We start from the raw sequence: 57,671 nt of genomic DNA, 5'->3' as shown, positions 1-57,671 counted from the left end.
GGACCAATCATCATTCAATAGTTAATTATAAGGATCAATGGTACCTGTTCTATCACGATAATGATCTTTCGCCAGATTTTGACAAGAACAGGTCCATTCGGGCTGATATCTTATTCTTTGAAGAGAATGGAGATATTAGAAAAGTTATTCCAACCAAACGAGGGATTGGAACTACTTCGGCCACTGCCAAAATTCAGATCGACCGCTATAGCTCCAAAAGCAACTATGGAGCTGCTTCAGTTTTTTTAGACAGACTTGATCCATTTAAGGGATGGAAGGTGGTTTTAAATAAACCCAATGCCTGGGTAAGATATAACCAGGTTGATCTGGGTATAGAAGGTCCTGGAAAAGTTAAAATAAGAGCGAGATCTCTGTCTGGAGGTGCTGTAGCTTTAAAACTGGCAGGACAGGATGATCGGGGATTTTCCGAAGTCACCATTCAAAAAGGCGGAGAATGGGATGTTTTCACGGCTCCGGTTAAAAATGGAGCAACAGCTGTTCAGGATCTTATAGTGCAACTAATAAGTGGTGACGGAGTTGAGGTGGATTGGGTTCAATTTGAAAAATAAATAGAAGTGCTGAAATTCACGTTAAAGGGAAAAATTTGTTCGGATTCAGGTCATGTCTGCCAATGTTTAGAATCCTCTTTGAGACGCAATCGGAGAAAACAAGGAGCAATTGAGCGAGCCTGACATGAAACGCTGTATGAGTAATGAATTTAAAGGATTATAAACAACAAATTATACAACGATGGATCTAAAAATTAAAATGCTGGCGTTGGTAGGAATTGGGTTAGCGCTTGCCCCCCAGCAGTCGGAAGCTCAAAATCCCATTATTAATGAGGTTTTTACTGCAGATCCTGCACCGCTTGTACATGATGATACCTTATACCTGTACACGAGTCACGATACAGCATCGGTTGCGTCAAACAATTACGAAATGAAAGACTGGTTGGTTTTTTCTACTATAGACATGAAAAACTGGATTAATCACGGTTCCAAACTGTCGCCTAAGGATTTTTCCTGGGCTATCGGTGATGCCTATGCCGCCGAGGTTGAAGAAAGGGATGGGAAATTCTATTTTTATGTCTCGACCTTTCATAAAGACGACGACAGGAGTGATGGTGGTGCAGCAATAGGGGTAGCAGTAGCTGACAGTCCTTTAGGACCGTTTAAGGATGCAAGGGGAGAGGCCTTAATTTATAATGAGATGACCACAGATAATCCCCACGGGTGGGATGATATAGATCCTTCAGTGTTTGTAGATGATGATGGACAGGCATATATGTATTGGGGCAATGGAAGTCTTAAAATGGTCAAATTAAAAGATAATATGGTCGAGTTAGATGGTCCTATTCGGTATTTCAATCCAAAGAACTTTATTGAGGGACCATGGGTATACAAAAGGAATGACCTGTATTATTTAATATATGCCAGCCAGGGAGAAGAGCGTGAAAGAATAGAATATGCGACCTCAAACAGTCCCGAAGGCCCCTGGGAGTATCAGGGAATACTCGCAGACAGCGCTCCTAACAGTTTTACAATACATCCAGGGATTATTGAATATAAAGGAAAGGATTATTTCTTTTACCATAATGGAGTTTTACCTACCGGAGGCAGCTATCGTCGTTCTATTGCTGTAGATTATATGCATTACAATGAAGATGGTACTATTCAAAAGGTAGAGCTAACGGAAGAAGGGGTGGAAGCTGTGGAATAGATCTCATTAATTGGAAAGAAATCGGAACGGAATTAAAAAGAGAAATCTTTTGTGAGTCCTGCCGAGACAACTCATGGTTCCTGGTGGCGGCACAACCTTAATTTCTTTGCACCGCTGCTGTTCAGGTAAGGGTCATCAATTGAAATTCTTTGCCTGACCTTTAATTGCAGAGAGTTTTCAATTCTTATCAATTAGTTATGTGCAAATCCCAGTGGTTATTCAGGTTATTCGGAAAATATTGCACTTTCAGCAGCAGATCAAATTCAGCAGAATAATAACTGTGGAAAGTTCCATTTTCAGCGTGCAATCGATTGACTAGATGCAGTTTTTTTCTTAAAAGAATTTTAAACCTTTACATATTAACCGCCGGCGCGCTATAAAATAGATAGTGAGCTTTTAATTCAACTATTGAGAGGCTACAGAAGAGTGGCTAACCATTTCATTGCTTCTAATTTTCTCATTTGAAAGGCTGAAAAAAAACTTAATTCAGATTATGGTCTTCTACACTGAGGTCTTTTCTTCCCTTGAGTCAATTCCAACCATTCTTCAATAACTCTTATTTATCTTTTAGAGGGACTATGCTGTTAATCAACATCTGAAATCAATGAAGCTTAAGTAAAATAAGTGGAGATGGATCTTAATGAACAGGCTTTTTCTCCTGATTTGTGTTAAAAAGAGATAGCACTTTAAAGACATACTCAGACAACATCTTTTTATGGACCACAATAGCGGTATTTAGTAGGAAATGCTTCAAAATTTATAGAAAGTTGCAACAAAAATGTTAGTCATTTTCTTGATCTAAAAATATATTTGTTTAGACTTTTTAACTTACCTTTAGGAAATCAATCGATTTCGTAAAATCAGTAAAAAGGATTGCAATTTTTCCAAATTACCAACTAACTTTTTTTTACAATTTATTATTAAATAAAACTTGACAATGACAAATCTTTTAATCAGCGAATTACGCTCTAAGATTCGAAGTGTTTCCATCTTTCTTCTTTTGAGCCTAATTAGTTTTACTGCCTTCGCGCAGACCACAACAGTTACAGGAACCGTCACTGATGAAAGTGGTCCGTTACCAGGAGTGACTGTACTATTAAAGGGAACTACTAATGGAGTGATTACAGATTTTGACGGTAATTACATTATAACCGACGTTCCAGCAAATGGGGTACTGGTTTATAGTTACGTTGGTTTTGTTACAGAAGAAATTCCTGTTAATAATCAGTCGGAAATCAATGTTACCTTAATACCAGACGTTTCAACCTTAGATGAAGTTGTGGTAGTTGGGTATGGTACAATGAAACGAAGTGATGTCACGGGTGCAATGGTCTCCGTTTCCAGCGAGGCTCTGGAGGAGTCAATTCCCACAACGGTCGATCAAGTTCTGCAGGGACGTGCTGCAGGGGTGCAAATACAGCAAAACAGTGGAGCTCCCGGAGGAAGTTCTTCTATTCGTATACGAGGGATAAGCTCCATCACCGGATCTAACGAACCAATTTTTGTTATAGATGGAGTTATAGTGGATAGTAATACAGGGCAAGGTGGTCAAAATGCCTTTGCCTCTATTAACCCATCTGATATTGCTTCAATTGATATCTTAAAAGATGCTTCTGCCACGGCTATTTATGGTTCTAGAGCGGCAAACGGGGTTATTCTTATTACCACCAAAAGAGGACAGGCTGGAGAGATGAGAGTTAACTTTGACAGCTATACCGGATTTCAGGAATTGCCTAATAAACTGGATATGCTAAATCTTCAGGAGTATGCTATACACAAAAATACAAGAGCAGATCTGGGTATTGTTCAGCAGGATCCATTCTTTATACGCCCCGACCTACTGGGAGATGGGACCGATTGGCAGGAGGAAATGTTTGACAGAGCCATGATGCAAAGCTATAACCTTTCAGTTTCGGGAGGAAATGAGAGAAACAGCTATTCCATGAGTGTTGGTTATTTAGACCAGGAAGGGATCGCGTTGGGGTCCTCTTTTGATCGATTGAACCTAAGAGGTTTGTTTGATACGCAGGTTAAAGAATACCTCAAAACAGGAATTAACTTTGCTTTCAGTAACATAAATCAGAACACAACATTCTCTGATCAGGCCCTGATCCTCACCGCCTTAAAGCAGACGCCTAATGTCGCCGTACGAAATGCTGAAGGTTCTTTTGATGGTCCTATCACAGATGAATTTGTACAAAACAATCCGGTAGGTTTAGCTAGTATCAGGGAGAATCGCAACGAAAACGCAAATATCAGAGCGAATACTTACGCGGAACTGGAAATCATTAAAGGTCTTAAATTAAGATCTGAGTATTCCATTGATTATGGAATGTCAAATGGTTACACTTTTAATCCTTCCTATACATTCGGAGCAATTGTAAATGATGTCAGGGAAGGTAGCAGGTCCAAAAACTTCAGTAAGTACTATAACTTTCGTAATGTTCTTACCTATGATCGCACTTTTGGAATTCACAGTGTAAATGCCATTTTTGGACAGGAATATCAGGAGTCTTTCTGGGAAAGTCTGTATGGTTACCGCACAGGTTACCTAACAAATGGTGCAACAGATTTAAATGCGGGTGATGCTACTACTGCGAGGAATTCTAACGCCAGCTTTAAAAGTTCGCTTAATTCCTATTTTACAAGAGCTTTTTACTCATTTGATGACAGATATTTACTAACTGCCACTTTGAGATACGATGGCTCTTCGAAATTTGCGGAAGAAAACAGATGGGGATGGTTTCCCTCTGCAGCGCTAGCCTGGAGAATTTCGAATGAAGAATTCCTCGCCGATAACAATACTATCAATAATTTGAAATTGCGCCTAGGATATGGTGCTGTTGGAAACCAGAGTGTTCCTAACTATGCATTTACCTCCATTTATGCTGCATATCCCACTCCCTTTGGAGCAGGGCTGTTGGCCGCTAATACTGCGAACCCGGATCTACAGTGGGAGACTACCTACTCAAGTAACCTTGGTTTAGACCTTAACATGTTTAATAATCGTTTAGAATTTATTGCAGATGTTTATTATAAGAAGACAGAAGATCTGTTACTCCTTGCACCATATCCCGATTATTCAGGAACATCTGGTGTAGGTGCAACCTCTGCTCCTTATGTGAATATTGGTTCTCTCGAAAACAAAGGAGTTGAATTTACACTAAACACCGTTAACGTGGATTCAGATGATTTCGCCTGGAGATCAAATCTTGTTTTTACACTAAACAGGAATGAAGTTCTGGCTTTAGCAACCGAAACAGGAATTTTGAACCGGACCCTTCAAGAGGGATCGGACATAACCATTGTTACCAGAACGGCAGTAGGTAAACCCATTGGTCAGTTTTATGGGTACAAGGTTATTGGCCGGTTTGAAGAAGCTACAGATTTCTACTATAGGAATGAGGCAGGTGAAATAGTGCCCACGGCTCTGCCGGAAGGAATGGAAATCGGAGAGAACGGTGTTTGGATTGGAGATTACAGGTTCAAGGATATGAACAACGATGGTGTAATCAATGAACAAGATCGTGATTACATAGGCAACCCTCATCCGGATTTTACTTTTGGAATTGGAAATTCTTTTAGATACAAAGGTTTTGATCTCAATGTTCAATTGTCTGGTGTTTACGGAAATGAAGTGGTAAACTATCAAAGGAGGTTCTTAGAAAATCCGAGGGAAAATACTAACTTACTAAGATCTGCTTTAGGATATGCCGAGTTAGCGTTAATTGATCCCAATGGACCGAATGACTATCGCAATGTGGAAATTATAGGTGGAGATCCTCGTATGCCGAGAATTGCTGCTTCTTCGGCGGCCTCCACTTCTAATTTCAGGTTTAGTGATAGATTTTTAGAAGATGGTTCTTATCTGCGAATTCAGAATATCTCCTTTGGATACAGATTCCCGACAGATTGGGTGGAGAGAATTGGTCTTGATAATTTTAAGATCTATACTAATTTACAGAATGTCCACACCTTTACGAACTACTCCGGTTTTGATCCTGAAATAGGAGCCATAAATCAGGATGCACTTCTTACAGGAATTGATAATGGGCGATATCCTTCGCCACGAATTTATACCGTTGGCTTAAACTTGAATTTTTAAAAAAATACTGTGATGAATATGAAAAAAATATTTCAAACACTTTTTGTAGGAAGCTTCTTCATTGGCTCTTACAGTTGTAGCCTGGATGTAGAACCAAACGATCAAATAGCGAAAGAAAATTTCTTCACCTCTGAACAAGATTTCCGGGCGGCTACAGCTCCGTTATATAATAGAGTTTGGCATTCCTTTAATGACAAGTTTTATTTTGGATTAGGAGATGGACGGTCGTATAATCTGTTTGCTCCTTATTCAGATTACATCTATCCTTTTAGCGACCTTACCGAAACCGGGTTAACAGGTCCTCTGGTGGAAGCCTGGAGATCCTTCTACGTGGTCATTCAGCAGTCAAATAATACTATTTCTGCCATTCAGGGAAGTAGCGTTGATGAAGAGATAAAGAACCGCTATATGGCAGAAGCACGCTTTATGAGAGGTGTTGCTTACTGGTACATAGCTTCTTTATGGGGTGATGCTATTATAACTACCAGTCAGGCGGAAATAATCAGTAATCCACTTGTGCCAAAAAGGCCAAGAAATGATGTCTTTGAATTTGCTCTAAGAGATCTCGAATATGCAGCAAAATATCTTCCCGAGCAGGCAGGGCAGGCCGGCCGTTTAACGAGGTATGCCGCCTATGGAATGTTGTCACGTGTGTACCTTTCATATTCCGGTCTCCATGATGGTCCCAACAGTGGTTCAAGAAATCAGGAACTTCTTGACCTGGCGAAAATGGCAGCGGCAAAAGCTATAAATGAAGGCCCTTATGCACTTATGAACAATTATGCTGACCTGTTTAAAATAGAGAATAATAACAATCAGGAATCAATGTTTGCACTTCAATGGGTGCCAAATGCAGAGTGGGGTGCTAATAATACCCATCAGGCATATTTTGCTTTGGGATCGGAAATTACCGGGGATGATGCCGCCTGGGGAGCCTGGACACGTGCTACTTATGATGTCCTGTTGGAATATGAAAGAAATGACAAGCGTCGCAAAGCTACATGGATGGCAGATGGAGATTTTTATCCGGAAATAAATAAAGCCAATGGTGGTTACCTTGTGGAACATGAAAACACCTATGTAAACGTGAAAAAAGGTGTTGTAGGTTCCAATAAAGACAATCCGGCTATTTCCAGGATGAATTCAGGGTTGAATACTTATATGTTAAGATTGGGAGAAGTTTACCTCAATTATGCTGAAGCAGTACTCGGCAATAATTCCTCAACAAGTGATGCTACAGCTTTGATGTACGTCAATGAACTTCGTGAAAGAGCAGGCCTGGAACCTAAATCCAGTCTTAACTTTGAAGATATTTTACACGAGAGGAGAGTTGAGTTGGCTTTAGAAGGGCAATTTTGGTATGACCTGGTAAGATGGTCGTATTATGAGCAACAGGAAGTGATTAACTACATAGATAACCAGGAAAGAGCTGTAATAATTCCCTTTACTTATAACGCTGCAACAAATACAGTAACTATAGATGAAACTGTTGACGCGGGTACACGAGCTGTTGCAGATCCAGATCCAAGTATTTTCTTCTTACCATATCCAGAATCTGAGGTAGTACAAAATCCTTTACTTCGAGAAGCTCCTGTACCCTATGAATTCACTGAAGAGAGAATAACTGATGAACTGTTCTAATGTAAATCTGATATCAAAAATTAAATCAATTATAAGATGAAGGATAATATTTTAAAAAAAACATACTGGAGCCGGATCTCTGTAATGGGAATCTTCCTTTTCGGATTGTTCTTTACAGCCTGTTCCAGTGACGATGAGGTTGACGGAAGTGATATAACTGTTAATGCGGTATATCTTCAGGATGTCGATTCAAGCGTGCCAGACAGAGAAGTGGACTTTGCCCGCCTGGGTCAACTGTTGCGTCTTGAAGGTTCCGGATTTACAGGGGTTAAAAGGGTTTATATCAATGGCTATCCCACACATTTTAATCCGGTATATGTTTCCGACAACTCCATGCTCATACGTGTTTCCCAGGATACTCCTGTTTCCGAGGCTGAGGAAGACGTACGTAATACTATTCGTCTGGTAAAAGATAATACTGAAACAACAATTAACTTCGAGATACGATCTTCGGCACCTACTATTAGCAGCGTTTCGCACACTTTGCCTAAGGCGGGAGAAGAAATTACCGTGTATGGAACAGGATTGGTGGAGGTTAGCAGAGTAGTATTTCCGGGAGATATTGAGGTAATTCAGGGAATCTCCTACGACGAGGAAGATGGTGAATTCTTTACAGTAACTGTTCCCGAAGGAATATCTGAAGCCGGTGGATCAATATATGTTGAAACTGCAAACGGAGTAGCTTATTCTCCTGCTTTCTTTAACGTCGAACAAGGCGTTATTTTAAACTTTGATGGAAAAGGAACTATGGGAGAATGGGGAACTAATATTACCAGTGAGGATCTTAAATCTGAGTCGCTTGGTGAAGGGCATGTTTCCCAAGGGAACTATGTGCCTCATGGTCCTGCCGATGGTGCAACATTTGCTGGCGGGAAAAATCGTTTGTCTGAAGTCTGGACATCAGGTGAGGAAAACTGGCGTTCACAGCTTACTCCTATGATTCCGGCAGATACTCCTTTGGATGAGGTGGCTTTTCAATTCGACGTTTTTGTTCCTGAAGCTTGGGCCGGTTCGGGATTTCTGAAAATTATGTTGATAAACAATTTTAACGGTGGCGAATGGAGCGGAGGAGTGTATAATTATGTGCCATGGATTGTTGATGGCGAGGTGGTACCCTTTGAAACCCAAGAATGGACTACGGTCACCATTCCTCTTACAGATTTCTACATGTTCAATGATGGAGGCGATTATACTTTTGGAGATGTTTTACAGTATCGGGAATCTGCTACTTACAAAAACTTTGGGATCTTCTTTGAGAACTCTGATTTTAATCTAAATCAGCTTCCGGAATATGGCACTGATGTGGAATTCCCTTCTTCAGAAACTTCTGTTCAGGTCTATACAGATAACTGGAGAATTGTTTCTCTGGCAACTCCAACAGTTACAGATTTTCCTGAATAACCTAAAAAATTAGAAAGATGAAACAAATAAAAGCAATATCAGTTTTCCTTCTTTGCTCTCTACTTTTTCCGTCTTGTGAACGGGAGATCATGGAATGGGAAGAAAGACCTGAAGAACAGAAAGTGACAACGGCAGAGCTTCCTTTGGAGCTTGCTGAAAAGATCGAAAGGTATGAACCATTAAAAACTTATGCAGATTACGTTCTGGGCGCTGGCATAGGAATGGACCTTTACATGAATGACGAGGTTTACAGAAATATTGTAAACGAAAACTTTGATGAAGTTACTGTAGGTTACGCCATGAAGCACGGAGCCATGGTAAACTCTCAGGGAGAGATCAATTTTGCCCCTGTTGACGCTTTTATCGCGATGACAAATGAAGCCGGTATTGATGTTTATGGACACACACTTGTATGGCATGCTAATCAAAATGCAAGCTATTTAAACAGTCTTATAGCTCCCACAGTAATTCCGGGATCGAGTGGTTCAAATGCATTGGACATAACGGGATTGCAGGATGGTAGCTTTACCGGCTGGGCAAGAAACAATCCGGGTGATGGTATAACAGTGGTGGACGGTGAAGGTCTGGGAGATAACGCAAAAGCCATTCAGCTGGTGGCAGGTTCAGGTGCTGCAAATGCCTGGGATCTACAATTGGCAAGTCCGCAGGTTCCTGTTGTGTCAGGTAATGATTATGAAGTATCATTTTATATAAGATCAGATCAGCCTGGAAAGGGGCGTGTATCCTTTAGCGGACTAGCCAACAATTATCCATGGCAGGACTGGTACGCTACCGGTGGTGAGTACACTGAAGCTTTTGAGACTACTTCCCAGTGGCAGGAGGTAAAGTTCACTGTTAGTGACTTTACCGGAACAAGCTTTGGGATGTCATTAGATCTAGGGTATTTGCCGGGTGTAACTTATTATATTGATGTAGATAGCTTTAGCGTAGTGGACCTTGATGCTGAAGCCGAAGTAGTTAATCTTATAGCTAACGGTGATTTTGAAAATGGTACTCTGGATGGCTGGGGCGGCTGGGGAAATGAATCCACACGATCTGTTTCTGCGGCAGGAGAAGGTTATAACAGTACTTATGCAATGGTTCTAACAAACCCTACTGAAGCCCAGTTATGGGAGGCGCAACAGGTTTATACTTTAAACGAGCCACTGGAGCAGGGAAGCGAATATACTGTTTCTTTTTACGTCAAAGCAGATGTACCCGCTACTATTCAATTTCAGTTACAAAATCCCGATTATGCAGCCGATTATTCCGGCGGTATTGAAGTTGGAACCAACTGGCAACAGGTAGTAAGAACCGTTACCGCAACTACGGCAGATCGTAATAAATTTGTCTTCGATTTTGGACAGACAGCAGCGACGATCCACATTGATGATGTAGTATTGACTTCTGGTGAAGTAGCCGCAGGATCTCCCCCGGTTATAGTTGAGATGTCCGATCAAGAGAAAGCCGAAGTTATTGGTGCTGCCATGGAAGATTGGATCACGAAGATGGTTACCCGTTATACATCTGAAGTAACTGCTTGGGATGTGGTGAACGAACCGATGAGAGAGGGTGGTTCGCTTCGTGATGGAAATGTAACAGATCCTGCGAGTGACGACTTCTACTGGGTTAAATATCTGGGTAAGGATTATGCTGTAACGGCCTTTAAACTGGCTCGGGAAAACGCAGAGCCATCAGATGTTCTTTTCATCAATGACTACAATCTTGAGGCCAGTATGGCAAAATTAGATGGATTGATCGAGTATGTGAACTACATAGAAAGTCAGGGAGCAACTGTAGATGGAATAGGAACCCAAATGCACGTTTCCTTGAACACAAGTAGAGAAAACATTGTTGAAATGTTCCAGAAACTGGCAGCCACCGGTAAGATCATTAAAGTTTCTGAGTTGGATGTGAGGCTGGGAACGGCTTCTCCAACGGCTGCGCAGTTAGCCGATCAGGCAGCTATGTACCAGTTTATCTTTGATTCTTATAGAGAATACATCCCAGCTGCTCAGCGATATGGGATCACAATATGGGGTGTTTCAGACCACGAAAAGGAACATGAATTCTGGTTACCGAATGAATCCCCTAACTTATGGGATGCAAATTACCAAAGAAAGCACGCTTATAAAGGAGTGGCCGACGGTTTGGCCGGTCGTGATGTAAGTGAAGATTTCACAGGAGATCTGGACTATTAGATTTTGAATTAGCCATAATAAAAAAATAAAAAACCGGGTTTCCAGCCCGGTTTTTTATTTTCTAATGTTACAACACGGTTGTCATTTTTAGCCCATATAAAAATTAAAAATCTTACCTGCTTGGATTTTTCAAAGTTACTCGTCCTTAATTTCTGTGGGAAGGACCCCAAAATGAGTTTTAAAGCATTTTGAGAAATAAGAAGGTGAAGAAAAACCAACGTGGTAACTTATTTCACTTACAGAAGGAGCACTGGGCTCTTCCAGGAGTTCTTTAGCTCGTTCGAGCCGTATTTTACGTATTAGCTCATTTGCAGTAAGTCCCGTTAAGGTCTTTATTTTCCTGTAAAGCTGACTCCTGCTAAGATTGAACTCATCAGCAAGTTTTTCTACATTTAAATTTGTTTCCTTAATGTTTTCCTTGGTATACCTAATAATTTCCAGGATAAATTGTTGATCCAGGGAAGTGGCGTGGGAATCAACTTCAGTTTTGTTGAAGTCTCCCATGTATTTGGAATATAAAAGCGATCTGTTGGCAACTAGTTGTCTCAATTGAGATCGCATGACTTTCATTTCGAATGGTTTGTTTAGATAGACATCTGCTCCCGCTTCCAATCCTTCTACCCAGTCATCGGTTTGGGCCTTTGCGGTTAACATAAGTACAGGAATATGACTGGTTTTCAAGTCTTTCTTTAAGGAGGAGCAAAAATCATATCCATGCATTACAGGCATTATTACGTCGGTAATAATAACATCTGGTAAATATTTTTTTGCTTTTTCCATCCCTTCCTGCCCATTTTCGGCTACAACAACTTTATAATCAGAACTCAATTCTTGTTTAATATATGATCTAAGCTCTGTGTTATCTTCTACAATTAGTAATGTCTTTTTGTCCTGTTTTTTTGTACTCAATTCAATAGAGTTGCTCTTCTGTAACTCTGTTTCAGGCTGCACCATTATGATTTCGGGATCTTTTATTTCAGCAGGATCATAAAAATCCTTGTCCATAGGAAGTAAGATCCTGAATTTAGTTCCCACACCCAATTCACTTTCTACCTCAATATCTCCCCGGTGTAACTCGATAAAACTCCTTACAACCTCAAGACCTATTCCTGTTCCGCTGTAATATTGGTCATTGCGGTCTTTTATTTGATAAAAACGATCAAATATTTTATGCAGCTCATCAGCTTGTATTCCCTTTCCTGTATCTTCAATGCTAATTTCAAAGGCTTTTAATGGGCTTTGGCTTTCTATAAGTTTAAAAATATGCATTTCCCTTTTCGTGGTCACTGTGATAATCCCGTTGTTTGGTGTGCTCTTGAATGCATTTGAAAGTATATTGAAAAGGATCTTTTCAAGTTTATCTCTATCGGCCCAAGCAATTATAATATCTCGATCTGTATCTATTGATACTGCGATATTGCGTTGCTGTGCCTCTTCTACAAAGTATCCGGTTATTTCATAAAGCAGCTCATTAATATCAAAAGGAGAGATCTTTAGCGGAATTTTTTCAAACTGAAGTTTTCTGAAATCCATCAACTCATCAATCAGCCTTTTAAGTCGTATGGTATTTTTGTTGATAATTTTGACCTTTCCCTTTAATTTTTCCGGAAGGCTCTTGTTTTCCAGAATATCCTGTAGCGGGCTAAGAATTAGTGTAAGCGGTGTTCTGAATTCATGGGATATATTCGTGAAGAACTGAATTTTTTTATCATTAAGAGCCTCCTCCTGAAGGTGTCGTGTCCTCTCCTGTTCAATAGCACGTTTGCTATTAAGACGTGAATTGAAAAAGCGGAGTATGACATAACATATCAGAAGAAACACTAAGACATAAGATAGAAGTGCAACATTTGTAAACCACCAGGGTTTTTGTATAATAATATTTAGTATTGTAGGTTCAGCTTCCCATAAACCATCACTATTGGTTGCTTTTACCTTAAAGGTGTAACTTCCTGGAGGAAGGTTTGTGTAAGTAGCACTTCGGCTGCTTTGTACATAATTCCAGTTATCTTCAAAACCTTCAAGATAATATGCAAACTGAATTTTTTCTGGTCTTGTGAAGTCTATTGAGGCAAAATCAATGGTAAACACAGACTGTGAATGATCAAGGGAGATTTCGTCTGTTTGGGATATAACCTTTTCCAGAGGAGAGTTTTTCTGGTTTGGATTAATTGACTTGTTAAATACTTTGAAGTCGGTTAAATAAACATGCGAGGGATTCTTATTGAACGTAAGGTTCTCGGGATTAAAATAATTGACCCCTTCGTAAGAGCCAAAGTAGATTGTTCCACTCTGATCTTTATAGACACTACTATTATTAAAGTCATCACTTAGAAGCCCGTCACTGATGGAGAAATTTTTAAGTGTGTTCATCTCCCTGTCCAATTTTGAGATGCCATTATTGCCGGCTACCCAAATCGCACCACTATCATCCTGAATGATAGAAGATACCGTCACTTTATTAAAACCAGTTTCTGGTTCTATCCAGGAAAAGGAGTCTTTCTTCATATCATACTTACAAAGCCCCAGACCATCTGTTCCTATCCATATGTTTTGAGAAGAATCTTCGTAAATATCCAGAATCTGACTTCTATAGGATTGCTCACCGGCATCTTTGTAAAATCTTTGAGAAAGAACTTCGAGATCAACTTTCCCATTTACCATTTTTATTTTGAAAAGTCCGGCACTTCCACCTATCCATATATTATCCCGACTATCCACATAGACCCGCCTTACATCACTAAAATTGATTCTTTCCTGAATGAAAGGTTCCTCGTCGTAGATAGTAAATTTTTCTTTCCGGGGATGAAAAGAATGAATACCCCTGGAAAAAGTTCCGATCCATATAGTACCACTGGAATCTTCAGAAAAGCTGAGAATGCGATTGGAATCTATTTCACCACCGGTGTTTTGAACAGAAAAATTTCTGAAGGACTTAGATCCTTTCTCCAGGAAATAAATTCCATAGTCCCAGGTTCCAACCCATATATTTCCCTTGCTGTCCATAAAAAGCGTTTGAACATCTGGAGAATCCAATCCATTTGCAATTTCATTCTCATTGTTCAATAAATGTGTAAACTTACCTGAAACAGGATTATATATATCAATACCACCACCATCCATACCAATCCATAATCTCCCTTTCTCATCCTTGATGATACCCGTAACAGAACTGGATTCCAGGGAATTAGGATTGTTCGATTTACTCTCTATGTCGGCAAATTTGTCGTATAGCTCGTCGTAGACACCTACACCATTATTGTAGTAACCAATCCATATACGTTCCTGATCATCTAAAAACAACGACCATATTGAATTTGATTTTATTCCGTTGTCGTCATTTTTATTGTTGAGATAGTGGTTTAGAATATTTCCTTTCCTGTCTATTTCGAACATTCCATCGTTTTCGGTACCACATAAGATCGTCTTTCTAGGGGTAGAGAGCAGTGACAGTATCCTTTTGGAGGTGATAGGAAGATGTTCTATGGCATAGCGCCCATTTTCGTTACCATCGATTTTATACAAGCCGTTTGTTGTGGTGCCTAACCAAATTGAACCTCTGCCGTCTACTTCTGTGGTTTGAATATGGGCACTGATCTGTTGCTTCCCATTAGCTGTCATAAAGTCGAGGGGAGCAACTATTTTACTATCCTCGGAATATTCATATAAACCTCTGTTGGTCCCCAGAAGGATTCTATTGTCAAAATGGGCAATATCGTTTATTAAGAAGTTCCTTATTTCGTCGGCAGCTTCTATTCTGATACTTGAAGTTTCACGGCTTGAAGAATCAATTCTATATAATCCGTGTTGATGGGTGCCCACCAGAATGTCCCCATTTTTCATTTCCAGGATCGCATGTACTGCCTTGCCTGCATTTTCTGCTTCCCCCAACAGGTTGATATGGATAAAATTATTCTGGTCTCTATTGTAAAGCTCCAGTCCCCTTTCTGTACCTACCCATAACCGGTTTTGTGTATCTACAAAGGTGACGTGGATAAGAGAATTGTTTAAACTTGTACTGTCATTCTCGATAAATTGATAAGAGGTGTAATCCAGACCGTTGTACCTGTTAAGTCCGAGGCCATTGGTGCCCATCCAGATAAATCCCTGTTGGTCTTGAGAAATACTGGCCACAGCTCTTTGTGTAGGTATTTTTTTTAGTTCCTTGAACTGATATTTTTGAAACTGTTTGTTCTGGGCCGAGGTCGGAGAATGGCTTAGGGACAGAATAATGAAAAGAAGAAAAGGGAACACTTGCTGAAAATCAGAAAGAATAGAACTGCCAACGCGTGCAGCCAATTGCCTGCAGTCATCGAAAAAAGAACTTCTGAAATATACTTGCCAGGTCATAAGCAAAGAGATTACAAATTTATCAGCTTGTGGAGGACAGGGAAATCTTGTCAGCGTATTTTTTTAAGCTTTAAAAATAGAACTTTAGAGATAGCTTTGAGTTCGGTGGATCCTTTTAATTCACTATCGTGAGACTCTCCTTCAATATATCCTATTCTTCTAAGCAAATGAAAACTTATAGATTATTTTCCAGTATAAATACAATGAAAATTCTCTCAAAGTTTTTATCCTTACTCCCAATCGTCTGTCCTGAAAGGAGAGGCAGGAAATCCATTCTTATTGAATAGATTGGCCCCTTCGGGATTATCTGCCCAGGCGTAGCGTACGGCAACAGGATTTTTCACCTTAGGACTATACACTATTACTTTGTCACCCCTTATTTCGGCATTGGCCCAGTAGAATTTTCCATCTTCTCCTGCTATACTGAATTGCCGAAGTTTGTCACCGTCCTTCGTCACCAAACCTCTTCCGACCTCCCTGAAATTTATTACTATAGTATCCTTTTTCCGGGTAAAGGATTCGTAGAGAGGTCCGCCGCTAACGATTTTTTCATCATAGGCAACTTTTCGTGCTGCCTGTGCAAGGCGATGTCCAACCGCTTTTTTATTTAAGGGATGAATATCGTTCCATTCGCCCACATCTATAGTAACTGCCATTCCGGTTTTGGGCAGGGACAAAGTTTTTAACTGCGAATCACGGAGTCTTGCCCAGTTGCTGTCTCCCGGTTCATCCCGGCTTTCCATAAAGTTTGCCAGTTGTACAAACAGGAAAGGAAGTTTTGGTTGCTCCCATTGGTCCCGCCAGTCTGTAATAAGAGCAGGGAAAAGGGTCTCATATTCAACGGGAGAGTCTGCATTAGATTCCCCCTGATACCAGATAACACCTTTCAAAGTACATTCTGTAAGAGGATTAATCATTGCATTGTATAGGCCCAAAGGTTTCCATCTTATAAATGTTTGTCCCCTTAAAGAAGGCATTTCTACTCCCAACTTGTATTTCCATTCTCCTGTCAGGTCAATTTCTGAGTCGTCAAAAATGAGCTTATAAGGCTTGTCTGTAACAAAACCTCCTCTTCCGCTTTCGTTGGTGATCCTTATGCTGATGGTATTTTTTCCCGGCTTCAGGACATCTGCAGGTACAGAATATCTCCGCGGAGGGTACTGGTAGGTTGTATTTCCTACAAAGCTGCCGTTGATAAAAACTGAATCGGCATCGACAATCCTTCCCATTAACAACTTTGGGGTTTGCTTCGCCAGTTCTTGCGGAATTTCAATTGTTTTTCTGAACCAGACGACTCCATTTTTAGGCCCCAATTCATTATCGACCCAATAGCCCGGAATTTCCATAGTATTCCAGTCGGCAGTATTGACATTTGTCTCTTTCCACTTGTTTGGTATTCCAATGTCTTCCTGGACAGCCTTCTGGTGCCAGTTTCCTATTCTTTGAGTATCATTCTTCTGAATGCTATCTCTGTATTCAGGATTTTTGTACTGCATTGCCTCAGCATAATGTGCAGGAAAATCTTTTAAGGCTTCTTCGCTCATCCAGGCTTCTGCAGGCGAACCTCCGAGACTGGAATTGATAATTCCAATGGGAACCTGGTATTGATCATAAAGATCTTTGGCAAAGAAATAAGCAACAGCCGAAAATTGTCTGATATTTTCAGGAGTTACAGCTTCCCATTTTCCAGCCTCCAGTTCCTGCCTGGCTTCTTCAAAATGGTAAGTCTTGGGCACTTCAAAAAATCGCAGTTTGGGATTGGAAGCATTGGCTATCTCATCGGCATATAAAGGTTCCACTCTTCCCATGGACAATTCCATGTTCGATTGTCCCGAAGCCAGCCACACATCTCCAATATAAACATCCTTAAGCTGAATTTTGTTGCTGCCTGTGATGTCCATAGTGTATGGCCCACCTGCCTTTAGTCCTTTAAGAGAAACAGACCATTCACCACTACTATTCGCCGTGGTGTTGTACTCCTGGTTTAGAAAAGAAATGGAAACAGGCTCCTTGGCAGAAGCCCATCCCCATAGTTTAACTTCTGCTTCCCGCTGCAGTACCATTCCATCATTAATAAGCTTCGGTAATTTTACCTGCCCGGAAACAGATAAGGAATAACTGCAGAAAATTACTGCGGTAAGAAAGAGTCTGAATTTTGACATTTTAGAGAGGTCTAATTAGCAACCACGTCAGGATTTTCATCTTTAAAAGAACTAATAGTCTTTATAGTACCGTCTTCGTTGTACTCAAGTTTAGCCACTTTCATACTTCTAAGATAGGTTTTACCTCCAGAGAGAGAACTGTCGTGGTAAAACAGGTACCACTCCCCGTTATGTTCTACTATTGAATGGTGATTGGTCCATCCCAGAACCGGCTCCAAAATAACCCCCTGATAAGTGAAGGGACCGTATGGACTATCACCGGTGGCATATGCTATATTATGAGTGTCACCGGTAGAGTAGGAGAAGTAATAGGTGTCATTGTACTTATGTACCCACGCGGCTTCAAAAAATCTTCTTTCATTGTCTCCGGTAGTAATAGGATTCCCTTCCTGATCCAGGATTTGAACATCACGTAACTCTTCAGCAAATCCTAACATGTCATCACTCATTCGCGCAATTTTCGGCATGAGAGCAGGTTCATCATCTGCAGGGTATACGTCTTCCTCACCTCGATATTCATTATCGCGATAACGCTGAAGCTGGCCTCCCCAGATTCCTCCCACGTACATGTAATATTTACCGTCTGTATCCTTATAAACCGCCGGATCTATACTATAGCTTTTAGCAATAGGTTCAGGTTGAGGAGTGAAGGGACCTGCAGGGGAGTCGCCAACGGCCACCCCAATTCTGAAAATGTCGTTTTCGTCCTTTGCAGGAAAATACAGGTAGTATTTTCCATCTTTTTCCGCAGCATCTGGAGCCCACATTTGTCTGCTGGCCCAGGGCACGTCCTTAACATCCAGCACAACACCGTGATCTGTCACCGGACCTCCTACACTGTCCATAGAATAAACATGATAGTCTTTCATGTTGAAATGTGCGCCTGTATCATCTTCGGGAATTCCGGAATCCCAGTCATGTGAGGGATATACATAAATCTTCCCTTCAAAAACATGAGCAGAAGGATCTGCTGTGTAATTATCTGTGACAAGAGGTTCAGATGCAAACTCAGGCAAAGTATCGTTTGCCGCGGCAGTATCTTCCTGGACTTCTTCCCTGTTGTTTTCGTTTTTGCATGCTGAAACTACAAGAATGGACAGCATCAGAACTGCAGTTTTTGGAAATCTTAAATGTTTAAATTCCATTAGAAAAAATTGTTTAAAAGTGAATATAAAACCTTGCCCTCATGGCTAAGGTTTTAGGAAAGCCGGAGTTGAGACTCCGGCTTTTTAAATTTATTATCGGGAATGCTCTAGTACGAATTGGCTACAATTTGTTCCAGTAATTCCTGTTTTCCGCTTATTTGCTTTGGTTCTCCGTTTTCACGTGCAATCTTGCTCAGATCTTCAAGAGTCAGCTCTCCGTTTTCAAATTTTGCTCCATTACCTGAATCAAAGGAAGCATAACGATCTTTACGGATCTTGTTATACTTAGTGTTTTCAAGAATGTTATTGGCACAAATAAGTCCTCTTGCAAAAACATCCATTCCTGCAATGTGTGCAATGAATTTGTCTTCAAGATCGGTAGAGTTACGACGGACTTTAGCATCGAAATTAATACCTCCACCCTGGATTCCGCCTCCTTCGAGGATGATCAACATGGCCTGGGTAATTTCAAAAAGGTCAATAGGGAATTGATCTGTATCCCATCCGTTTTGATAATCTCCTCTGTTCGCATCTATGCTGCCCAGCATTCCGGCATCAACAGCTACCTGAAGCTCATGTTCAAAAGTATGACCCGCAAGGGTTCCGTGGTTTACCTCAAGGTTCAGTTTGAAGTCTTTTTCTAGTCCGTATTGTTGGATGAAACGCAGAGAAGTGGCTGCATCGTAGTCATACTGATGCTTTGTTGGTTCCATAGGCTTTGGTTCGATAAAGAAGTTGCCTTTAAAGCCTTGCTTTCTTGCATAATCTTTACAGGTGTTCAAAAATCTTCCAAGGTGATCCAATTCCCTTTTCATGTCTGTATTCAAAAGACTCATGTAACCTTCACGGCCACCCCAGAACACATAATTTTCTCCACCCAGTGCTATAGTTGCATCCAGGGCGATCTTTGCCTGTGCGCCTGCATATGCCAAAACATCGAAGTTCGGATTGGTGGCAGCACCATTCATGTAACGGGGATTACTGAAAAGATTGGATGTTCCCCAAAGAAGTTTTATTCCGCTTTCTTTTTGCTTCTCTTTGGCGTAGTCCACCATTGTGTGGATCCTTTTCTCAAATTCGGCCAAAGTTGGAGCTTCATCCACTACATCCACATCATGGAAGCAGTAGAATGGCGTACCCAGCTTTGTCATGAATTCAAATGCAGCGTCCATCTTATCTTTTGCACGAGTAATAGGATCGTTGCTCTTATCCCATGCAAAGGTTTCGGTACCGGGACCAAAAGGATCTGCTCCGGTGTTGTTGAACGTGTGCCAGTAGGCAGTTGCGAACCTCAAATGTTCTTTCAGGGTTTTACCTGCAACCACCTTATTTTCGTCATACCATTTAAAGGCTAAAGGATTGTCACTCTCCCGTCCTTCAAATTTTATTTGGTCAATGCCTTTAAAGAATTTACTTGTACTCATAATTAATCTTTATCTATTTTAATGTTCATTTTCCATTGTTCATATATGTCCTGATATCTCGCGGACAATTCTTTTTTTGGTTCTAAAGTTTCTATGCACTCCAGTTCGCCCAACGCATCTTTTAAACTGTCGTAATAGCCAAACCCATAGGCGGCGCCCCTGGCTGCCCCTTCAGCTCCGGAAGTGTTATAAAGCTCCAGCTTTGCCTGGGTAGTGTTGCAGAAAATTTCCCTGAAGACCGGACTTAGAAAAAGATTTCCTTTCCCGGCGCGTACTACTTCTCCAGATGTACCCAATGATTTTATGACATCAAAGCCATAGTTCATCGCAAAGACAATTCCTTCACAGGCTGAACGGATCAAATGCGGGGGTTGATGAATATTGAAGTTTAGATTTTCAATGCCCGAATTTGCCTGTTTATTATTAAAAATCCTTTCCACACCGTTACCGAAAGGGTAAAACCTTAGGTTTTCACTGCCGGGTTCCACTTTTGCAGCTTCGCGGTTAAGAACATCATAAGAAAGTAGCTCCTGGTTGCCAACTGAAACTACCTTTCGTAACCATTGGTAAAGTATTCCGGAACCGTTAATTATGCCCAGTAAACCGTTGCGCTTTTCTTCGGGGGTATTACTTACGTGCAGAAATGTGTTTATTCTGCTGTTCTTGTCGTAGAGATCTTTATCGGTTACTGCGTAGATCACTGCCGAAGTGCCCGCGGTTGTAGCAATTTCTCCCGGATTAAGCACGTTTAATGATAAAGCATTATTTGGCTGGTCTCCTGCACGATAGGTTATTTCCACATCACTGTTTAGCCCTAACTCATTCGCGACATCAGGGAGAACTTTTGCCTGGTGTCCAAAAGTCGGGACTATCTCGGGTACAACCTCCTGTGGAAGCCCCATCTTTTCAAGTATTCCGGTAGCCAGTTTTCCTTCTGAAAAGTTCCACAATGCAGCTTCAGAAAGCCCGGATGTAGTAGTTTGAGGTACTCCAGACAATTTTGCAGCTATGTAATCTCCCGGCAACATCATGTATTTCGCTTTAGCGAATACTTGCGGCTCATTTTCTTTTACCCACTTTAGCTTGGATGCAGTAAAATTTCCGGGGCTGCCCAGGATCTGCTTTTGGCAGTTCTCCAGCCCTATTTCTTCGCAGGCTGCATTTCCTATTTCTGCTGCCCGGCTATCACACCAGATGATCGAAGGCCTTACCGGCTCCAGGTTTTCATCTGTCAGGACCAACCCGTGCATCTGGTAAGCAATACCGATCCCCTTGATCTTTTTTATATCCAGACCTTTTTTTCTTAACTCGCCAATTCCCTGGCGCACATATTCCCACCACTTATCGGGATGCTGTTCAGCCCATCCGAACTTCGGCGCGATCATCTCCATTTCAAAATCTGGAGCGGTTACAGAACCAATGATTTTTCCTTTTTCGGCATCCAACAGGGATAGCTTTATCGAGGAGCTTCCCAAGTCAATTCCTAAAAAATACATATTAATCTTGTTTTTTGCGAATCCATATGTTTTCCATGTCTTCGAGTGTTCTTCCTTTAGTTTCAGGTACATATTTCCAGATGAACAAGCCCGAAAGGATTGCCATTACACCGTAGATCCAGTAGGAGAACCCATGATTGAAACTTTCTACAAGAGCTTCGTTGTTGTTCATCATTGGGAAGGTCCAGGAAACGATGAGGTTTGCCAGCCATTGTACAGCAACGGCTACAGCCATCACACCCCGTATTTTGTTGGGGAAAATTTCGGAAAGCAGTACCCACACAACAGGTCCCCATGACATTGCAAAAGCAGCGATGTACAGCAGCATAAGTAGTAGGGCAGGTAAACCTTCCACTTCCCAATAAAGGGTAAATCCAAGGCCAATCATGCTTATCGCCATAACAGCACTTCCTATCATCATTAATTTTTTTCGACCGAACTTGTCCACCGTCATGATAGCGAGCACAGTAAAGAGCATATTAATGGCTCCAACGATTATAGTTTGGAGCATGGAAGCGTCTGTCTCCATTCCCATTCCCCGGAAGATCTCAGGGGCGTAATAAAGCACTACATTAATTCCCACGAACTGCTGAAATATAGATAAAAGGATACCGATAACGACTACAGTCCAGCCAAAGGAGAGCCAGTGGGACCTGGTGCGGCTAAATGAGGCTTTAATTTCCTGTAAGATCTGAGCTGCCCTTTCCGGTCCGTTCAGTTTCGTAAGCACCTTCATAGCATTTTCCTCTTTTCCTTTCATTGTTTGGAATCTTGGAGTTTTTGGTACCATAAGGAGGAAAATGAAGAAAAGGACTGCAGGAATTGCCTCAGAAAGGAACATGAGACGCCATCCTTCTGTATTGATCCAGTCCTCAGTCTGTCCCCTTACAATAAAATAATTCACAAAATAAACCACAAGCATACCCGTAACAATCGCGAACTGGTTAAAGGAAACCAGCTTTCCGCGAATGTCTGCAGGAGCCATTTCGGCAATGTACATAGGTGCAAGCATACTGGCGAGACCAACCCCAATTCCTCCTATTATCCTGTAAATAATAAAGGCAGAAAGATTATTTCCGGGGAAGATATCCATTACTTCAGGATAAGCGGAACCAACTGCGGAAACCAGGAAAAGAAAAGCGGCTATAATAAGTCCGTTTCGGCGGCCAATAGAATTAGCAATGTTGTCTCCAAAAGAAGCTCCAATTATACAACCAACCAGGGCACTACTAATCATGAAACCGAGAATAGAATTCCGAAGGTTTTCTGTAAGGACATCGGGTAATGCAAGAAACTGGAAATAATATAGAGCTCCTCCTAAGAGGAAAAATAGAGCAATAATTATATACGCTTTACTTCTTTTAAAAAACTTGAGGATGAAAGAGCTGAATAGCAGGACAATGGCCAGGACACAAATACTCAGGATCACCTTGAATTGAAAAATACTTTTTGCTGCAAAAACCGAATCGTTTTCGAGCGTAAAAATGAAATAATTCTCAAGGGCTCCAACGGCGCCTGAAATTACTGCAGTGTCATATCCAAAGAGCAAGCCGCCTAAGCTCGCTACTACTGTTATGAGATAAACGCTCTTTTTACTTGTTGTTACTGTCGCCATCTATTGAAGTGTTAAAAATATCTTATAGTTTTTATGACTACAAGTTTAAATATTAATTTTTACTTTAGCAATTTATATGGGAATATATTCTTGAGTATTTATGAACTTTTCACTATGCTGATCCCTTTTATTTTAGCAACAAAATAATTTTTCCTCTAATGGATAAGGAAATCATAAAAAATAGGGCTGAAACTTTTGAGGCCGACGCTATGGAGTCAATAACCATTGACTGTGTAATCTTTGGATTTCAGGAAGGAAGCCTTGAGGTTCTGTTGGTGAAACATGCAGAGGGGATAAGCAAAGGAAAATGGGGTCTGCCTGGAGGGTGGATTAAAAAAAAGGAAGGCATTGACGCGGCGGCCTATCGTTTACTCCGTGAGTTAACGGGACTCGACGAAATATTTCTGGAGCAGCTCAAAGCCTTTGGTGATCCAGATCGCTTTCCTTTGTACAGAGTTATAACAATAGGATATTATGCATTGGTGAAGCGGGAGAATTATCGAATCAAGGCAGGTTTTACAGCTTCGGAAGTTGGGTGGTTTAAAATGAAGGATATTCCGAAACTTATATATGATCACAACGAGATCCTCAATTACAGTTTGGGACATTTACGCAACCGCATTCGCCAGGCACCCATAGGCTTCAATCTTTTACCTGAAAAATTTACGCTGCTGGAATTGATGCATCTGTATGAAGAAATTTTGGGAGTGGAAATGGACAAACCAAATTTCCGAAGAAAGATCCTGAAGATGAAGCTTCTCCGCGACCTGAATGAAAAGCAGGTAGGAGTTTCCCATAGGGCCGCTAAACTTTACAGCTTTGATGAAGAAATTTACAACAGGTTAACAAAAAGAGGGTTCAATTTCGAATTTTAGGCAGGTAAGGAATTATTTTTTCTGTTCATAATTTCTATAAAGCAATCGATTGTTTGAATGGTTTGAGGATTTAATCCGGCAGTTTTGTACATTAGTTAGTCGGGATGGTTTATACCTCCATTGTCTCCTCAACAGTTAATAATGAAAAGAAAAAAGGAAGTTACCATTTATGATTTAGCCAAAGAGTTAAATTATTCTCCTTCAACGATTTCCAGAGCCCTCAACAACCACAAGAGTATCGGCAAAAAAACAATCAAGGAAATTCAGAAGGTAGCGAATGAACTGGGCTATCGTCCCAATTCAGTAGCTGCGAGTCTCCGTAGTAATAAAAGCAAGACAATCGGCATAATGGTGGCCAGGATCAATAGCCCTTTCATGTCAACTTTGATCAGTGGTGTTGAAGATGCAGCCAAAAAAGCTGGTTACAATGTGATTATAAGCCAGTCCAATGAGCTCTATGATAATGAAGTGACAAATGCCAAGGCTCTTTATGATAGTAGAATTGGTGGGTTAATTGTTTCTCTTGCTATGGAAACAACTAGTACAGATCATTTTCGGCAATTTCAGGAAAAAGATATTCCTATTGTGTTTGTTGATCGGGTTCCAAAGGATTTTAATTCATACAGGGTAATCATTGACAATTACGCAGCCGGCTTTCGGGCGACGAAACATCTCATAGATCAGGGTTGTACAAAAATTGCTCATTTCGCAGGTTCTCAGCATGTTAATGTCTACAATATGAGAAAAAAAGGATATTTGGATGCCCTGGAGGAGAGCAACATAAAAATTGATCCAGAGTTAGTCATAAATCTCCCAACGATGAGTTTGGAGGAGGGAACAGAGGCTATGAGAAAGCTGCTTAAAATAGATAATTCGCCAGATGGATTATTTTCTGCCAATGATGCGGCTGCAGTTGGAGCTATTTTAGTCGCTAAGGAAGAAGGGGTGAAAATACCTGAAGAACTTGCAGTAATAGGTTTTAATGATGATCCCGTGGCATCTATTGTGGAGCCATCCCTATCGACGGTTTCCCACCCCGCCCGTAAAATGGGCGAGCTGTCAATTCAAAGAATTTTAGATCACTCAAAAACCAGTCTTGGTTCAAGTGTTTCTGAAATAACTATGTTGGACACGGAGGTTATAATCAGAAATTCCAGCCTAAAAAAGACCAACGAAAGCATACCTGTCAAAAAGGCGATTGTTTAGATCTATTTTCCCGGCCAACAGCTTTGAAATTTCGGGCACTTTAGCATTGCCGCTAGAGAATGTCGGTGGCTTGTCTTTTAATTAAATATTACAGCCGAGGGTAGAATTTTGTTGTCTGATGAAAAAAGAAGGAACCTCTTAAAAAGCCCGCTAATGCTGATTATAGATCTTATCTATCAGTTTGAGGGGGTGGTTTTTAGTTCTTTAAATTTCAAGTATTCTACCAATGAAAATATAATTTCACAACATTGAATTTCAGTATCTTATTCAAAAGTCTTGGTTTAGATCCCAGAAGCGGAGCGCTCTAGATTCTTTTTCCGCACAACAATGGTTAGAATTTTCAAATCAGCACACCCTCAAATCATTTATCTCAAAGTAAAGATAGCTTCTTTTAACTCTTGCACGCCTAATTCGGTACTTCTTTTACCCGGACTTGAACCTCCCACATAAACTTTGAAATCACCTGATTCTAAAATTTTTTCGCCTTCATTGTTCACCAGTTCCATCATTTCTGGAGTGATCTCAAATATGACCTCTTCGGAAGCACCGGGTGCCAGTTCTATTCTTTTAATCCCGTAAAGCTGATATTTAGGAGCTCTTACAGAAGTCTTTAAATCTGAAACATACAACTGCACTACCTCTCCGGCTTTGGTTTTGCCCGTATTAGTAACCGTAATTGCTGCCTTCAGAGAATTTTCTTTCCTGATTCGTTTATCAGAAAGACTGATGTCTGAATATTCAAAATCGGTATAGCTCAAACCATATCCAAAAGGATACATTGGTTCGGCATTCATGTATTTATAGGTTCTTCCCTGCATGTTGTAATCCTCATACGGCGGAAGGTCATCTAGTGATCTTGGAAAGGTGATTGGCAGTCTTCCGGAAGGGGATATTTTTCCAAAAATGACATCTGCAACTGCATTTCCTCCTTCTTCACCGGGATACCATACCAGTAAAACAGCATCTGCAATTTCATGTACTTCCTGTAAATTCATGGGACTTCCTCCGGTGATTACTGCAACTACCGGTTTTTCTTCTGCAGCTTCTTTCAATTTTCTAAGATAGTCGATCTGGTTTTGAGGAAGGTTGTAGTCAAGCCTGTCTCCAAAAGTCTCAGAGGCAATAGATTCTCCTTCTTCCCCTTCAAGTACGCCCGAGATTCCCAGCACAGCTATTGTAGCATCAGAATTTCCGGCATTTGGAGAAGCCCAGTCCTGCGGATTTGCATTTGGCCTGTTCAGCAAAGTTCCCTGCCGGTACTGTAACTGACTTTGTGGTTCAATAGCAGCTGCAACCCCTTCCAGGATGGTTACCAGGTTAGGATTGACTCCGTGATAATTTCCCAGGAGCACTTCAATGCTGGTGGCATTGGGTCCTGTAATAAAGTATTTTGACAGATCATTGCGAAGAGGTAGTACATTGTCATTCTTTAGCAACACCAGTGATTTCTGCGCAACTTCCCTGGCCAGCTGCCTGTGCTCTTCGGTGTTGATATTCTCTGCCGAAAGATGAGCATAAGGATTGTTCTCTTCGGGGTCTAAAAGGCCTAATTTGAATTTGGTTTTTAAGAGGACGGACAATTGTTTATCAATTTCTTCCTCTGTGACCAATCCCTGGTTCACTGCCTCTACTAAAGAAGGATAAACACTGCCGCAATTTAAGTTTACTCCGCTTTTAATTCCCAGGGCCGCAGCTTCTTCAGGTGTTTCCACCACCTTGTGTCCTTCGTAAAAATCAACAAGAGCCCAGCAATCACTTACAATATGCCCCTTAAAATTCCATTTGTCCCTAAGAACATCCTGTAAAAGATATTTGTTGGCGCAACAAGGTTCACCGTTTGTGGCATTGTAGGCGCACATAATAGTTTCCACATCGGCATCAACCAAAGCCTGGAAGGCGGGAAGATAGGTTTCCCACATGTCTTTCAGAGAAGCCTCGGCATTAAATTCATGTCTCAATTTTTCGGGACCGCTATGCACTGCATAGTGTTTCGCAGCCGCGGCTGTTTTTAAATACTTTGGATCATCACCCTGTAGCCCTTTGACAAAGGCCGTTCCCAATCGTGCCGTTAAATAAGGGTCTTCCCCGTAGGTTTCCTGGCCGCGGCCCCATCTGGGATCTCTGAAAATATTGATATTCGGCGTCCAGAAGGTAAGTCCGCTGTATTGTCTTCTGTACCCATTTTTCACAGCAGTGTTATGGTTTCCTCTGGCTTCATCTGAGATTGCTGTAGCAACCCGCAGGATCAATTCTTCATCAAAAGTAGCTCCCATGCCTATAGCTTGGGGGAAAACAGTTGCGACACCAGATCTGCCAACCCCGTGTAAAGCTTCATTCCACCAGTTGTACTCGGGAATGTCTAAGCGTTCTATTGCCGGACTGTTATGCATCATTTGCCAGGCCTTTTCCTCTAAGGTCAATCGATTGATTAAATCCTGGATTCTTTCTTCCATACTTAAGCTGGAATTCCGGAAAGGGTAGTTTTCTGATCCGGAGGTGACTTGGGCTGTGAGGGTGGGGGTAGTTCCCAGAAAAAATAATATAAGAACCGTCTGAAATAAAGAGATTTTCATGTGATGAGGTGTTTTTTGTTGCCTGCCCAGGCATTCTTTAAAATATGGTCTAATCAAAGAAAGAACAAAATAAAATTAAACGCAACCGATTGCGTAAAATATTTTGATGGCAGGGCTTTTTTTTCTAATTTTCGCATTCCAATGATACTACTTCTATCCACCTAATTCCTCCAATATGGTTTACAAAAAATCAGTCCTATATCTTTCTCTTTTCTTTCTCCCATTTTTTCTTTCCGCTCAAAAAGGTTATGATCTTTGGCTTCAATATGATGCTATTGAAAAAGAAGATATAAGGAGTCAATATCTGCGGCAGATCAATAATATTGTTCCGTTTGGTTCCGGGGAAACTGTTAAGGTGGCTGTATCAGAACTGCAAATGGCTTTTGAAGGTTTTTTCCAGGAGGCTATTCGGGAATCAGTTGCCATTGGAGAGCATGATATTGTGCTGGGGACAAAAGAAAATCTTCCGCCGTATGTACTTCCTTCGTTAGAACTGGAACTTTCGAAGATCAATTCCGAAGGCTATATTATCAAGAGGATCCGGATTGGGAACACTCCGGTAACGGTAATAACCTCTCAGTCTGATGCCGGATTGTTGTATGGAGTTTTCAGGTTTATCAGGGAAATTCAGCTACATAATAATATAAGTGATCTCCATATTGTAGATTCTCCAAGGATCCAAAAACGGGTTTTAAATCACTGGGATAATCTTGATCGTACCGTAGAACGCGGTTATGCCGGTTTTTCCATTTGGGACTGGCATCACCTTCCGGACCTTATAAAGCCGCAGTATACCGACTACGCACGCGCAAATGCGTCCATAGGAATAAACGGTACAGTGTTGACCAATGTGAATGCAAATTCCCTGGTGTTTTCTCCACATTATATTGAAAAAGTTAAAGCTTTAGCCGAAGTTTTTCGCCCCTATGGGATTCAGGTCTATTTAACAGCGCGTTTTTCGGCACCTGTGGAAATGGGAGATCTTCAAACTGCAGATCCATTAGATCCCGAAGTAAGGCAATGGTGGAAGAATAAAGCCGATGAAATATATGCTGAAATTCCGGACTTCGGCGGATTTCTGGTTAAAGCTAATTCTGAAGGTCAGCCGGGGCCCAATAACTACGGAAGATCCCACGTCGATGGAGCAAATATGATGGCCGAAGCTTTGGCGCCGCACAATGGGATTGTCATGTGGCGTGCCTTTGTCTATTCAGAACATGATCCCGAGGATCGGGCGAAACAGGCGTATACCGAATTTGTGCCTTTTGATGGCCAGTTTCATGATAATGTGCTGGTTCAGGTGAAGAACGGACCTATAGATTTTCAGCCACGGGAACCTTTCCATCCTATGTTCGGTGCTATGCCAAACACTCCGTTGATGATGGAATTCCAAATCACACAGGAATATCTGGGATTTAGTTCGCACCTGGTGTACCTGCCCACAATGTTTGAAGAGATACTTGATGAAGATACTTATGTGAAGGGAGAAGGATCAACAGTTGCAAAAGTCATTGACGGTACTTTATCCAATAAAAAATTAACCGGAATTGCCGGAGTTGCCAATATAGGAACAGAAAAAAACTGGACAGGACATCCTTTTGGACAGGCTAACTGGTATGGCTTTGGGAGATTGGCCTGGGATCCCTATTTGGATTCCGAAGAAATTGCAGAGGAATGGTTACAGATGACCTTTAGCAATGAAGAAGAATTTGTAGAGGAGGTGAGTGATATGATGATAAAATCCCGGGAAGCGGTGGTGAATTATATGACTCCGCTGGGACTGCATCACATCATGGATACCGGCCATCACTATGGCCCGGGACCCTGGGTTAGTGATTTGGACCGGCCGGAATGGAATCCCGTTTATTACCATAAGGCAGACTCTGTAGGGGTTGGATTTGATCGAACTCAAACTGGTAGCCATGCACTTGCTCAATATGCCGAACCCCTCAGGGAAAAGTACAATTCCATAGAAACCACTCCGGAGAAATACCTGCTTTGGTTTCACCACGTGCCCTGGGATTACGAGATGGAAAATGGAGAGACTTTATGGTACAACCTCGCTTTAAAATATCAGGAAGGTGTTGAGGATGTGGAAGAGATGGTGGAGACCTGGAACAGAATGGAGAAATATGTTGACAGGCAAAAATTTGAAAAAACTAAAATGCTGCTGCAAATTCAGCTGAAGGAAGCCAAATGGTGGCGGGACGCGGTTCTGTTGTATTTTCAGCAGTTCTCTAAAATGGAATTGCCAGATTTTATTCCTAAGCCCGAACATGATCTGGAATATTACCAGTCCCTCAAATTTCCCTATGCTCCCGGCATAAGTCCTGCCTGGCATTAAAAAAGACGATATACGTACCCCCAATTAATTATGGAAAATAAATTGACAGCTATTGTTACCGGTGCCAACGCCGGATTAGGATTTGCAACTGCAAAGAAATTCTGCGACAACGGAATTAAGACTTATGTAAACGGACGAAATGAGGAGAAAACATTGAAAGCCTGCGAAGAACTAGGGCCAAATGCCATACCTTTCATTCTCGATCTTAATAATCTGGACGAAATACCTGCAGCGATTGAGAAACTCGCTCAGGAAGCAGGAAGAATTGATATCTTGGTAAACAATGCCGGGATCAACATGAAAAAAGAATTCTTCGAAGTTACCAATGAAGAATTCCAGAACATTTTACACACAAATGTGCTGGCTCTTTTTGCCATGAGCAGGGAGGTAGTAAAGGTGATGAAGGAAAATGGTTCAGGGAGTATCATTAATATCAGTTCTATGGCTGCTCAATATGGAATCCCGAAGGTGATCGCCTATTCGGCCAGTAAAACTGCTATAGATGGAATGACACGTGCGATGGCTGTAGATTTGGCGCAGTTTGGGATCAGGGTGAATGCGGTAGCCCCGGGATTCATTAAAACCAATATGTCCAGCAAGGCTTTTAACGATGATCCCGAGAGAAAAAACAGGGTGCTCTCAAGAACTCCTTTGGGTAGATTGGGAGAACCTTCAGATGTTGCAGATGCAATTTATTATTTTGCAACTTCAGAATCAAAATTTACTACCGGAACTGTATTGCCGGTAGATGGTGGAAACTCAATAGGCTTTTAAGATGTATAAAATGACTCAAACAATGCGCTGGTACGGCCCTAACGATGTACTCTCGCTGAAAGAACTAAAACAAGCCGGCATTACCGGGATTGTTACTGCACTGCACGAAATACCCGTCGGAGAAATCTGGACCGAAAATGCCATTTTAGAGAGGAAAGCAGAAATTGAAGACCACGGGCTCGAATGGAGCGTGATAGAAAGCCTTCCGGTACACGAGGATATAAAAAAGAGATCCGGAAATTATGAGCAGTATATAGAAAACTACAAGATCAGCCTGCGAAATATCGGAAAATGCGGAATTGAAGTAGTTGCCTACAACTTTATGCCCATCCTGGATTGGGTCCGCACAGATCATTATTTCGAAAATAAGGAAGGTGCGACGGTATTGAGATATGACCCGGTAACCTTTGCTTTTTTCGATCTTTTCCTGCTAAAAAGGAAGAATGTAGAAAAAGATTATTCCGATGCGGCTATTGCTGAAGCAAAGGAGCTTGGGGAAAAGCTTTCCTCAGGAGAAAAAGAGCAACTTTTCAAAAGCATCCTGCTTGGTCTCCCGGGAAGTAAGGAAAATTTTACTCCTGAGATCATTAAAGACCTGCTGGATAGCTATCAACATATCAATGATGAAAATCTAAGGGAAAATCTTGTTTCTTTCCTCTCGGAAGTGGCGCCTGTGGCAGAAGAAAGCGGCGTGAAACTGGCTATTCATCCCGATGATCCTCCGTTTTCTGTTTTAGGCCTCCCAAGAGTAGTGAGCAAACAAGAGGATCTCGAGTATATTTTCAGTAAAGTTGCAACTAACGCCAACGGACTATGCTATTGTACCGGTTCACTGGGTGCGAATCCAAATAATGATGTGCTGGAGATCTTTGATAAATTCAGTGACAGGATTCACTTTTTGCACCTGCGGAATGTAAGAAAAGAAGCTTCAGGGGTGTTTATGGAATCTGATCATTTAGATGGTGATGTCCCCATGACAGAGGTGATGAAGAGAATCCTGAAGCTGCAGCAATCTGCACAAAAATCCCTTCCCATGCGACCAGATCATGGCTATTTGCATTCCATGGAAAAAGATAAAAATTATTATGTCGGCTACTCATTTATTGGTCGCCTAAAAGGTCTTGCCGAGTTGCGCGGACTCGAACTCGGAATACTGGAAACCCTCAAATAAACAACAAATGATCCATTCAAGAATCCTTAAAAAATCAGCTTTTTTGCTGCTTTCAATTTCTCTCCTTACCGGTTGTAAAAATCAGACAGGGAATGAAGAACAGGCAGCTTTAACTACAGAAGAACAACAACAGGAAAAAGGTCTTAAAGATTATTATTCAGATTATTTTCCAATAGGAGTTGCAGTAGGACCGGGTACTATAAAAGGGGAATCTGCGGAACTTCTTAAAAAAGAATTCAACAGCATAACTCCCGAAAATGTAATGAAGATGGGACCTATTCACCCCGAGAAAGATCGCTTCAACTGGGAATATGCAGATGCTATGGCGGAATTTGCACGTGAAAATGATCTCAAAATGAGAGGACATGCCCTGGTATGGCATCAGCAAACCGGCGGCTGGATCTTTGAAACTGAAGATGGAGGCAAAGTTACAAAAGAGGAATTGCTGAGCAGGATGAAAACCCATATAGATTCTGTAGTTACCCGCTATAAAGGAACGATCTATTCCTGGGATGTGGTCAACGAAGCCATAGCTGATAATCCTGATGAGTTATTGAGAAATTCTGAGTGGTATGAAATAGCAGGGGAAGATTTCCTAATTAAAGCTTTTGAGTATGCCCGTGCAGCTGATCCCGATGCAAAACTATATTATAATGACTATAATGCCATTATTCCGGAAAAACGAGATCGCATCTATAAGCTTCTCAAGATGCTTGTTGACCGGGATGTGCCGATTGACGGTGTAGGGATACAGGGACACTGGTCGATTTATGGTCCTTCAGAAGAGGAGTTGAGGAAAGCGCTCGACATGTATTCCTCTTTAGGTCTTGACGTTCAGATCACCGAGCTGGATGTTTCTCTCTATCCGTGGGAAAAAGAACAGCGCGAGCGAAGACCGGAGGATGTGGATGAATTCACACCCGAGCTGGAACAACGGCAAATAGAAGCTTATGAAATGTTCTTCAGGGTTTTTAGAGACTACAAAGATGTTTTAACGGGAGTGACTTTCTGGAATCTTTCAGACCAGTATACCTGGCTGGACCACTATCCGGTGGAAGGCAGGAAGAATTATCCGCTTTTATTTGATGAGGAGATGCAGCGAAAAAAGGCCTATTACAAAGTTGTAGAATTTGCGGGTGAGAATGAAGTAGAATAGTTAAAATAAAAAGGATGATTCCCCCAAACAATACTTCAGGTAAAATTATATTTTTTCTACTTATACTGGGAATAGGTCCGTCGCTTTTTGCACAGGAATCGTATATCTATACCTCTCAAAAAGGGGATTATTTCCCATTGGTTTCCCCGGACAAATCTGCTGCAATTTATATCGACCAGGGTGATTTTAAAGGCGTTCATCGCGCAGCCGAAGATCTTCAAAAGGATATAGAGCGGGTTACAGGAAAGTTTCCGGAACTGTACCGCACTGCTGAAGTTTCTACGGGTACACCTGTCATCATTGGAACTTTGGGTAAAAGCAGCCTTATTGACCAACTGGTTCAGAATAATAAGATCAAAGTTTCTGAAATAGAAGGAAAGTGGGAAACATTTGCTATCCAGGTGGTGCAAGATCCGCTTCCCGGGGTGGAACAGGCACTGGTGATCGTGGGAAGTGACAAACGCGGAACTATTTTCGGCGTGTATGATGTTTCCAAAGAAATCGGGGTTTCTCCCTGGTATTATTGGGCCGATGTTCCTGCAAAAAAATCGGATGTTCTTTATGTACAGCCGGGGACACATACAAAGGGCACTCCAAAAGTGAAATATCGCGGTATATTCATTAACGATGAAGCCCCGGCTCTTGCAGGCTGGGCAACAGAGAATTTCGGCGGATTTACCAGCGGATTCTATGAGCATGTATTCGAACTCATTCTTCGTATGCAGGGCAACTACCTGTGGCCGGCGATGTGGGGAAGAGCTTTTTACGATGATGATCCTCAGAACCCGGTTCTGGCAGATGAATACGGCATGGTGATTGGAACTTCCCACCATGAACCTCTAATGCGGGCGCACGACGAATGGAGGCGCTTTGGGGAAGGGGAGTGGAATTATAATACGAATCCGGAGAAGCTTCAGCAGTTCTGGAGAGGGGGAATAGCACGAATGGGGGATTATGAGAGTGTGGTCACAGTTGGAATGCGTGGTGACGGCGATGAACCAATGACCGAAGGTACGGCGATTGAGCTCCTGGAACGTATCGTAGCAGACCAGCGGGAAATCATTTCAGAAGTGACCGGAAAACCGGCAGCAGAAACTCCGCAGGTTTGGGCACTATATAAAGAGGTTCAGGATTATTACGATCAGGGAATGAGAGTTCCCGATGATGTGACACTGTTATTAGCAGATGATAACTGGGGGAATATTCGCAAGTTGCCAAATCCTGAAGATAAGCCACGGGAAGGAGGCTACGGAATCTATTATCATTACGATTACGTGGGAGGTCCAAGAAATTACAAATGGATCAATACCAACCAGATCTCCCGGGTTTGGGAACAAATGAACCTGGCATACGAATTCGGGGCAGACGAGCTGTGGATCGTAAATGTGGGAGATATAAAACCCATGGAATATCCCACCAGCTTCTTTCTGGACTATGCCTGGGATCCTACAAAGATTGGAGCGAGGGATTTGAGGGGATACACTGAAGATTGGGCTGCGAGACAGCTGCCGGAAGAATATTCCGAAGAAATTGCAGATATTCTTCTTACTTATTCAAAGTACAATAGTCGTAGAAAACCGGAATTACTAAGTCCGGAGACTTACAGCCTTACCCATTTTAATGAAGCTGAGAGGGTTGTCAAAGAATACCGGGATCTTGAAAACCGGGCTGAAGCGATATACAAAAAGATACCTGAAGAATATAAAGATGCCTATTTCCAGATTGTCTTGTTTCCTGTCAAAGCATCGGCAAACCTCAATGAGTTGTATGTTTCGGCTGCAAAGAACAATCTGTATGCAGAGCAGGGCAGGGCAGTGGCTAATAAATATGCTGTCAAAACAAAGGAGCTTTTCGATAAAGATGCTGAGCTCACAGATCAATATCACACAGAATTGGCCGATGGCAAATGGAATCACATGATGTCCCAAACCCACATTGGTTATACCTACTGGCAACAGCCCGATCAAAATAACATGCCCGAAGTTCACAGGATAGATATTCCTGAAAAGGCCCAAATGGGAGTAGTGGCACAGGGTTCCAAAAATGTGAAAATTGATGATGCTTCCGTAACCAGCTTACCTGTTTTTGATCCCTTTAATGATCAGGAGTATTACGTGGAGATATTTAATAAAGGTCAAAAGCCTTTTCAGTACAAGATTCAGAAGAAATCGTCCTGGATAGAGGTTTCCGAAGAAAAAGGTATTGTTGAAGATCAAAAGAGACTTTTGGTAAGTGTAAATTGGGAGAAGGCTCCAAAAGGGCAAAGTCAAGGCTCCTTCAGGATTAAAGGAACGGGCGCTGGCATAACAGTAGAGGTGCCAATCAATAATCCTGTAAAGGAAGATATTAAGGGTTTTGTAGAAAGCAACGGCTATATTTCTATAGAGGCCGCTAACTTTACAAAAAACTATCAGAAAAATGGTAGTGGCTGGCAGCTGGTTCCCAATCTTGGAAGAACAGGATCTGCAATGACTTCTTTTCCGGATGAGCCTGTTCAACAGGAAATCTCCAAAGAAAGCCCTCATCTTTCCTATAAATTTCATAACTTAAGTAGAGGCGAGGCTGAGGTAGTTTTTTATTTGTCACCGACTCTGGATTTCAGAAATCAGGGAGGTCTTAAATTTGCTTTCTCCATAGATGATAGGGAGCCTCAGGTGATCAACATGCACGAGCAAACCAAAGACAACTGGAATACTTCTGTAGCGAATAATGTTACCAAAGTAAAGACCAAAATAAATCTTGAGCCGGGCAATCATACTTTAAAGGTGTGGGCAATGGAATCTGGGATTGTACTACAGAAGATCCTTATAAAAACCGGTGAAGAAAAAGAGACATATTTAGGACCACCTGAGAGTGCGAAGGTGGAATAGAATAAAATAAGATTGTAATGAAATATAGAATTTTAGGAAAAACCGGATTTGAGATTTCTGAAATTTCCCTGGGAACCTGGCAGGTTGGGGGAAAATGGGGATCGGGCTTTGACAATAAAAAAGCGGAAGAGATCTTAAACACTGCTATTGATAATGGGATAAACTTTATTGATACTGCAGATGTTTATGAGGACGGGCTCAGTGAGGCTGCAGTTGGAAGAGTAGTCAGATCCAGGTCCGAAAAAGTTTATGTGGCTACCAAATGCGGCCGTAAAATTTCTCCTCATACAAATGAGGGTTATACTCCTGAAATTCTCACCAAATTCGTTGAAGACAGTTTGAAAAATTCCGGTTTGGAAAGGCTTGATCTTATTCAGTTGCACTGTCCGCCAACCGATGTTTACTACAGGCCCGAGATCTTCGAAACCTTTGACAGGCTCCAACAGCAGGGTAAAATAGATAAACTGGGAGTGAGTGTTGAGAAAGTGGAGGAGGGGATCAAAGCCATTGAATATGACAATGTTTCTACGGTACAGATCATATACAATCTTTTTCGCCAGCGGCCCCAGGAGAACTTTTTTACACTCGCACGGCAGAAGAATGTTGGGATCATTGTGAGAGTTCCTTTAGCAAGCGGACTTTTGACCGGGAAATTTAGTAAAGACTCCCATTTTTCTCCCGAAGATCACAGAAATTTTAACCGTAATGGGGAAGCATTTGACAAGGGGGAAACATTTGCCGGGGTTAATTTCAATCGGGGAGTAGAGGCAGCTAATGCACTCAGGTCCATTTTTCCTGACAAAGAAAATCTTGCACCTATGGCTTTAAAATGGATCCTGAGAAGAAAAGAGGTGAGTACCGTAATTCCCGGAGCTTCAAAAGTAGAACATTTAATTTCCAATCTCTCGGTAGAGGAAACGCCCGAACTCACTGAAGAGCAGATCCTGAAGATGAACAAGATCTATGATGATTATGTGAAGGAGGAAGTTCATCAACGCTGGTAGATGATTGCAAAAAATGGCCGGGTAATTTTTCCCGGCCATTTTTACTCCATAATTATTTAAATATCCTATTTCTCATAAATACCATCATACAATTTTTGGTATAACTTAATGATATTCCGGCGTTTAAGTTTCATTGTAGGAGTAAGGTGTTCTCCTTCAATGCTCCATACATCGGGAGTGAGTTCGAATTTTTTGATCTTTTCCCAGCTTCCGAATTTTTGGTTGTAGAAATCTACTTCTTCCTGGATACGGGCTTTTACCTGTTCATTATTGATCAGGTCAGCATTACTTGGACCAACTTCTACGTGTTTTCTTTTTGCCCATTCCCGAACAAAATCAAAGTCTGGCTGAATTAGAGCTGCAGGCATTTTTTCCCCTTCTCCAATAACCATAAGTTCGGCAATAAAACGGGATTGCTTCAGTTGGTTTTCAATCACCTGAGGTGCAACATACTTTCCGCCGGAAGTTTTGAACATCTCCTTCTTCCTGTCGGTGATCTTCAAAAATCCATCGGCATCTAATTCTCCAATGTCTCCGGTGTGGAAAAATCCATCTCCGTTAATGACCTCCTTAGTTTTTTCGGGTTCTTTATAATAACCTTGCATCACGTTGGGTCCTTTACAAAGTATTTCGCCGTCTTCAGCAATCTTTACCTCTACATTTTTAAGCACCCTTCCTACGGTTCCAATTTTAAATCCGCCGTTTCGCTGATCATTTACTGAGATTACCGGAGAAGTTTCAGTAAGTCCGTAGCCTTCCATCACAGGAATTCCCGCTGCAGCGAAAACTCTCGCCAGCCTTGGTTGCAGAGCTGCACTTCCTGAAACAATAAGTTCTATTCGTCCCCCCAATCCTTCTTTCCATTTAGAAAAGACCAGTTTACGGGCCAGACTTAACTGAGTTTCATACCACCAGCCATTTGCACCATAGGGCTCATATTTAAGACCGAGTTCCACAGACCAGAAGAATAATTTCTGTTTTATTCCGCCAACTGTTGAACCTTTTGCAATGATCTTATCATAAACTTTTTCAAGCAGTCGCGGTACAGCCGAAATTACATGCGGTTTTACCTCCTTGAGGTTGTCACTTATCATATCTATTGACTCCGCAAAATGAATGGACACACTGTAATACTGGTAGAGGTACAGGATCATACGCTCAAAAATGTGACAGACCGGAAGAAAACTCAGGGCCACATAACTTCCGAAGTCAAATGGTACACGTTCAGAACTTAGCAGTACATCACTTACAATGTTCTTATGGCTAAGCATCACTCCTTTAGGTCTTCCTGTTGTTCCCGAAGTATATATAAGGGTGGCAAGATCATCTTCTTTTACTGCGTTTTTCCGCGCTTCAACTTCCTCCTGATTGGAAGTGTCTTCACCCAATTTCAGGATTTCGCTCCAATTATCTGCACCGGCGATTTCATCGAAAGTATAAACCCCCTTTAGCTGAGTATTTCCACGGATGGTATTTAGCTTGTCGAGTATTTCTTTATCTGAGACAAAACAATAAATAGATTCACTGTGATTGATCACGTACTCATAATCTTCTTCAGAAACCGTGGGGTAAATAGGTACGTTCTGCGCGCCCACCTGAAGGATACCAATATCAACAACATTCCATTCTGTGCGGTTATTCGTAGAAATAACTGCGATCTTGTCATTCGGTTGAATCCCGAGACGAAGCAAGCCGCGGCTCACCGCATTGGCTTTGTCAATGTATTCTTGTGTAGTGAGAGCCTCCCAGGTGCCGTTACGTTTGGTAACCAATGATTTTTCCAGTGGTGCATTTTCCAGCTGAAAATAGGGGAAATCGAATAATCTTTTTATTTCAATCATTTATTGATTTGTTAGAATAGCTCATGCAAAATAGCAAAAGAAGCATCTATTTCAAATTTTTTTTAATAATAGTCATTTTAAATGATCTTCTTTAATAAATTAATCCCTTCGTGCACAATTTCCCGGGTCATTTGAAAATTTGGAAGGAAGAGGAGAGAAGAACCTTCGGTATTCATTAACAACCCCTCCTTTAAAGCTTTCTCTTTCACATTTGAAGCATATTCTTCATCCTGAAGGTCAATACCAATCGCTGCTCCTTTAATTCTTATTTCAGGATCTTTAGGAAAATTGATTTCGGAAATCTCTTCCTGAAAACTCTTGCTTATTTGCTCAATATTTCTGAAAAGCCTTTCTCTGTTCGACTTCAGGTATTTAAGTGCCGCCAGGGAGGCGTCAACGGCTAAGGGATGCCAGCCATAGGAAGAATATAAGCCTATCTCTCCGCCCACTTTTTTATCTATTTCGGGGGTAGTGATGACTGCGCCCATAGGAGCATGACCTGCCGTGATAGCTTTGGCCATACATAAAATGTCAGGTTCAATATCAAAATGCTCTGTTGCAAACATTTTCCCGGTGCGACCAAATCCTGTAATGGCTTCATCCATGATGAGCAGTGTACCGGTTTCTTTACAGATGCGATTTAAACCCGACATAAATTCATCTTCCGGAATTACCACTCCCATATTGATAATGATTGGCTCCATGATCACCGCTGCCACCTCTTTTCCCGATAGAAGGGATTCTACTTCTTTCAGTTTTTCTTTGTTTAGTGGCGGCTGAATCTTTTCGCAACCGCTGAGAAGATTTGGGAACTTCTCCTGCTTTTTTGTTGCGCCAACACTTAATGCAGCAATCGTATTACCGTGATAACTTCCTTCTACGGAAAGAATTTTTTTCCTGCCGGTATACATGGTAGCCATTTGCAGGGCTGCCTCCACAGCTTCAGAGCCGCCGGTCATTCTGTAGCTCTTCTGAAGTTTTCCTGGAGTGAGTTCGGCCAGGAGTTCCGCAAGTTCTGTCCAGGGCTTATAATAGAAATTGGGGTAAATATAAGATGGTCTGTCGCCGTTCTTTATGGCATCTTCAATCTCCTTTATTCCCCAGCCGAGATTGCCGACTCCGGCACCGCCCAGGAAATCCACATATTTTTTCCCATCTGCACCAAAAACATAACTGCCTTCAGCTTTTACTACTTCCAGATCCATCGGCGGATTCCCGCGTCCAAAGAATTTTTCGTCTTTTTCTTTAATTGTCATAATTCAGCTTTTCTTTTTAAGGTAAGAAATATCAGGATACACAGGTGTTATGAAAAGGTGAAAGCCTTTTTTTAAGTGGTCAGTGGTCAGTGGTCGGTGATCAGTGGTCAGAAAAATTATTGTGACCCATTTGTAGACACAGGTTTCAACCCGGGGTAGAATCAAGAAAAAAGGCATCCGGACATATTTTATCCGGCGATTACTGCGTAAACCGAAGACAGCCCTTTAGGGGCGACACATTTATAGCCCCGGGTTTTAACCCGGGGAGAGTGGAAAAAACAAATGAATAGAGCCCTGTAGGGGCGAAACATTTTCACCCCGGATTTTGTCCGGAATTTGTTGGGAAAATAAAAAGCTCCTGCTGTAAGACAGGAGCTTCAAAAATGTCATTTTTAAGAGGTAATTATTTCTGTTTCTCCAACCATACCCTTGCATTGACAAAGGCCTGGATCCACGGAGTGATCTTGTCATTCCTGTCTTTGGGATAATGTGCCCAGTTCCAGGGGAAGGTTGATCTTTCCAGGTGGGGCATCATCGCCAGGTGACGGCCATTGTCGCTTACGATCATGGCAGTGTTGTAATGAGAACCATTCGGGTTGGAAGGATAGGTTTCATAACCATAAGTCCCAATGATCTTGTAACGATCCAGTTCGTATGGGAAACTGAATTTCCCTTCCCCATGTGCTGCCCAAATCCCAAGCCTGGTGCCTGAAAGTGAATGCATCATCACAGAGTCATTTTCTGCGATCTCCATGGAAGTGAAATTACATTCGAATTTATGGGATTCATTGTGCAGCATTTTTGGCTTCTGCTCATGGTCGGGATGTAAAAGACCTAGCTCCATGAATAGCTGACAACCATTACAAACTCCAAGAGATAATGTATCCTCTCTTGCGAAGAAGTTATCTAATGCAGCTTTCGCTTTCTCATTGTAAAGAAAGGCACCGGCCCATCCTTTGGCGCTTCCCAAAACATCAGAATTTGAGAATCCGCCCACGGCCGCAATGAATTTAATGTCCTCAAGGGTTTCTCTTCCGGAAATAAGGTCGGTCATATGCACGTCCTTCACATCAAATCCCGCAAGGTCCATGGCATAGGCCATTTCTCTTTCTGAATTCGATCCTTTTTCTCTGATGATTGCCGCTTTAATCCTGGGCTTGTCACCTCGAGCGGAGTCGAGAGGTAGCTTTCCTGCAAAACCTTCAGGAAACCTGAAGTGCAGTGGTTGTTTGGCGTAGTTCTTATAACGTTCGGCCGCATTATCTCTTCCGCTTTGCTTTTGATCGAGCAGGAAGGAAGTTTTGGACCAGGTATCTCGAAGCGCCGGAATGTCAAACTTCAGCGTTTGATCTCCGTTCTTAATTTTTAAAGTTTTGCCTTCAGTCGCTTTTCCGATCCTAAAGAACTCGATTCCTTTTTCCTTTAAAATGCTTTCTACGGAAGCATCTTTTGCCTGAAAAACGATTCCGGCGTTTTCTGCAAAAAGCACTTTCACGCTGTCTTTTTCTCCCAACTTTATAAGATTCAATTCGGCTGCAAGGTCCACATCTGCGAAACACATTTCCAGAAGGGTAGTGATCAATCCGCCGGAGGACACATCGTGGCCGGCAAGGATCAGATCTTTTCTGATCAATTCCTGTACTGCATTAAAAGCAGCGGCGAATTTCTTATTGTCTTTAATAGTTGGAGTCGCAGATCCAACTTTGTTTAGAATTTGTCCGAAAGAAGAACCTCCGAGTTTAAAGCTGTCCTGCGAAAAATTGATGTAATAAATAGCGCCTCCGTCTTTTTGAAGTACGGGTTCGACTACTTTTTTAATGTCGTCACAATGTCCGGCTGCCGAAATGATCACCGTTCCCGGAGCCAAAACGTTTCCGTCTTCATAACGCTGTTTCATTGAAAGAGAATCTTTCCCGGTAGGCACATTGATTCCGAGGGAGATCGCAAAATCTGAAACTCCCTGCACGGCCTCATAAAGTCTTGCGTCTTCCCCTTCATTGTTACAAGGCCACATCCAGTTAGCTGAAAGCGAAACCGATTTTAAGCCTTTTTCAAGGGGTGCCCAAACAATATTTGTAAGTGCTTCGGCAATGGAATTTCTTGACCCCGCAACAGGATCGATCAAGGCGGAAACAGGGGAGTGGCCAATCGAGGTAGCAACCCCTTCCTTTCCTTTGTAATCCAGAGCCATCACTCCGCAGTTGTTAAGTGGCAACTGAAGCGGACCTGCAGTTTGCTGTTTTGCCACCCTTCCGGTAACACATCTATCGACTTTATTGGTCAACCAGTCTTTGGAACCTACTGCCTCAAGTTGCAGCACCTGTTCCAGGTATTTATGCAAATTCCCCTGAGCATATTCCACCTCTGCGTAAGTATGCTCAACGGTTTTGTCTTTCATTATTGTCTTCGGAGAACTTCCAAACATGTCTCCCAAGGCGAGATCCATAGGTTTCGCACCCGATTTTTCACTTTGGAAAGTGAAGTTTCGATCTTCGGTCACATGGCCCACAGCGTAGAGCGGAGTCCTTTCCCGGTCGGCGATCTTTTTCATTTGCCGAAGATCTGTTTCAGAAATGATGAGCCCCATCCTTTCCTGGGATTCATTCCCGATGATCTCTTTAGCCGAAAGTGTTGGATCTCCCACCGGAAGCTTGTCCAGGTCGATCTTTCCGCCGGTGTCTTCCACAAGTTCGCTAAGGCAGTTCAAATGTCCGCCCGCACCATGGTCGTGGATAGAAACTATAGGGTTTTGATCTGCTTCCACCATTGCACGAATGGTATTGGCAGCACGTTTTTGCATTTCGGGATTGGATCTTTGGACGGCATTGAGCTCAATTCCGCTGCTGAATTCCCCGGTGTCTGCCGAAGAAACAGCTGCTCCTCCCATTCCAATCCGGTAGTTTTCTCCTCCCAAAACAACGATCTGATCTCCCTTTTTCGGCGCTCCCTTGATAGCCTGATCAGCTTTTGCGTAGCCAATTCCGCCGGCCAGCATGATCACCTTGTCATAGCCTAAAGCTCGTCTGTTTTCAGAATGCTCAAATGTAAGAACAGAACCTGCAATAAGTGGCTGCCCGAATTTATTTCCGAAATCTGAAGCTCCGTTGGAAGCTTTGATCAGGATGTCCATTGGAGTTTGATACAGCCACGGCCTGGCTGGAAAAGCGTCTTCCCATGGCCGGTTTTCTTCAAGCCTGGAATAAGAAGTCATATATACAGCAGTTCCCGCCAATGGCAATGAACCTTTCCCGCCGGCAAGCCTGTCGCGGATCTCCCCACCGCTTCCGGTGGCAGCTCCGTTGAAAGGTTCGACAGTAGTAGGGAAATTATGGGTTTCTGCTTTTAAGGAGATAACCGATTCAAAATCTTTCTTGTAGTAGAAATCAGGTTTATCGGCCGATTTCGGTGCAAATTGCTCCACAACCGGACCTTTAATAAAAGCCACATTATCTTTATACGCGGAAACAATTTCATTCGGGTTTTCTTCCGAAGTTTTTCTTATCAGCTTAAAAAGAGAGACAGGCTTCTGCTTTCCGTCGATCTCGAATATCCCGTTAAAGATCTTGTGACGACAATGTTCTGAGTTTACCTGGGAGAATCCGAAAACCTCAGAATCTGTGAGCTTACGGCCGATCCTTTTTGAAAGATCTTCGAGATATTCCACCTCTTCGTCGTTAAGCGCCAAACCTTCCTGGTTGTTGTAAGCAGCGATATTCTCTACTTCCTTTATAGGTTCCGGTTCGATATCTATAGTGAAAATGTCCTGATCCAGCCCGTTGTATTTTTGGGAGATCATAGGGTCATAGCCGGTGTAGTGATCATCGACTTCAATGAATTCCTCAATACGGCTGATGCCTTCAATTCCCATATTTTGGGTGATCTCCACGGCATTTGTACTCCAGGGGGTGATCATGGCGGCACGGGGACCAACAAAAAAATCTGCCAGGGCAGATTTATCTAAATGTTGTGCGTTTCCGAAGAGCCAGTTTAATTTGACGATGTTTTCAGCCGAAAGTGCCTTGTGGGTTTGAACCGCATACACCTTGTTTGGCTTGTTTCCGAAGAACAGGATCATTCTCTGTGTTTTAGTGTGTTGTTGTAAGGAGACAAATTTACATTTTTTGAAGGAACTCCTTCCGACGTAAAAAACAAAAAAGCAAAAAAATAACAGGTCTCAAAAATGTCATTTTTGAGACCTGTTATCTGAGGAGTGTTTTTCTTATTTTTTTTCCAGCAAGGCCATGTAGAAGCCGTCGAAGCCGGTTTCGCTGGAGAGGATCTTCTGTTCTTTTGCAAGGCTGAAATCCTTTCCTTCTTCGGAAGCAAGGAATTTCTTCACTTGCCCTTCATTCTCTGAAGGTAAAACAGAACAGGTTGCATAGACCAGCTTTCCGCCGTCTTTCACCATTTTTGAGTACTGCTTCAAAATTTCTTCCTGCGTTTGTTTTAAAGTTTCAATAAACTCCGGCTGCAGTTTCCATTTAGCATCAGGGTTGCGACTTAGAACTCCGAGGCCGCTACATGGTGCATCGATCAATACACGATCTGCACTGCCGTAGAGTTTCTTGACTACTTTTGTGGAGTCAATTACCCGCGGCTCAATATTGTGAGCTCCGGCGCGACGGGCGCGGCGTTTAAGCTCCTTAAGTTTATTCTCGTAAATATCTGTAGCGATCAATTGACCTTTATTACCCATCAAAGCAGCCAGGTGCAGGGATTTTCCTCCTGCCCCGGCACAGGTGTCAACCACCCGCATTCCCGGTTCCACTTCAAGGAATTCTGAAACTAATTGGGAGGATGCATCCTGCACTTCAAAAAAGCCATTCTTAAAGGCTTCTGTTTTGAAAACATTCGCTCTTTCTTTAAGCTGAAGCGCATCGGGATAACCTTTTAAAAATTCAGTTTCAATTTCTTCTTTTTGAAGCTCTTGCTGTAACTTTTCTTTTGTGGTTTTAAGAGTGTTTGTTCGAAGTACGACCGGCGCCTGCTGGTTGAGCGCATGGATCTCTTTTTCCCAGGTCTCTTCGCCCAGTTCCTTTACTCCCAGTTCATCCATCCAGTCTGGCACAGATTCCCGGAACTTCCTGATCTTGCTCAATTCATCAAATTTTCCTTTGATGCGACGGGTAGGTACGGGTTCCATCTGTTTCCAGTCAGACGGTATTTCGATACCTCTCAAGGTCGCCCATACAGCAAATAATCTGAAAAGATTTTCCCTGGAATAGGGCGCTTTTACTTCGGCAATTTCAGAGTAGAGGCGTTTCCAGCGTACAATATCGTAAGTTGTTTCGGCAATAAAACTCCGGTCACGGGAGCCCCAGCGTTTATCGCGTTTTAAGGTTTTTGCAATCACCTTATCGGCGTATTCTCCTTCATTGAAAATTTCTCCCAGGGCATCGACGGTTGCAAAGACAAGGTTTCTGTATAAGCGCATAAAAATTATTTAAAGCTGCAAAGGTAAGGTTTTTAAACTACGGAAAATCTATCTTTGGAGGCAAAACAACTTAGATGAAGCGACTGATTTTAGGGCTTTTTATAGCCATTACCGGATGTAATTCTGAACCGAGATTTTCCCAAGTCCAAATTGATATGCTTCTGGAAGATTCTATAAGCATCCGCGCCATAGAGGTGATGGGGGAGGACGTTGTTTTTGGAGGCTCTAACGGAGCTTACGGGATCTATAATTCGGCTCCCGGACAGATGCGGGTTCAAAGGCAGCAGTATGACTCCATTTATCCCGAATTCAGGGCGGTAGCAGGTACTTCCGAAGATATTTTTCTACTGAGTGTGGGGAATCCGGCGCTGCTATTTAAAACCGGAGGCAGCGGACTGGAACTGGTCTATAAGGAAGAGCACGAGAAGGTGTTTTATGACTCCATGACCTTTTGGAATGATAAGGAAGGAATTGCCATGGGTGATCCTGTGGAAGATTGTCTGTCGATAATAATTACCCGCGACGGCGGCCAAACCTGGAACAAACTTTCCTGTAATAATTTACCTAAAGCTGCCGGGGGAGAAGCCGCTTTTGCAGCCAGCAACTCCAACATTGCAGTAGAGGGGGATAAGGCCTGGATATTGTCGGGAGGGGCGAAATCAAGGATATTTTTTACTCCGGACAAAGGGAAGAGCTGGGAAGTTTTTGACACTCCGCTTGTTCAGGGAGAGAGTACCCAGGGAGGATACTCTTTGGATTTTTATGATGAGCAAAATGGTGTCATCATAGGCGGGGATTATACAGCACCCGCGGAAAACCGTTCTAATAAGGCTATTACCAAAGACGGAGGAAGAACATGGGAATTGATTGCCGAAGGTGAGGATCCGGGGTACATGAGTAGCATTCGCTATGTCCCCGGTGGCGAAGGAAAAGAAATAATCGCAATAGGATTTCAGGGGATTTATTACTCTGCCGATATGGGAAAAACCTGGAACAAACTTTCAGATGAAGGTTTTTACACCATCCGGTTTGTCAATGACAGCACTGCATATGCCGCCGGAAAGAACAGGCTGGCAAAACTTATTTTAAAGTAATGATCCGGCGCTTTTTACAGCAACCGGATCATTCCAACTAACCAACCAAAAAACTTAATTATGACTTGTTTGATGCCTGCCGGGCCCGATATTCCCGCATCATCTTTTGATTAAATTCATCTTCGACCTGTTTTAGCTGCATTATTCTCTGTGCAGTAAATATCTTCTTAAGGTCGTTGTAATATTTCTTTTTTAAGAGGTAATCTTCGCGCTCAATTTCCACGTATTCCTCCAGTTGCGCGCGCGCTTTCTCTTCGCTCAGGCATTCTGCATTCTGCACCTTGGATCTTTCACGGCGATATAACTCTCTTCTTTTCTCATCAAATTCATTATAAACAGGCCAGAATTGCTGCGCTTCTTTTGCGGTTAAATTTAGACCTTCAGTGATATGAGCTGTCTTAAGAGCTTTTATTCTTTCGAGATGCTCAGATCTATCCTGTGCCGAAAGTGTAAAACCAAAGAGCAGAAATAGGATAGCAATTAAATAATTTTTCATTTTAATCTTCATTAAGTAGGAGTGCCGGCTCTTCAATATGGTCATTCAAATATTCGAGCAGGGCTTCTTTGTCAATATTGGGCTTATTAGCCGAAGCAGTAAAAATGTACTCTCCGACCTCTGTATTATTTGGGTTATTGAGATCCAGGGACTCAAGAAGGTAATTTTCCATGGCGGTGATATTAAGGTCATCAAAATCCAGTTCTCCCGATCCATTATAAAACATTGAACTAAATAGAATTGCCAGAACCGCTGCCACACTGGCTGCGTAATATAGCACCGGATGTTTGTAAAGTGGAATAACCTTAGCTTTTTGGTCCGTTGTTTCCACATTTTTCATCACCCTGTTCTCCAGCTCATCAAAATAATTGTCGGGTACCCGGAAAGGGTTTTTTTCAAGCTCCCCTTCAGAAAAAGTCAGGCGCGTCATCATGCGATCCTCAAAATTTTCGAAGTAACCTTCGGGAACTTTGAAGCCGGCATCTTTTTGATATGGTAACCCGTTCTTTTTCATTTAATTATTTGACTGAATTTGGTGACATTGGTTTAATTGCTTTTTAAAAATTCTTCTATTTTTTTGGTTGCATGATGGTAAGAAGCCTTCAAAGCACCTTCTGAAGTTCCTAAGATATTTGAAATTTCTTTATACTTCAATTCCTGAAAGTACTTCATGTTGAAAACCTGCTGTTGTTTATCGGGAAGGCTGGCTATGGCCTTCTGAAGTTTTAGCTGAATTTCATCCCCTTCAAAATAAACGTCATTTTCCAGATTATCAATAATTTGTTGCTGCAGTTCTTCGGAAGTTACCTGTTGTTTTTTTGCCCTGCTGTTAATAAAACTTATTGCCTCATTGGTGGCAATACGATACATCCAGGAAAATAACTGACTTTCACCTTTGAATTTCTCTATGTTCCTGAAGATTTTGATGAAAGTATTTTGAAGAACATCATCTGTATCATCATGATCTTTTACAATGTTCCGGATTTGCCAATACAGTCTTTCCTGGTATAAATGAAGTAGCTCCCGAAAAGCTTCGTTACGGGACTTAGGATCCTGCAGTTGATGTACTAATTTTTCTTCGGAAGCATTCACTTTATGAAAATCGGAAATTTAAAACGGGTAAAGATAGGAGGAATTCTGTAGAAATAACAGCAAGAGAAAATAAAGGATATGATGGTAAAATGTCGATGAAATACACAAAATCAAGATAAAGTACACAAAAAATTTGTGTGAATCGATTTTTGTAGTATCTTCACATTGTGAAAAAGTGATCTTTTTTGCTCCAAACGATGGAGATCTTGTCTCCATTAGCCCCAAAAATGGCGGCAAGATTATGAAAAATGGGTGAACCTACTTCATCCATTTTTTTCATTTCAGGGCATTTCTGAATTAATATTGTGATTTCTTTTGTAATAAAAAAAGGCATTTGAAAAATGCCCTTTTTGAATACTTTAATTAATCAAAAGATTGCATCTCTACTAGTTTCTGATAAGTAGATTTTTTTGCCAGCAACTCCTCATGCTTTCCCTGTTCCACGATCTGTCCTCTTTGCATTACCACAATTTTATCTGCGTTTTGTATTGTTGAAAGTCGGTGAGCAATAACAATGGAAGTTCTGTTCTTCATCATATTCTCCAGGGCTTTTTGCACCAGTCTTTCGCTTTCGGTATCTAGTGCCGAGGTAGCTTCATCGAGAATCATAATAGGCGGGTTTTTAAGCACAGCTCTGGCAATAGAAAGTCTTTGCTTTTGGCCGCCGCTTAACTTGTTTCCGCTGTCCCCAATGTTGGTGTCCAGTCCTAATGGAAGATCCTTCACAAATTCCCACGCATTGGCGATCTTTAGGGCGTCAATGATCTCCTCATCTGTGGCATTATCCTTTCCTAAACCTACATTGTTTCTCACTGTATCATTGAACAGGATGGAATCCTGGGTTACCAGTCCCATGAGGCTGCGAAGGGATTTCTTGGATATTTTTCGAATGTCGGTCCCGTCGATCTTGATGGCTCCTTCATTGACATCGTAAAATCTGGTAACCAGGTTAGCAATAGTTGATTTCCCGCTTCCGGATTGTCCTACAAGAGCAACGGTTGATCCTTTGGGAACGCTTATGCTGAAATTTTTCAGGACGTATTCCTCTTCGTACTTAAAGGAAATATTCTGTATTTCAATTTCATCGCTAAAGTCTGTTTTGTCAATTGCATTTTCAGCATCCACTATTGTACTTTCAGTTTCCAGCACCTGAAAGATCCTCTCTGCTGCCGCATCACCTTTTTTTACACTGTAGGTTGCCTTGCTTATCTGCTTCGCCGGGGTAAGTATATTATACGCCAGACCCATAAAGGCGATAAAAGTGGCGCCATCCAATGTTCCTTCCACCAGAACCATATTTCCGCCAAACCAAAGAATGATCACAATTACGAAGATCCCAAGGAATTCACTGGTAGGAGAAGCGAGATTTTGCCTGTTGATGAGACTATCCAGAATTCTCTTTAGACGATGAGTGGAATCTCTGAATTTCTTTCTGAACTTTTCTTCAGCATTAAATCCTTTTACAATTTTAAGGCTGGAGAGGGTTTCTTCCACCAAAGACAGGAAATGTCCGTTTTCTTCCTGGGCAAGGTTGGACTGGCTCTTCAGTTTTTTTCCGATGAGAGAAATAATAAAGCCCGAAATAGGAAGAAAAATAAAGACAAATAAAGTAAGGGTAGGGCTCATGATCAACATCGCAGTGATGGTGAAAATGATCGTTAATGGTTCCCTTACAATAAGCTCGAGGATAGAAAGGAAAGATGTTTGCACCTCATTGACATCGGCCGTGATCCGGGAAATTGTATCTCCTTTTCGTTTTTCAGAAAAATAGGAAACCGGCAGTGCCAGAATTTTATCATAGATAGCATCCCGAACATCTCTAAGAACACCATTTCTAAGGAAGGTGATGAAAAAGGCGGCCAGGTAGCCAAACAGGTTCTTTAGAAAGAAAAGGATCACTACAACCCCGCAGACAAAAAGCAGGGCAGTCACTTCATCTTCATTGACGCGACGGGTGACCTGAAAATTGAAATAATCTATAACATAATCTTTGAGGCTTCCCGAACCTGCCCATTCTGGCTCTACTGCCACTCTTTTTGTCTTGTCAAAAAGTATCTGGATCACCGGGATGAGCGCCAGAAATGACAAAGTGCTAAAAAGTGCATAAAAAATATTACAGATAATATTAAGGACCGCAAATCGCTTATACGGAATTGCGAACCTTAGGATCTTTTTAAAATAATTCATCAAGAGCGGCTTACGCCAGTTTTAGCTCGGATTTAATTCCTGCGATTTTTTCTGAAAGTTCCTGCTCAACTTTTTTATAGTTCTGCACGTCATCCAGAGGAGCATTTACACTTATGTAGAATTTAATCTTTGGTTCTGTCCCACTTGGTCGTGCTGCCACTTTAGTTCCATTTTCTGTATAGTATATGAGAACGTTGGATTTTGGGATGTCCAGAGTTTCAACAGTGGTTTCAGTCAGGCCATAGTTAAATGCTTTTGAACTTTGGTAATCTTCAACAAGAACAACTTTTTCCCCGGCAATTTCGCTAAGCGGATTGTCCCGCAGACTTATCATCATATTCTTTATCTGCTCGGCACCATCAATACCTTTTTTTACCAAAGAGATCAATTCTTCCTTATAAAGGCCATATTGCTCATAAAGTTCAAGCAATTTTCCATAAAAAGAAATGCCTCTGGCTTTCATCTCGGCAGCAATTTCACATGCCAGTAGGGTAGAAGTGGTGGCATCTTTATCCCGCACAAAATCTCCTACCATGAATCCAAAACTTTCTTCTCCACCTCCTACGTAATCAAGTCCGGGATTGTCTTTGATCATCTTAGCGATCCATTTAAAGCCGGTAAGACCTTCTTTATACTTTACTCCGTAATTCTCAGTCACCACCCGAAGCATTGGGGTAGAGACTATGGTAGATCCAACAAATTCACGACCTCTAATACGACCTTCTTTTTTCCACTGTTCAAGGAGGAACCAGGTCATTACCAGCATAGTTTGATTTCCATTAAGCAATACCATTTCACCTTCGAGATTTCTTACGGCTACTCCCAGTCGGTCTCCATCGGGATCTGTTCCAATGACAATATCGGCATTTACTTCCTCAGCTTTATCCAGGGCCATTTTTAAAGCTTCCGGTTCTTCAGGATTTGGAGATTCCACTGTGGGAAACTCACCGTTAGGTTCAGATTGTTCCTCAACCAGAATAACATTTTTATATCCTGCAGTTTCCAGAACTTTAGGATTCAATTTAATTGCAGTTCCATGAAGCGAGGTAAAAACGATCTTAAGATTGTCTTTAGCGTCCTGGGGAGTATTAAAGCTTCCGTTTTCCACAGAGGCTTTTATAAATGCTTCATCCACTTGAGTGTCTATAAGTTCGATCAGATCCTCATTGGCTTCAAACTTTACTTCAGAATAATCAAGTCCGGCAATAACTTCCACGATCCTATGATCATGTGGAGGAACTAATTGCCCCCCGTCCTGCCAATAGACTTTGTAGCCGTTGTATTCGGGCGGATTATGACTCGCGGTAAGTACAATTCCGCAGTGGCAGTCAAGATATTTCACAGCGAAAGATAATTCGGGAGTAGGACGGAGTTCAGAAAAAAGAAAAACTTTTATTCCGTTAGACGAAAACACATCGGCAACCACTTTAGCCAGTTCTTTACTGTTACGGCGGCAATCATACGCGATAACTACGCGCAGGTCTTCGTCTGGGAATTGACTTTTGAGATAATCGGAAATTCCCTGGGTGTTCTTTCCGAGGGTATATTTATTGATCCTGTTGGTTCCAACTCCCATGATGCCTCGCATTCCACCGGTACCAAATTCCAGGTCCTTGTAGAAGCTTTCCTTTAAATCATCGGGATCATTTTCCAGTAGATCTTTTACTTTATTTTTAGTTTCTTCATCAAATACCGGGTTAAGCCAGGATTCTGCTCTTGTCTTTATGTCGTAATAGCTCATGCCTATTTTTTTAATCAGTAACAAAAATAAGTATTTCTATGGGAAATTGTTTAAAACTCTCCTGTTGTTTCGCTAATGCGATACCGCTCTTTTTCCCGGCTGCTGCGAAGGATTAGCTCTCCAAGGAAGCCGGCTAAGAACAATAAAGTTCCGAGAATCATAGTAGTAAGTGCGATGTAGAACCAGGGATTATCTGTTACGAGGATGCTGGGCAAACCTTCATAAAGTTTGTATAATTTAGAAATACCAATCCAGAGGGTAAAAAGAAATCCGAAGAAGAACATAAGTATTCCTAAAGCTCCAAAAAGGTGCATGGGGCGTTTACCAAACTTAGACAAAAACCAGATAGTTATAAGGTCCAGAAACCCGTTCACGAATCTTTCGGCTCCGAATTTGGTTTTCCCATATTTCCTCGCCTGGTGTTTCACTACTTTTTCTTCAATTCTGGAATAACCGGCATTTTTCGCCAGCACCGGAATGTAGCGGTGCATTTCTCCGTAAACATCAATGTTCTTGATGACAGATTTACGATAAGCCTTAAGTCCGCAATTGAAGTCATGTAACTTTAGCCCTGAGGTTTTCCTTGCCGCAGCATTAAACAGCTTTGAAGGAAGATTTTTAGATAATACCGAATCATAGCGTTTCTTTTTCCAGCCAGAGATAAGGTCGTATCCTTCTTTTGTGATAAGGTTATAAAGTTCCGGAATTTCTTCGGGATTATCCTGTAGATCGGCATCCATGGTAATCACCACATCGCCTTCGGCCTTGTCAAAACCCACATGCAGCGCCTGGGATTTTCCGTAATTCCGGTTGAATTTTATTCCCTTGACTGCAGGATCCTCTGCCGAAATCTTTTTAATAATCTTCCAGGAATTGTCTGTACTGCCGTCATCAATAAAAAGAATTTCATAGGAAAAAGAATTGGACCGCATAACAGTTGCGATCCAATTGTATAATTCCTTTAAAGATTCTTCTTCATTAAGAAGAGGGATGACGATAGATAACTGCATTAAATTTGTTTTATACTTCGTATGGCCTTCTTTGCTTCATAATAGCTCCGGCGATCAATCCAACGATCAATCCAAAAAGCATATCAACGACAAGGGTAAAAGCAAAGGTAATCCAAGGTCCTCTAAAAGCAGCACTCATTTCCAGTCCTTTTTCCCATTGCTCTTCAGTAAGGGCGGGATTATTTGCAAATGCTTCCTGTTTTTGTAGTTCAATTGCCTGCTCCATATAATCGGGTTCTAGTATAGTAGACAGGACCACTACCCAAAGACCGCTAATAATAGCTGCAATAAGTGCAATTCCTACAGCAACTTTAATGGCCTCACCTATAGATAGAAATCCTCCGTTTTCTTTTTTGTAGCCTTTGATCCCATAAACAACAACGGCTATAAAAACAGCAAAAGTAATTACCATAAAAGACCAGTGAGGCTTTAAGTGGTAATTCAATACATACATAATAACACCAAGGAGGACCAGTAAAATTCCCAGTATTAAACCGTAATTCAGAACAAATTTACGAGCTTTAGCTTGTTGAGCTTCCATAAAATATTAAATTTGGTTGATATTACAGTTAGTAAGCAAATATAACAAAACGTTACACAGGTGCTGCGGCTTTCTTTTGTTGTGAAAAATTAGTTGATAATGCTTGTTTGATTGTAAAAATTAATTAAATTTGCACCTCGAAAAAATTACAAGATTTTAAAGAATTAAGAGATGAAGCAGGGAATCCATCCGGAAAATTATAGATTGGTAGCGTTTAAAGACATGTCCAATGAGGAAGTTTTTATTACCAAATCTACCGCAAACACAAAAGAAACTATTGAAGTTGATGGTGAGAAATATCCTTTAGTGAAGTTGGAGATCTCCAGAACTTCTCACCCGTTCTACACTGGTAAAGCTAAATTGCTTGATACTGCCGGTCGTATTGACAAGTTCAAGAACAAATACGCGAAATTTAAAAAGTAAATTTTCGCTCCATAATACTATAAGCCTCCTGTCCAGGGGGCTTTTTTTGTGTACGAATATGTCTCTTTGTCTCCATTTCTTCCAATTTAATATTACTTGTACCTTTACATGTAAATGACTTTCAAATGAACTATATATTATTTGACGGGGCCGTGCGTACCCAGTTACTGCCTTTTACCTTCACTCGTCCTGTAGCCGATATAAGAATTGGTATTCTTACTATTCGTGAGAAATGGGAGAAATATCTCAATACAACCACCTCTACTATCACTGAAGACTATTTATCTGAGAAATGGCCTATGGTAGAGATGGAAGAAAATGTGATGATTAACGCTGCTTTTTTACCCACAGCCGAGCTGGTCGAACAAATAAAGAATCTGCAGCCGGGAGAAGCCATATTTCACGAGGAGGATGTAGTTGCTTTTCATGCTTATGAAGAACAGGATGTCGAATTTGCTAAATGTACCTCCATTGAAATGGAAGGAAAAGCTATGATGGTCGAGCATACCTGGGATATTTTTAGACTCAATGCAGAGGCGATCGCCGCCGACTTTGAGCAGCTAACAGAACACCGGAAGAGCCAGAAGCTTTCCTCTACAAACCAGGTGATCGCACCCGAAAATATATTTTTAGAGGAGGGAGCGAAGGTGGAGTGCACCATATTAAATGCTTCTGGAGGTCCTATTTACATTGGGGCAGATGCCGAAGTGATGGAGGGAAGTATAATTCGCGGGCCTTTTGCACTGTGTGAGCAAGGTATTATAAAAATGGGTGCAAAGATCTACGGATCTACCACAGTTGGGCCATATTCGAAAGTTGGAGGAGAGGTTAACAATTCTGTCATTTTTGGATACTCTAACAAAGGACATGATGGTTTCCTCGGAAATTCAGTTTTGGGAGAGTGGTGCAATCTTGGAGCAGATACCAATACCTCTAATTTGAAAAATGATTATTCAGATGTGCGTTTATGGGATTATTATTCCGAAAGATTCGCGCCCACAGGCTTGCAATTTTGTGGACTCATGATGGGAGATCATAGTAAATGCGGAATAAACACCATGTTCAATACCGGGACTGTCGTGGGAGTTAGTGCAAATATCTTTGGCGCCGGTTTTCCACGGAATTTCATTCCCAGCTTCAGTTGGGGTGGAAGTGGAGGTACAACTACTTATAAGACAGTTAAGGCGTTTGAAGTAGCTGAAAAAGTAATGGCAAGGAGGGACATTGAATTTTCTGAACAGGATAAAGCGATCCTGGATCAGGTTTTTGACGACACTAAGAAGTACAGACGGGAGTAAAATAGTGATCAGTGGTCAGTGATCAATGATCAGAAGATTTAAAATCAAATAATTACTGTTCATTGTTAATTGGTCATTGATCATTGAACCTGATAATTGTACATTGATTAAAAGTTGGTATCTTTGCGCCCTCTAAAATGATATTTTTAGAGCTTTTTTTATCTAACTGACATTCTGAGGTTTATGCTTTAGAATTTGAGAATGCGAAGAATGGAAAACCTTAAAAAAGTTGCTTTTTATACCCTTGGTTGTAAGCTGAATTTTTCTGAAACCTCTACCATTGCCAGATCCTTTAAAGATGAAGGATTTTTAAGGGTAGATTTTAATGAGGCTGCAGATATTTATGTCATCAATACCTGTTCGGTGACAGATAATGCCGACAAGCGATTTAAAACCATAGTAAAACACGCTCAAAAAGCGAATGAAAACGCTTTTGTAATTGCTGTTGGATGTTATGCCCAGTTAAAACCTGAAGAATTAGCTGCTGTAGATGGGGTCGACCTGGTTTTGGGAGCAACCGAGAAATTTAAAATTACGAATTACCTGAATGACCTTTCCAAAAATGAAATGGGAGAAGTGCATTCCTGTGAAATAACCGAAGCCGATTTTTATGTAGGATCTTATTCTTTTGGAGATAGGACCCGCGCGTTCTTGAAAGTTCAGGATGGTTGTGATTATAAATGTACTTACTGTACAATACCTCTGGCCCGGGGAATCTCGAGAAGCGATGAACTGGAGAACGTTTTAGAAAACGCAAGGAAGATCAGCCAAGATGGAATTAAGGAGATCGTTCTTACCGGAGTGAATATTGGAGACTACGGGAAAGGAGAATTTGGAAACAAAAAACATGAGCATACCTTTCTGGACCTGGTAAAAGCGCTGGATGAGGTAGAGGGGATTGAGAGGCTTCGAATCTCATCTATTGAGCCCAACCTCCTTAAAAATGAGACCATAGATTTTGTTGCTAAAAGCAAAGCTTTTGTGCCTCATTTCCATATTCCGCTGCAAAGTGGGAGCAACGATATTCTTAAAGCTATGCGCCGGCGCTATATGAGAGAGCTTTATGTGGATCGGGTACAAAAGATCAGGGAAGTTATGCCGGATGCATGCATAGGAGCAGACGTGATCGTTGGTTTTCCGGGAGAATCAAATGAACATTTCCTGGAAACCTATAATTTTTTAAATGAACTGGATATTTCTTACCTGCATGTCTTTACTTATTCTGAAAGAGATAATACTTCCGCTGCAGAAATGACTGATGTGGTGCCTTTAAAGATCAGGAAAAAAAGGAGTAAAATGTTGCGGGGTCTTTCCGCCAAGAAAAGACGTGCTTTTTATGAGTCTCAATTGGGTAAGACAAAAAATGTTCTTTTTGAAGGGGAAAATAAAGAAGGCTACATTCACGGCTTTACAGAAAATTATGTAAAGGTGAAAACACCATGGGATCCTGCTCTTGTCAATACACTTCAGAAGATTGAGCTGCAAAAGATAGGTGAGGATGGCCTGGTGCGCTTCTCATATGTTGAAGAGCAGATAACAGCCTAAATATTTATTCCCACCGGAAGCATACCTTTGTATTTACGTCGGTGTTTTCGCATGAATTTTGCTACTGCGGGGCTTGTTGGCATCACTCTTATTTCCCGGTCTTTAATTATATCAAGTACCTTCTCTATGAAAGGTTCAAGATATCCTTCTTCTTTAAGTTTTTCACTCATTTCGAGCTTGGTTAGGAATATTTTCCTGTCCTGCTGGGAATATTCAATTTTGGCAAGCTCCCCGTCAATCTCGCACTCGAATTGACGCAGAAATTCATTGTCATTAACAGATAATTGAGGGTTCATATTTTATAATTATTTAGTTCTTAATGAATTATCAAAAAATCAGCCACTTTTTTTGAAGTATGGGTTCTGACCTTTTTCATAGAATTGAAGGCTGCAGCCGGCAGGGAAACTTTTAATATTTAAAATTCTTCGAAGCGATGAATTTCCCTTATTTTTGACTATAAAGATAAGCATTTTTGCTTAAAATT

Annotated in this window: 37 protein-coding genes (1 of these 37 running past the window's edge); 18 read left to right on the top strand and 19 right to left on the bottom strand. The window is 41.6% G+C overall.

The genetic code is table 11. The features are described 5' to 3' along the window. The 6 genes from G564_RS0104080 to G564_RS0104050 form a co-directional block, all read left to right on the top strand. On the top strand, positions 1-569 hold the 3' end of the coding sequence (locus tag G564_RS0104080) for a family 43 glycosylhydrolase (protein WP_051205297.1). Its footprint begins 799 nt before the window's first position; 569 of the gene's 1,368 nt are visible here — the last part of the coding sequence; the start codon falls outside the window, past its left edge; the stop codon is at positions 567-569. Between the two features lie 181 nt (positions 570-750). After that, entirely contained in the window at positions 751-1,719 is a 969-nt protein-coding gene (locus tag G564_RS0104075) for a glycoside hydrolase family 43 protein (RefSeq protein WP_029036539.1), read from the top strand. A gap of 937 nt (positions 1,720-2,656) precedes the next feature. Then, on the top strand, positions 2,657-5,824 hold the full coding sequence (locus tag G564_RS0104065; RefSeq protein ID WP_051205296.1) for a SusC/RagA family TonB-linked outer membrane protein: 3,168 nt from the start codon (positions 2,657-2,659) through the stop codon (positions 5,822-5,824). A gap of 18 nt (positions 5,825-5,842) precedes the next feature. Beyond that, complete coding sequence (locus tag G564_RS0104060; RefSeq protein ID WP_245583655.1) at positions 5,843-7,465, top strand: RagB/SusD family nutrient uptake outer membrane protein; 1,623 nt, start codon at positions 5,843-5,845, stop codon at positions 7,463-7,465. Positions 7,466-7,501: 36 nt separating this feature from the next. Further along, the gene (locus G564_RS0104055; protein ID WP_029036536.1) at positions 7,502-8,866 is read left to right on the top strand and encodes a glycan-binding surface protein; all 1,365 of its coding nucleotides are present in this window, start codon (positions 7,502-7,504) and stop codon (positions 8,864-8,866) included. A 17-nt stretch (positions 8,867-8,883) separates the two neighbouring features. Further along, on the top strand, positions 8,884-11,067 hold the full coding sequence (locus G564_RS0104050) for an endo-1,4-beta-xylanase (RefSeq protein WP_029036535.1): 2,184 nt from the start codon (positions 8,884-8,886) through the stop codon (positions 11,065-11,067). A 135-nt stretch (positions 11,068-11,202) separates the two neighbouring features. Here G564_RS0104050 and G564_RS0104045 read toward each other — a convergent pair whose 3' ends face one another. The 6 genes from G564_RS0104045 to xylE form a co-directional block, all read right to left on the bottom strand. Further along, positions 11,203-15,414, bottom strand: coding sequence for a hybrid sensor histidine kinase/response regulator transcription factor (locus G564_RS0104045; RefSeq protein ID WP_084625572.1), 4,212 nt, complete (start codon positions 15,412-15,414; stop codon positions 11,203-11,205). A 230-nt stretch (positions 15,415-15,644) separates the two neighbouring features. After that, positions 15,645-17,576, bottom strand: coding sequence for a sialate O-acetylesterase (locus G564_RS0104040; RefSeq protein ID WP_029036533.1), 1,932 nt, complete (start codon positions 17,574-17,576; stop codon positions 15,645-15,647). 11 nt (positions 17,577-17,587) lie between these two features. Next, a complete protein-coding gene (locus G564_RS0104035) occupies positions 17,588-18,721 on the bottom strand; it encodes a glycoside hydrolase family 43 protein (protein ID WP_029036532.1) in 1,134 nt (377 codons plus the stop codon). Between the two features lie 107 nt (positions 18,722-18,828). Continuing rightward, positions 18,829-20,145: a xylose isomerase gene (gene xylA / locus G564_RS0104030; RefSeq protein ID WP_029036531.1), complete on the bottom strand. Its 1,317-nt coding sequence runs from the start codon at positions 20,143-20,145 to the stop codon at positions 18,829-18,831. A 2-nt stretch (positions 20,146-20,147) separates the two neighbouring features. Further along, positions 20,148-21,641 carry a xylulokinase gene (locus G564_RS0104025; protein ID WP_029036530.1) on the bottom strand — a complete coding sequence of 498 codons (1,494 nt, stop codon included), beginning with the start codon at positions 21,639-21,641 and terminating at the stop codon, positions 20,148-20,150. A 1-nt stretch (position 21,642) separates the two neighbouring features. Beyond that, positions 21,643-23,256, bottom strand: coding sequence for a D-xylose transporter XylE (xylE, locus tag G564_RS0104020; RefSeq protein WP_029036529.1), 1,614 nt, complete (start codon positions 23,254-23,256; stop codon positions 21,643-21,645). A 158-nt stretch (positions 23,257-23,414) separates the two neighbouring features. On the opposite strand from xylE, the gene G564_RS0104015 reads away from it, so the two are divergent. Beyond that, entirely contained in the window at positions 23,415-24,131 is a 717-nt protein-coding gene (locus G564_RS0104015; protein WP_051205295.1) for an NUDIX hydrolase, read from the top strand. A gap of 141 nt (positions 24,132-24,272) precedes the next feature. Then, on the top strand, positions 24,273-25,337 hold the full coding sequence (locus G564_RS0104010) for a LacI family DNA-binding transcriptional regulator (protein ID WP_029036527.1): 1,065 nt from the start codon (positions 24,273-24,275) through the stop codon (positions 25,335-25,337). A gap of 365 nt (positions 25,338-25,702) precedes the next feature. Here the strand turns inward: G564_RS0104010 and G564_RS18515 are convergent, their stop codons facing one another. Further along, entirely contained in the window at positions 25,703-27,790 is a 2,088-nt protein-coding gene (locus G564_RS18515; RefSeq protein ID WP_245583654.1) for a glycoside hydrolase family 3 C-terminal domain-containing protein, read from the bottom strand. A 295-nt stretch (positions 27,791-28,085) separates the two neighbouring features. Between G564_RS18515 and G564_RS0103995 the strand changes: the two genes are divergently transcribed. Genes G564_RS0103995 through G564_RS0103970 form a run of 6 tightly spaced genes read left to right on the top strand, consistent with a single transcriptional unit; the run spans position 28,086 to position 37,229 of the window. Then, positions 28,086-30,254, top strand: a complete 2,169-nt coding sequence (locus G564_RS0103995) for an alpha-glucuronidase family glycosyl hydrolase (protein ID WP_029036526.1) — start codon at positions 28,086-28,088, stop codon at positions 30,252-30,254. 30 nt (positions 30,255-30,284) lie between these two features. After that, a complete protein-coding gene (locus tag G564_RS0103990; RefSeq protein WP_029036525.1) occupies positions 30,285-31,028 on the top strand; it encodes an SDR family NAD(P)-dependent oxidoreductase in 744 nt (247 codons plus the stop codon). Between the two features lie 22 nt (positions 31,029-31,050). Next, the gene (gene uxuA / locus G564_RS0103985) at positions 31,051-32,199 is read left to right on the top strand and encodes a mannonate dehydratase (RefSeq protein WP_245583653.1); all 1,149 of its coding nucleotides are present in this window, start codon (positions 31,051-31,053) and stop codon (positions 32,197-32,199) included. Between the two features lie 7 nt (positions 32,200-32,206). Further along, positions 32,207-33,355, top strand: a complete 1,149-nt coding sequence (locus G564_RS0103980; RefSeq protein ID WP_029036523.1) for an endo-1,4-beta-xylanase — start codon at positions 32,207-32,209, stop codon at positions 33,353-33,355. A 14-nt stretch (positions 33,356-33,369) separates the two neighbouring features. Then, entirely contained in the window at positions 33,370-36,225 is a 2,856-nt protein-coding gene (locus G564_RS0103975) for a glycosyl hydrolase 115 family protein (RefSeq protein ID WP_029036522.1), read from the top strand. Positions 36,226-36,242: 17 nt separating this feature from the next. Then, positions 36,243-37,229, top strand: coding sequence for an aldo/keto reductase (locus tag G564_RS0103970; protein ID WP_029036521.1), 987 nt, complete (start codon positions 36,243-36,245; stop codon positions 37,227-37,229). A gap of 65 nt (positions 37,230-37,294) precedes the next feature. On the opposite strand, the gene G564_RS0103965 is transcribed toward G564_RS0103970, so the two are convergent. The 4 genes from G564_RS0103965 to G564_RS0103950 all read right to left on the bottom strand — a co-directional run bounded on the left by G564_RS0103965 (position 37,295) and on the right by G564_RS0103950 (position 45,760). Then, positions 37,295-39,070: an AMP-dependent synthetase/ligase gene (locus G564_RS0103965; RefSeq protein ID WP_029036520.1), complete on the bottom strand. Its 1,776-nt coding sequence runs from the start codon at positions 39,068-39,070 to the stop codon at positions 37,295-37,297. Positions 39,071-39,147: 77 nt separating this feature from the next. Further along, positions 39,148-40,326 carry a class-III pyridoxal-phosphate-dependent aminotransferase gene (locus G564_RS0103960; protein WP_051205294.1) on the bottom strand — a complete coding sequence of 393 codons (1,179 nt, stop codon included), beginning with the start codon at positions 40,324-40,326 and terminating at the stop codon, positions 39,148-39,150. Positions 40,327-40,729: 403 nt separating this feature from the next. Continuing rightward, complete coding sequence (gene purL, locus G564_RS0103955; protein WP_029036518.1) at positions 40,730-44,401, bottom strand: phosphoribosylformylglycinamidine synthase; 3,672 nt, start codon at positions 44,399-44,401, stop codon at positions 40,730-40,732. A 144-nt stretch (positions 44,402-44,545) separates the two neighbouring features. Further along, positions 44,546-45,760, bottom strand: a complete 1,215-nt coding sequence (locus tag G564_RS0103950) for an RsmB/NOP family class I SAM-dependent RNA methyltransferase (protein WP_029036517.1) — start codon at positions 45,758-45,760, stop codon at positions 44,546-44,548. A gap of 74 nt (positions 45,761-45,834) precedes the next feature. Between G564_RS0103950 and G564_RS0103945 the strand changes: the two genes are divergently transcribed. Next, entirely contained in the window at positions 45,835-46,854 is a 1,020-nt protein-coding gene (locus G564_RS0103945) for a WD40/YVTN/BNR-like repeat-containing protein (protein WP_029036516.1), read from the top strand. Between the two features lie 58 nt (positions 46,855-46,912). On the opposite strand, the gene G564_RS0103940 is transcribed toward G564_RS0103945, so the two are convergent. The 7 genes from G564_RS0103940 to G564_RS0103905 form a co-directional block, all read right to left on the bottom strand. Then, positions 46,913-47,350, bottom strand: a complete 438-nt coding sequence (locus G564_RS0103940; protein WP_029036515.1) for a Spy/CpxP family protein refolding chaperone — start codon at positions 47,348-47,350, stop codon at positions 46,913-46,915. 1 nt (position 47,351) lies between these two features. Next, positions 47,352-47,864 (bottom strand): hypothetical protein, encoded by a 513-nt coding sequence (locus tag G564_RS19795; protein ID WP_051205293.1) that lies wholly within the window; start codon positions 47,862-47,864, stop codon positions 47,352-47,354. Positions 47,865-47,896: 32 nt separating this feature from the next. Further along, positions 47,897-48,442 (bottom strand): RNA polymerase sigma factor, encoded by a 546-nt coding sequence (locus tag G564_RS0103930; RefSeq protein WP_037373449.1) that lies wholly within the window; start codon positions 48,440-48,442, stop codon positions 47,897-47,899. 363 nt (positions 48,443-48,805) lie between these two features. Next, a complete protein-coding gene (locus G564_RS0103920; protein WP_029036513.1) occupies positions 48,806-50,629 on the bottom strand; it encodes an ABC transporter ATP-binding protein in 1,824 nt (607 codons plus the stop codon). Positions 50,630-50,639: 10 nt separating this feature from the next. Next, the gene (locus G564_RS0103915) at positions 50,640-52,370 is read right to left on the bottom strand and encodes a phospho-sugar mutase (protein ID WP_029036512.1); all 1,731 of its coding nucleotides are present in this window, start codon (positions 52,368-52,370) and stop codon (positions 50,640-50,642) included. Positions 52,371-52,420: 50 nt separating this feature from the next. Then, the gene (locus G564_RS0103910) at positions 52,421-53,380 is read right to left on the bottom strand and encodes a glycosyltransferase family 2 protein (protein ID WP_029036511.1); all 960 of its coding nucleotides are present in this window, start codon (positions 53,378-53,380) and stop codon (positions 52,421-52,423) included. A 10-nt stretch (positions 53,381-53,390) separates the two neighbouring features. Then, positions 53,391-53,921, bottom strand: coding sequence for a DUF4199 domain-containing protein (locus G564_RS0103905; protein ID WP_029036510.1), 531 nt, complete (start codon positions 53,919-53,921; stop codon positions 53,391-53,393). A gap of 171 nt (positions 53,922-54,092) precedes the next feature. Here G564_RS0103905 and G564_RS0103900 point away from each other — a divergent pair, with 171 nt between their 5' ends. From G564_RS0103900 to mtaB, 3 genes are all read left to right on the top strand, one after another. Next, on the top strand, positions 54,093-54,344 hold the full coding sequence (locus tag G564_RS0103900; RefSeq protein ID WP_029036509.1) for a type B 50S ribosomal protein L31: 252 nt from the start codon (positions 54,093-54,095) through the stop codon (positions 54,342-54,344). A gap of 125 nt (positions 54,345-54,469) precedes the next feature. Beyond that, the gene (locus G564_RS0103895) at positions 54,470-55,642 is read left to right on the top strand and encodes a GlmU family protein (RefSeq protein WP_029036508.1); all 1,173 of its coding nucleotides are present in this window, start codon (positions 54,470-54,472) and stop codon (positions 55,640-55,642) included. A 210-nt stretch (positions 55,643-55,852) separates the two neighbouring features. After that, entirely contained in the window at positions 55,853-57,187 is a 1,335-nt protein-coding gene (mtaB, locus tag G564_RS0103890; RefSeq protein WP_029036507.1) for a tRNA (N(6)-L-threonylcarbamoyladenosine(37)-C(2))-methylthiotransferase MtaB, read from the top strand. Here mtaB and G564_RS0103885 read toward each other — a convergent pair. Beyond that, positions 57,184-57,483 carry a GNAT family N-acetyltransferase gene (locus G564_RS0103885; protein ID WP_029036506.1) on the bottom strand — a complete coding sequence of 100 codons (300 nt, stop codon included), beginning with the start codon at positions 57,481-57,483 and terminating at the stop codon, positions 57,184-57,186. The two genes, mtaB and G564_RS0103885, sit on opposite strands and share 4 nt — an antisense overlap. Positions 57,484-57,671 lie beyond the last annotated feature (188 nt).

The organism is Salinimicrobium xinjiangense DSM 19287 (assembly GCF_000423585.1).
GTDB classification, from domain to species: Bacteria; Bacteroidota; Bacteroidia; order Flavobacteriales; family Flavobacteriaceae; genus Salinimicrobium; species Salinimicrobium xinjiangense.
This window is presented reverse-complemented; position numbering and strand designations above follow the sequence as displayed.

Bases quoted from the DNA above. Each gene is read 5' to 3' on its own strand.
- G564_RS0103970 (WP_029036521.1), top strand. From the start codon at position 36,243: ATGAAATATAGAATTTTAGGAAAAACCGGATTTGAGATTTCTGAAATT.
- purL (WP_029036518.1), bottom strand. From the start codon at position 44,401: ATGATCCTGTTCTTCGGAAACAAGCCAAACAAGGTGTATGCGGTTCAA.
- G564_RS0103950 (WP_029036517.1), bottom strand. From the start codon at position 45,760: ATGCGCTTATACAGAAACCTTGTCTTTGCAACCGTCGATGCCCTGGGA.
- G564_RS0104060 (WP_245583655.1), top strand. From the start codon at position 5,843: ATGAAAAAAATATTTCAAACACTTTTTGTAGGAAGCTTCTTCATTGGC.
- G564_RS0103905 (WP_029036510.1), bottom strand. From the start codon at position 53,921: ATGGAAGCTCAACAAGCTAAAGCTCGTAAATTTGTTCTGAATTACGGT.
- G564_RS0103975 (WP_029036522.1), top strand. From the start codon at position 33,370: ATGATTCCCCCAAACAATACTTCAGGTAAAATTATATTTTTTCTACTT.
- G564_RS0103980 (WP_029036523.1), top strand. From the start codon at position 32,207: ATGATCCATTCAAGAATCCTTAAAAAATCAGCTTTTTTGCTGCTTTCA.
- G564_RS0103885 (WP_029036506.1), bottom strand. From the start codon at position 57,483: ATGAACCCTCAATTATCTGTTAATGACAATGAATTTCTGCGTCAATTC.
- G564_RS0104040 (WP_029036533.1), bottom strand. From the start codon at position 17,576: ATGTCAAAATTCAGACTCTTTCTTACCGCAGTAATTTTCTGCAGTTAT.
- G564_RS0104075 (WP_029036539.1), top strand. From the start codon at position 751: ATGGATCTAAAAATTAAAATGCTGGCGTTGGTAGGAATTGGGTTAGCG.
- G564_RS0104035 (WP_029036532.1), bottom strand. From the start codon at position 18,721: ATGGAATTTAAACATTTAAGATTTCCAAAAACTGCAGTTCTGATGCTG.
- G564_RS0103995 (WP_029036526.1), top strand. From the start codon at position 28,086: ATGGTTTACAAAAAATCAGTCCTATATCTTTCTCTTTTCTTTCTCCCA.
- G564_RS0103990 (WP_029036525.1), top strand. From the start codon at position 30,285: ATGGAAAATAAATTGACAGCTATTGTTACCGGTGCCAACGCCGGATTA.
- G564_RS0103920 (WP_029036513.1), bottom strand. From the start codon at position 50,629: ATGAATTATTTTAAAAAGATCCTAAGGTTCGCAATTCCGTATAAGCGA.
- uxuA (WP_245583653.1), top strand. From the start codon at position 31,051: ATGCGCTGGTACGGCCCTAACGATGTACTCTCGCTGAAAGAACTAAAA.
- G564_RS0103900 (WP_029036509.1), top strand. From the start codon at position 54,093: ATGAAGCAGGGAATCCATCCGGAAAATTATAGATTGGTAGCGTTTAAA.
- G564_RS0104015 (WP_051205295.1), top strand. From the start codon at position 23,415: ATGGATAAGGAAATCATAAAAAATAGGGCTGAAACTTTTGAGGCCGAC.
- G564_RS0104045 (WP_084625572.1), bottom strand. From the start codon at position 15,414: ATGACCTGGCAAGTATATTTCAGAAGTTCTTTTTTCGATGACTGCAGG.
- G564_RS0104050 (WP_029036535.1), top strand. From the start codon at position 8,884: ATGAAACAAATAAAAGCAATATCAGTTTTCCTTCTTTGCTCTCTACTT.
- xylE (WP_029036529.1), bottom strand. From the start codon at position 23,256: ATGGCGACAGTAACAACAAGTAAAAAGAGCGTTTATCTCATAACAGTA.
- G564_RS0104010 (WP_029036527.1), top strand. From the start codon at position 24,273: ATGAAAAGAAAAAAGGAAGTTACCATTTATGATTTAGCCAAAGAGTTA.
- G564_RS0103915 (WP_029036512.1), bottom strand. From the start codon at position 52,370: ATGAGCTATTACGACATAAAGACAAGAGCAGAATCCTGGCTTAACCCG.
- mtaB (WP_029036507.1), top strand. From the start codon at position 55,853: ATGGAAAACCTTAAAAAAGTTGCTTTTTATACCCTTGGTTGTAAGCTG.
- G564_RS19795 (WP_051205293.1), bottom strand. From the start codon at position 47,864: ATGAAAAAGAACGGGTTACCATATCAAAAAGATGCCGGCTTCAAAGTT.
- G564_RS0103895 (WP_029036508.1), top strand. From the start codon at position 54,470: ATGAACTATATATTATTTGACGGGGCCGTGCGTACCCAGTTACTGCCT.
- G564_RS0103945 (WP_029036516.1), top strand. From the start codon at position 45,835: ATGAAGCGACTGATTTTAGGGCTTTTTATAGCCATTACCGGATGTAAT.
- xylA (WP_029036531.1), bottom strand. From the start codon at position 20,145: ATGAGTACAAGTAAATTCTTTAAAGGCATTGACCAAATAAAATTTGAA.
- G564_RS0104055 (WP_029036536.1), top strand. From the start codon at position 7,502: ATGAAGGATAATATTTTAAAAAAAACATACTGGAGCCGGATCTCTGTA.
- G564_RS0103960 (WP_051205294.1), bottom strand. From the start codon at position 40,326: ATGACAATTAAAGAAAAAGACGAAAAATTCTTTGGACGCGGGAATCCG.
- G564_RS0104025 (WP_029036530.1), bottom strand. From the start codon at position 21,641: ATGTATTTTTTAGGAATTGACTTGGGAAGCTCCTCGATAAAGCTATCC.
- G564_RS0104065 (WP_051205296.1), top strand. From the start codon at position 2,657: ATGACAAATCTTTTAATCAGCGAATTACGCTCTAAGATTCGAAGTGTT.
- G564_RS0103965 (WP_029036520.1), bottom strand. From the start codon at position 39,070: ATGATTGAAATAAAAAGATTATTCGATTTCCCCTATTTTCAGCTGGAA.
- G564_RS0103910 (WP_029036511.1), bottom strand. From the start codon at position 53,380: ATGCAGTTATCTATCGTCATCCCTCTTCTTAATGAAGAAGAATCTTTA.
- G564_RS18515 (WP_245583654.1), bottom strand. From the start codon at position 27,790: ATGGAAGAAAGAATCCAGGATTTAATCAATCGATTGACCTTAGAGGAA.
- G564_RS0103940 (WP_029036515.1), bottom strand. From the start codon at position 47,350: ATGAAAAATTATTTAATTGCTATCCTATTTCTGCTCTTTGGTTTTACA.